This window comes from Lacibacter sp. (genome assembly GCF_035299325.1).
GTDB lineage: Bacteria > Bacteroidota > Bacteroidia > Chitinophagales > Chitinophagaceae > Lacibacter.
On the sequence record NZ_DATGWT010000004.1, the window covers coordinates 1 to 57671 of the forward strand.

At 40.2% G+C, this 57671-nt stretch carries 62 protein-coding genes and 1 pseudogene (1 of these 63 running past the window's edge); 36 read left to right on the forward strand and 27 right to left on the reverse strand.

Annotated elements, in window-relative coordinates:
* The first annotated feature begins 128 nt into the window (after window positions 1-128).
* From VK159_RS01690 to VK159_RS01725, 8 genes are all read left to right on the forward strand, one after another.
* Complete coding sequence (locus tag VK159_RS01690) at window positions 129-542, forward strand: DsrE family protein (protein WP_324228403.1); 414 nt, start codon at window positions 129-131, stop codon at window positions 540-542.
* A 126-nt stretch (window positions 543-668) separates the two neighbouring features.
* The gene (locus VK159_RS01695) at window positions 669-1166 is read left to right on the forward strand and encodes a hypothetical protein (protein ID WP_324228404.1); all 498 of its coding nucleotides are present in this window, start codon (window positions 669-671) and stop codon (window positions 1164-1166) included.
* A gap of 104 nt (window positions 1167-1270) precedes the next feature.
* Window positions 1271-1972, forward strand: coding sequence for a hypothetical protein (locus VK159_RS01700; RefSeq protein ID WP_324228405.1), 702 nt, complete (start codon window positions 1271-1273; stop codon window positions 1970-1972).
* 34 nt (window positions 1973-2006) lie between these two features.
* Entirely contained in the window at window positions 2007-2228 is a 222-nt protein-coding gene (locus VK159_RS01705; RefSeq protein WP_324228406.1) for a hypothetical protein, read from the forward strand.
* A gap of 138 nt (window positions 2229-2366) precedes the next feature.
* Window positions 2367-3683, forward strand: a complete 1317-nt coding sequence (locus tag VK159_RS01710) for a sugar porter family MFS transporter (RefSeq protein WP_324228407.1) — start codon at window positions 2367-2369, stop codon at window positions 3681-3683.
* A gap of 122 nt (window positions 3684-3805) precedes the next feature.
* Window positions 3806-4351, forward strand: a complete 546-nt coding sequence (locus VK159_RS01715) for a GNAT family N-acetyltransferase (protein WP_324228408.1) — start codon at window positions 3806-3808, stop codon at window positions 4349-4351.
* A 57-nt stretch (window positions 4352-4408) separates the two neighbouring features.
* A complete protein-coding gene (locus VK159_RS01720) occupies window positions 4409-5392 on the forward strand; it encodes a bestrophin family protein (protein ID WP_324228409.1) in 984 nt (327 codons plus the stop codon).
* 160 nt (window positions 5393-5552) lie between these two features.
* Window positions 5553-6197 carry a L,D-transpeptidase gene (locus VK159_RS01725; protein ID WP_324228410.1) on the forward strand — a complete coding sequence of 215 codons (645 nt, stop codon included), beginning with the start codon at window positions 5553-5555 and terminating at the stop codon, window positions 6195-6197.
* Window positions 6198-6201: 4 nt separating this feature from the next.
* On the opposite strand, the gene VK159_RS01730 is transcribed toward VK159_RS01725, so the two are convergent.
* Entirely contained in the window at window positions 6202-6699 is a 498-nt protein-coding gene (locus VK159_RS01730; protein ID WP_324228411.1) for a hypothetical protein, read from the reverse strand.
* 77 nt (window positions 6700-6776) lie between these two features.
* Window positions 6777-7274: a hypothetical protein gene (locus VK159_RS01735; RefSeq protein ID WP_324228412.1), complete on the reverse strand. Its 498-nt coding sequence runs from the start codon at window positions 7272-7274 to the stop codon at window positions 6777-6779.
* Window positions 7275-7366: 92 nt separating this feature from the next.
* Between VK159_RS01735 and VK159_RS01740 the strand changes: the two genes are divergently transcribed.
* Window positions 7367-8128 carry a YdcF family protein gene (locus VK159_RS01740; RefSeq protein ID WP_324228413.1) on the forward strand — a complete coding sequence of 254 codons (762 nt, stop codon included), beginning with the start codon at window positions 7367-7369 and terminating at the stop codon, window positions 8126-8128.
* 159 nt (window positions 8129-8287) lie between these two features.
* Here VK159_RS01740 and VK159_RS01745 read toward each other — a convergent pair whose 3' ends face one another.
* Genes VK159_RS01745 through ribD form a run of 3 tightly spaced genes read right to left on the reverse strand, consistent with a single transcriptional unit; the run spans window position 8288 to window position 10881 of the window.
* Window positions 8288-8890 (reverse strand): YigZ family protein, encoded by a 603-nt coding sequence (locus VK159_RS01745; protein WP_324228414.1) that lies wholly within the window; start codon window positions 8888-8890, stop codon window positions 8288-8290.
* A 40-nt stretch (window positions 8891-8930) separates the two neighbouring features.
* Window positions 8931-9815, reverse strand: coding sequence for a hypothetical protein (locus VK159_RS01750; protein ID WP_324228415.1), 885 nt, complete (start codon window positions 9813-9815; stop codon window positions 8931-8933).
* A gap of 1 nt (window position 9816) precedes the next feature.
* Window positions 9817-10881, reverse strand: a complete 1065-nt coding sequence (gene ribD, locus VK159_RS01755) for a bifunctional diaminohydroxyphosphoribosylaminopyrimidine deaminase/5-amino-6-(5-phosphoribosylamino)uracil reductase RibD (protein WP_324228416.1) — start codon at window positions 10879-10881, stop codon at window positions 9817-9819.
* Window positions 10882-10930: 49 nt separating this feature from the next.
* Here ribD and prmC point away from each other — a divergent pair, with 49 nt between their 5' ends.
* A complete protein-coding gene (prmC, locus tag VK159_RS01760; RefSeq protein ID WP_324228417.1) occupies window positions 10931-11794 on the forward strand; it encodes a peptide chain release factor N(5)-glutamine methyltransferase in 864 nt (287 codons plus the stop codon).
* Between the two features lie 67 nt (window positions 11795-11861).
* Here the strand turns inward: prmC and VK159_RS01765 are convergent, their stop codons facing one another.
* Together VK159_RS01765 and VK159_RS01770 are read right to left on the reverse strand one after the other, a co-directional pair.
* Complete coding sequence (locus tag VK159_RS01765; protein ID WP_324228418.1) at window positions 11862-12275, reverse strand: biopolymer transporter ExbD; 414 nt, start codon at window positions 12273-12275, stop codon at window positions 11862-11864.
* 12 nt (window positions 12276-12287) lie between these two features.
* Entirely contained in the window at window positions 12288-12986 is a 699-nt protein-coding gene (locus VK159_RS01770; protein ID WP_324228419.1) for a MotA/TolQ/ExbB proton channel family protein, read from the reverse strand.
* Between the two features lie 422 nt (window positions 12987-13408).
* On the opposite strand from VK159_RS01770, the gene lpdA reads away from it, so the two are divergent.
* Entirely contained in the window at window positions 13409-14815 is a 1407-nt protein-coding gene (lpdA, locus tag VK159_RS01775; protein ID WP_324228420.1) for a dihydrolipoyl dehydrogenase, read from the forward strand.
* 71 nt (window positions 14816-14886) lie between these two features.
* Here the strand turns inward: lpdA and VK159_RS01780 are convergent, their stop codons facing one another.
* Window positions 14887-16674 (reverse strand): hypothetical protein, encoded by a 1788-nt coding sequence (locus VK159_RS01780; protein WP_324228421.1) that lies wholly within the window; start codon window positions 16672-16674, stop codon window positions 14887-14889.
* A 253-nt stretch (window positions 16675-16927) separates the two neighbouring features.
* Between VK159_RS01780 and VK159_RS01785 the strand changes: the two genes are divergently transcribed.
* Window positions 16928-17752, forward strand: coding sequence for an ion transporter (locus tag VK159_RS01785; RefSeq protein ID WP_324228422.1), 825 nt, complete (start codon window positions 16928-16930; stop codon window positions 17750-17752).
* A gap of 48 nt (window positions 17753-17800) precedes the next feature.
* The gene (locus tag VK159_RS01790) at window positions 17801-19036 is read left to right on the forward strand and encodes an MFS transporter (RefSeq protein ID WP_324228423.1); all 1236 of its coding nucleotides are present in this window, start codon (window positions 17801-17803) and stop codon (window positions 19034-19036) included.
* Window positions 19037-19046: 10 nt separating this feature from the next.
* On the opposite strand, the gene VK159_RS01795 is transcribed toward VK159_RS01790, so the two are convergent.
* Entirely contained in the window at window positions 19047-19982 is a 936-nt protein-coding gene (locus tag VK159_RS01795) for a Brp/Blh family beta-carotene 15,15'-dioxygenase (protein WP_324228424.1), read from the reverse strand.
* Between the two features lie 90 nt (window positions 19983-20072).
* Window positions 20073-20812, reverse strand: a pseudogene (locus VK159_RS01800) (bacteriorhodopsin).
* Window positions 20813-21248: 436 nt separating this feature from the next.
* On the opposite strand from VK159_RS01800, the gene VK159_RS01805 reads away from it, so the two are divergent.
* Window positions 21249-22817 carry a M20/M25/M40 family metallo-hydrolase gene (locus tag VK159_RS01805; RefSeq protein ID WP_324228426.1) on the forward strand — a complete coding sequence of 523 codons (1569 nt, stop codon included), beginning with the start codon at window positions 21249-21251 and terminating at the stop codon, window positions 22815-22817.
* Between the two features lie 88 nt (window positions 22818-22905).
* Here the strand turns inward: VK159_RS01805 and VK159_RS01810 are convergent, their stop codons facing one another.
* Complete coding sequence (locus VK159_RS01810; protein WP_324228427.1) at window positions 22906-24927, reverse strand: T9SS type A sorting domain-containing protein; 2022 nt, start codon at window positions 24925-24927, stop codon at window positions 22906-22908.
* A 432-nt stretch (window positions 24928-25359) separates the two neighbouring features.
* Between VK159_RS01810 and VK159_RS01815 the strand changes: the two genes are divergently transcribed.
* Complete coding sequence (locus tag VK159_RS01815) at window positions 25360-25857, forward strand: dCMP deaminase family protein (protein ID WP_324228428.1); 498 nt, start codon at window positions 25360-25362, stop codon at window positions 25855-25857.
* A gap of 5 nt (window positions 25858-25862) precedes the next feature.
* On the opposite strand, the gene VK159_RS01820 is transcribed toward VK159_RS01815, so the two are convergent.
* A complete protein-coding gene (locus VK159_RS01820) occupies window positions 25863-28271 on the reverse strand; it encodes a TonB-dependent receptor (protein ID WP_324228429.1) in 2409 nt (802 codons plus the stop codon).
* Window positions 28272-28703: 432 nt separating this feature from the next.
* Here VK159_RS01820 and VK159_RS01825 point away from each other — a divergent pair, with 432 nt between their 5' ends.
* Window positions 28704-29144: a nucleoside 2-deoxyribosyltransferase gene (locus VK159_RS01825; protein WP_324228430.1), complete on the forward strand. Its 441-nt coding sequence runs from the start codon at window positions 28704-28706 to the stop codon at window positions 29142-29144.
* 110 nt (window positions 29145-29254) lie between these two features.
* Window positions 29255-30652: a sensor histidine kinase gene (locus VK159_RS01830; RefSeq protein ID WP_324228431.1), complete on the forward strand. Its 1398-nt coding sequence runs from the start codon at window positions 29255-29257 to the stop codon at window positions 30650-30652.
* Between the two features lie 3 nt (window positions 30653-30655).
* Here VK159_RS01830 and VK159_RS01835 read toward each other — a convergent pair whose 3' ends face one another.
* Complete coding sequence (locus tag VK159_RS01835) at window positions 30656-31195, reverse strand: C40 family peptidase (protein ID WP_324228432.1); 540 nt, start codon at window positions 31193-31195, stop codon at window positions 30656-30658.
* 423 nt (window positions 31196-31618) lie between these two features.
* Here VK159_RS01835 and VK159_RS01840 point away from each other — a divergent pair, with 423 nt between their 5' ends.
* A complete protein-coding gene (locus tag VK159_RS01840) occupies window positions 31619-32212 on the forward strand; it encodes a c-type cytochrome (RefSeq protein ID WP_324228433.1) in 594 nt (197 codons plus the stop codon).
* Between the two features lie 88 nt (window positions 32213-32300).
* Here VK159_RS01840 and VK159_RS01845 read toward each other — a convergent pair whose 3' ends face one another.
* Entirely contained in the window at window positions 32301-33059 is a 759-nt protein-coding gene (locus tag VK159_RS01845) for a polysaccharide deacetylase family protein (RefSeq protein ID WP_324228434.1), read from the reverse strand.
* A gap of 213 nt (window positions 33060-33272) precedes the next feature.
* On the opposite strand from VK159_RS01845, the gene VK159_RS01850 reads away from it, so the two are divergent.
* Window positions 33273-34304: a hypothetical protein gene (locus tag VK159_RS01850; RefSeq protein ID WP_324228435.1), complete on the forward strand. Its 1032-nt coding sequence runs from the start codon at window positions 33273-33275 to the stop codon at window positions 34302-34304.
* A 65-nt stretch (window positions 34305-34369) separates the two neighbouring features.
* The gene (locus tag VK159_RS01855) at window positions 34370-34681 is read left to right on the forward strand and encodes a DUF202 domain-containing protein (RefSeq protein WP_324228436.1); all 312 of its coding nucleotides are present in this window, start codon (window positions 34370-34372) and stop codon (window positions 34679-34681) included.
* A 65-nt stretch (window positions 34682-34746) separates the two neighbouring features.
* Here the strand turns inward: VK159_RS01855 and VK159_RS01860 are convergent, their stop codons facing one another.
* A complete protein-coding gene (locus tag VK159_RS01860; protein ID WP_324228437.1) occupies window positions 34747-35673 on the reverse strand; it encodes an SPFH domain-containing protein in 927 nt (308 codons plus the stop codon).
* 93 nt (window positions 35674-35766) lie between these two features.
* Between VK159_RS01860 and VK159_RS01865 the strand changes: the two genes are divergently transcribed.
* The gene (locus VK159_RS01865) at window positions 35767-36147 is read left to right on the forward strand and encodes a hypothetical protein (protein ID WP_324228438.1); all 381 of its coding nucleotides are present in this window, start codon (window positions 35767-35769) and stop codon (window positions 36145-36147) included.
* 1 nt (window position 36148) lies between these two features.
* Here the strand turns inward: VK159_RS01865 and pepT are convergent, their stop codons facing one another.
* The gene (gene pepT / locus VK159_RS01870; RefSeq protein ID WP_324228439.1) at window positions 36149-37396 is read right to left on the reverse strand and encodes a peptidase T; all 1248 of its coding nucleotides are present in this window, start codon (window positions 37394-37396) and stop codon (window positions 36149-36151) included.
* A gap of 60 nt (window positions 37397-37456) precedes the next feature.
* Here pepT and VK159_RS01875 point away from each other — a divergent pair, with 60 nt between their 5' ends.
* Both VK159_RS01875 and VK159_RS01880 read left to right on the forward strand, forming a co-directional pair.
* A complete protein-coding gene (locus VK159_RS01875; RefSeq protein WP_324228440.1) occupies window positions 37457-38305 on the forward strand; it encodes a type II CAAX endopeptidase family protein in 849 nt (282 codons plus the stop codon).
* Window positions 38306-38373: 68 nt separating this feature from the next.
* A complete protein-coding gene (locus tag VK159_RS01880; RefSeq protein WP_324228441.1) occupies window positions 38374-38919 on the forward strand; it encodes a hypothetical protein in 546 nt (181 codons plus the stop codon).
* Window positions 38920-39043: 124 nt separating this feature from the next.
* Here VK159_RS01880 and VK159_RS01885 read toward each other — a convergent pair whose 3' ends face one another.
* Window positions 39044-39496 (reverse strand): peptidylprolyl isomerase, encoded by a 453-nt coding sequence (locus tag VK159_RS01885; RefSeq protein ID WP_324228442.1) that lies wholly within the window; start codon window positions 39494-39496, stop codon window positions 39044-39046.
* A gap of 101 nt (window positions 39497-39597) precedes the next feature.
* Between VK159_RS01885 and VK159_RS01890 the strand changes: the two genes are divergently transcribed.
* From VK159_RS01890 to VK159_RS01900, 3 genes are all read left to right on the forward strand, one after another.
* Window positions 39598-40863 carry a DUF1343 domain-containing protein gene (locus VK159_RS01890; RefSeq protein WP_324228443.1) on the forward strand — a complete coding sequence of 422 codons (1266 nt, stop codon included), beginning with the start codon at window positions 39598-39600 and terminating at the stop codon, window positions 40861-40863.
* Between the two features lie 72 nt (window positions 40864-40935).
* Window positions 40936-41484 (forward strand): inorganic diphosphatase, encoded by a 549-nt coding sequence (locus VK159_RS01895; protein WP_324228444.1) that lies wholly within the window; start codon window positions 40936-40938, stop codon window positions 41482-41484.
* 3 nt (window positions 41485-41487) lie between these two features.
* The gene (locus tag VK159_RS01900) at window positions 41488-41901 is read left to right on the forward strand and encodes a sulfite exporter TauE/SafE family protein (RefSeq protein ID WP_324228445.1); all 414 of its coding nucleotides are present in this window, start codon (window positions 41488-41490) and stop codon (window positions 41899-41901) included.
* Window positions 41902-41990: 89 nt separating this feature from the next.
* Here VK159_RS01900 and VK159_RS01905 read toward each other — a convergent pair whose 3' ends face one another.
* Window positions 41991-42755 carry an NlpC/P60 family protein gene (locus VK159_RS01905; protein WP_324228446.1) on the reverse strand — a complete coding sequence of 255 codons (765 nt, stop codon included), beginning with the start codon at window positions 42753-42755 and terminating at the stop codon, window positions 41991-41993.
* 92 nt (window positions 42756-42847) lie between these two features.
* Between VK159_RS01905 and VK159_RS01910 the strand changes: the two genes are divergently transcribed.
* The 4 genes from VK159_RS01910 to VK159_RS01925 all read left to right on the forward strand — a co-directional run bounded on the left by VK159_RS01910 (window position 42848) and on the right by VK159_RS01925 (window position 44960).
* Window positions 42848-43417, forward strand: coding sequence for a sigma-70 family RNA polymerase sigma factor (locus tag VK159_RS01910; RefSeq protein ID WP_324228447.1), 570 nt, complete (start codon window positions 42848-42850; stop codon window positions 43415-43417).
* Window positions 43407-43763, forward strand: coding sequence for a hypothetical protein (locus tag VK159_RS01915; RefSeq protein WP_324228448.1), 357 nt, complete (start codon window positions 43407-43409; stop codon window positions 43761-43763). Before VK159_RS01910 ends, VK159_RS01915 begins: the two co-directional genes overlap by 11 nt.
* Window positions 43764-43823: 60 nt before the next feature.
* Window positions 43824-44402 (forward strand): GDP-mannose pyrophosphatase NudK, encoded by a 579-nt coding sequence (nudK, locus tag VK159_RS01920; RefSeq protein WP_324228449.1) that lies wholly within the window; start codon window positions 43824-43826, stop codon window positions 44400-44402.
* A gap of 105 nt (window positions 44403-44507) precedes the next feature.
* Window positions 44508-44960 (forward strand): hypothetical protein, encoded by a 453-nt coding sequence (locus VK159_RS01925; RefSeq protein ID WP_324228450.1) that lies wholly within the window; start codon window positions 44508-44510, stop codon window positions 44958-44960.
* Window positions 44961-45080: 120 nt separating this feature from the next.
* On the opposite strand, the gene VK159_RS01930 is transcribed toward VK159_RS01925, so the two are convergent.
* From VK159_RS01930 to VK159_RS01940, 3 genes are read right to left on the reverse strand one after another with little or no spacing between them, the layout of a single operon-like run.
* On the reverse strand, window positions 45081-45596 hold the full coding sequence (locus tag VK159_RS01930; protein ID WP_324228451.1) for a cupin domain-containing protein: 516 nt from the start codon (window positions 45594-45596) through the stop codon (window positions 45081-45083).
* Window positions 45581-46174 carry a pyridoxamine 5'-phosphate oxidase family protein gene (locus VK159_RS01935; protein ID WP_324228452.1) on the reverse strand — a complete coding sequence of 198 codons (594 nt, stop codon included), beginning with the start codon at window positions 46172-46174 and terminating at the stop codon, window positions 45581-45583. Before VK159_RS01935 ends, VK159_RS01930 begins: the two co-directional genes overlap by 16 nt.
* Before the next feature lie 48 nt (window positions 46175-46222).
* On the reverse strand, window positions 46223-46513 hold the full coding sequence (locus VK159_RS01940; protein WP_324228453.1) for a YtxH domain-containing protein: 291 nt from the start codon (window positions 46511-46513) through the stop codon (window positions 46223-46225).
* A 137-nt stretch (window positions 46514-46650) separates the two neighbouring features.
* On the opposite strand from VK159_RS01940, the gene recF reads away from it, so the two are divergent.
* From recF to VK159_RS01955, 3 genes are all read left to right on the forward strand, one after another.
* Window positions 46651-47733, forward strand: a complete 1083-nt coding sequence (recF, locus tag VK159_RS01945; protein ID WP_324228454.1) for a DNA replication/repair protein RecF — start codon at window positions 46651-46653, stop codon at window positions 47731-47733.
* 17 nt (window positions 47734-47750) lie between these two features.
* Window positions 47751-48140, forward strand: a complete 390-nt coding sequence (locus tag VK159_RS01950) for a DUF721 domain-containing protein (RefSeq protein WP_324228455.1) — start codon at window positions 47751-47753, stop codon at window positions 48138-48140.
* A gap of 152 nt (window positions 48141-48292) precedes the next feature.
* The gene (locus VK159_RS01955; RefSeq protein ID WP_324228456.1) at window positions 48293-48673 is read left to right on the forward strand and encodes a hypothetical protein; all 381 of its coding nucleotides are present in this window, start codon (window positions 48293-48295) and stop codon (window positions 48671-48673) included.
* Between the two features lie 96 nt (window positions 48674-48769).
* On the opposite strand, the gene VK159_RS01960 is transcribed toward VK159_RS01955, so the two are convergent.
* The 4 genes from VK159_RS01960 to VK159_RS01975 form a co-directional block, all read right to left on the reverse strand.
* Entirely contained in the window at window positions 48770-49786 is a 1017-nt protein-coding gene (locus tag VK159_RS01960; protein ID WP_324228457.1) for a proline iminopeptidase-family hydrolase, read from the reverse strand.
* A 76-nt stretch (window positions 49787-49862) separates the two neighbouring features.
* Entirely contained in the window at window positions 49863-50912 is a 1050-nt protein-coding gene (locus tag VK159_RS01965) for an ABC transporter permease (protein ID WP_324228458.1), read from the reverse strand.
* Between the two features lie 13 nt (window positions 50913-50925).
* Window positions 50926-52035, reverse strand: a complete 1110-nt coding sequence (locus VK159_RS01970) for a BT_3928 family protein (RefSeq protein ID WP_324228459.1) — start codon at window positions 52033-52035, stop codon at window positions 50926-50928.
* A gap of 124 nt (window positions 52036-52159) precedes the next feature.
* On the reverse strand, window positions 52160-52708 hold the full coding sequence (locus tag VK159_RS01975; protein ID WP_324228460.1) for a DUF1599 domain-containing protein: 549 nt from the start codon (window positions 52706-52708) through the stop codon (window positions 52160-52162).
* A gap of 74 nt (window positions 52709-52782) precedes the next feature.
* Here VK159_RS01975 and folP point away from each other — a divergent pair, with 74 nt between their 5' ends.
* Window positions 52783-53610 carry a dihydropteroate synthase gene (gene folP, locus VK159_RS01980; RefSeq protein ID WP_324228461.1) on the forward strand — a complete coding sequence of 276 codons (828 nt, stop codon included), beginning with the start codon at window positions 52783-52785 and terminating at the stop codon, window positions 53608-53610.
* A gap of 76 nt (window positions 53611-53686) precedes the next feature.
* Here the strand turns inward: folP and VK159_RS01985 are convergent, their stop codons facing one another.
* Window positions 53687-54655, reverse strand: a complete 969-nt coding sequence (locus VK159_RS01985; protein WP_324228462.1) for an FKBP-type peptidyl-prolyl cis-trans isomerase — start codon at window positions 54653-54655, stop codon at window positions 53687-53689.
* Between the two features lie 9 nt (window positions 54656-54664).
* Entirely contained in the window at window positions 54665-55678 is a 1014-nt protein-coding gene (locus VK159_RS01990; protein WP_324228463.1) for a DHH family phosphoesterase, read from the reverse strand.
* Window positions 55679-55960: 282 nt separating this feature from the next.
* On the opposite strand from VK159_RS01990, the gene VK159_RS01995 reads away from it, so the two are divergent.
* Both VK159_RS01995 and VK159_RS02000 read left to right on the forward strand, forming a co-directional pair.
* A complete protein-coding gene (locus VK159_RS01995; RefSeq protein WP_324228464.1) occupies window positions 55961-56377 on the forward strand; it encodes a nucleoside-diphosphate kinase in 417 nt (138 codons plus the stop codon).
* A 122-nt stretch (window positions 56378-56499) separates the two neighbouring features.
* Window positions 56500-57671: the 5' portion of a DUF3857 domain-containing protein gene (locus VK159_RS02000; protein ID WP_324228465.1), read on the forward strand. The gene runs 754 nt beyond the window's last position; only the first 1172 of its 1926 coding nucleotides appear in the window; its start codon is at window positions 56500-56502; the stop codon falls past the right edge of the window.

Here is a 57671-nt window from a genome sequence, read left to right on the forward strand (position 1 = left end):
TTTGTTGCATTAACTATTGCTACAACATTTATGCAACTTCCAATGCAACAGACAGCAACAGCCGTTTTGGCCAATACTTGACATAGCTTCCGGAAATTCGTACCTTCTGCTTCCTAAACAAACAGTTTATGAAAAAGATATTCCTCTTTCTTCTGCTGTGCCTTGGCGCAGCCCAACTATCTGCCCAAAACAAACCATACAACGTCGTTTTTGATATCACCACTGCCGATGCAGACGTACATGCACGTGTTGTGCGTTGGATAAATGCAATCAACGAAGCCAACCCTAATGCAAAAGTAGTAGTGGTGTTTTATGGCAAATCGCTGAACATGGTTTCAAAAGAAAAATCAACAGTAGCAGATGGTATGCAAAAGATCATAGCAGGGAAAAAAGCAACCTTCAGCGTTTGTGAAGTAGCTATGAAAGTACACAACATCAACAAAGTGGATCTGCTTTCGGGTGTAGAAACCGTTCCCGATGGCATTTACGAACTGGTAAAAAAACAGGCCGAAGGTTACGGGTATATTAAAGTGGTAAATTGATGTACTTGATAAAACCTGTTACAAATAAAAAATGGCCACGATGTGCAGGCCATTTTCCTTTCATCCAAATGGTAAAGCAAGACAACATGAATCAGCTAACTTAATGTCCCTTAATCACCAACTGCTATGCGTACATTATTTACTGCAAAGCTTTTAATTGCAGGTATTGTTGTCGGCACACTGGATATTGCTGCTGCCATGCTTCAATTCTATCTAAAAACAGAAAAAGATCCGTTCATTGTGTTGAAATTTATTGCCAGCGGCGTGTTTGGCAGTGCCGCCATGAAAAGCGGTGCCGATATGATCGCATGGGGATTTTTGTTTCATTATATTATTGCTATGAGTTTTACTGTTTTCTTTTTTTGGCTTTGCAGCAGGCGCCCTGCTCTGTTACAAAACCGTTTGCTTACAGGAATCGGCTATGGCGTTTTCACCTGGGCTGTAATGCGTTTTGTTGTAGTTCCCTTATCAGCCACCGCTAAGCAGCCTTCAACTTTAAGCGGAACATTCATGGCAATTCTTATCCTTGTTGTTTGTGTTGGTATTCCGTTGGCATATATGGCAGCAGCGTTTCGAAAACAGAAAGCATACTTTTCTAACACTAACATGCAATCGGGCAAGTAATGCAAAAAAGCTGTGACTTTTACTTCATCTGAAAGTTTGATTATGTAGAAAGTGCTTTTTACTTTAGTGATGAAAACAAGCCGGCTGACACTATGAAATGTTGCATGTCACAAAAGTTACTCCTGCTTTCTGTTATTACCATTACTGTTTTGCAATCTGCCGTTTCGCAGGAAACTTTTACAGCAAACAATACGGCAAAACCAAACAATGACAGCTTATGGTACTTTCATCCATTCTCTATTGATTTACTTGCAGGCGTTTGGTTCCCCGCAGGAAAGCTGTCGCAATACTATCACCCTTCAGCACAATTCGGAGGAAGCCTAGGTATTATGATCACACGAAAAATGAGGCTGCAATTCTGGATTATGCCAAGATTATTACAACCGGCAAAACCAATAGGCATCATGGTGAATGATTCAATTATCTACAACAGTAAGAAAAATTCGGGAGCTAGTTTAGGGGGGTGGATTTCTCGTACAGTTTATCAAAACAAGCGAATGAGTGCTGAGTTGATTTCAGGTATAACCTGGGAAGATATCGGTACAAATGTTGAAAACCCGAATCGCAGAAATAAGTATGATTCATTATTGTCGATATCATCTGTAGGAATGTCATTTGGTGTGAACAGCTGGATTAATACATTTAAGAAACTTAATTTTGGAGTCAGGGCTGTCTATACATATTCAACCTATGACAAATCAAAAAATCTTGCTCAACCGATAGGAGGAAGTTCTATGACAGTTTCTCTTGTGTACAGATTTCCAAAGAGGCGCCCGTCATACAAGGAATATTATACACTCAAGTAATCATCGTTTTTAAAAGCTGACTAAAAAACGCAACATGTTCAAATCAAAAACATCCTATCTCATCGCCGGCATCATTATGCTGGCATTCTCTATTTACTTATTGATTTATGTCTCTACACATTGGAGCAGTCTGATGCAAAACAACCGGCTGCTGCTATTCACCCGTATGATTTTAGGCGCTCTTTTCACTTACAAAACCATCGATTATTTTATTGAATGGCGCAACTGGGGCAAACCCGATACAGAAGCAGAATAGAAGCAGTAGCTTGTATCTGCAGTAAACAAATCTCCAAACATCAAACGTTTGCAAAAACGATCATGCGCTCAATTTCAACAGAAAGATTATTTTCACAGTAACCTCTGGTAAGCATCTTATGCCTAAACCACGATTGTTATGCAAACAAACAAATTACTTCTCTGGTCGCTCACCGTTGCGTTGAGCGGTTTCTTATTTGGGTTAGATGTTGCTGTTATCTCCGGTGCCGAACAAAAAATTCAGCAGCTCTGGCAATTGAGCGATGCCATGCATGGTCTTGCCATTGCCACTGCTCTTTACGGCACTGTCATTGGTGCCTTGTTCGGCGGCATGATTGCCGATAAATTCGGCCGCAAACGCTCATTGTTCTGGATCGGATTATTATTCCTTGTTTCATCACTGGGCTCTGCAATGGCGCAGGATATATATGTGTTCATGATCTTTCGTGTACTGGGGGGTTTCAGTATTGGTGCATCCTCAGTTGTATCACCATTATACATTTCTGAAATTGCACCGCCGAAGAAAAGAGGATTCCTGGTGGCGTTGTTTCAATTCAATATTGTGTTTGGTATTCTTATTGCCTATGTATCGAATTATTTACTCGGTGCAACCGCCGAAAATGACTGGCGCTGGATGCTGGGTATTGTGGCCATTCCTTCTCTCTTCTTCACCATATTAACGTTGTTGATTTCTGAAAGTCCACGTTGGCTGGTGTTGCATAAAGGCGATTATACCAAAGCAAAGGATGTATTGAATCAGATCGATCCATCAACTGCTGAACAAACCTTAAAAGCGATCGTTGAATCAAAACACGGCGAACGGAAAACAAAAACAAATTTCTTTTCAAAACAATTCCGCTGGCCCATCTTACTTGCATTTCTGTTAGCATTCTTCAACCAGGCATCGGGTATTAATGCCATCATCTACTATGCACCACGTGTGTTTGAAATGACGGGGCTTGGCACATCGTCAGCTCTGCTCTCATCTACCGGTATAGGTTTGGTGAATTTAATTTTCACCATGATCGGACTTTCACTCATCGATCGGTTTGGCCGCAAGTTGCTGATGTACATCGGTTCTATTGGTTATATTATTTCATTGGGCCTGATGGCATATGCATTTCACAACGATCAATATCCCGGTATGCAGTTTTTTGTATTCATGTTCATTGCAGCACATGCAGTTGGGCAAGGTGCAGTGATCTGGGTTTTTATTTCAGAGATATTCCCGAACGAAGTAAGGGCAAGTGGCCAATCGTTTGGCAGCCTTACCCATTGGGTATTTGCTGCAATTATTGCCAATGCCTTCCCTTGGTTTGCCGGCAAATATGGCGGCGCACCTATCTTTCTTTTCTTTTGTGTGATGATGATTTTGCAATTACTCTACGTTCGTTTTATGATGCCCGAAACAAAGGGAGTTGCATTGGAGGATATGGAAACAAGAATAATTCACTAACGTGAAACCGATCACAATAGAATTACGTAAATTATTAAACACAAACCATGAAAACATCAGTACGATTGAATAAAAATCAGCAACCATTTTTGTCAAGACCTGTGCAGTACTGATAATGTAAAATGATGACAGCTTTAACCAAACAAAACAAGCCCGTTACACTCAGGCAACTATCGGGTAACGATCTTGATCGCCTGCTTGTTTATCTCCATCAACTAAGCCCGGCCACGGTCAGGCGTTTTCAGCCACACTCGTTTCATAAGGAAGAAGTGATAAATTTTTACCATCATCATGAGCATGAAGCGTGGGTAGCAGTTGATCCTTCATCTGAAACCATTATCGCTTATACCGTTCTGAAAAAAGGTTACCTGCATCATGATTATCCACGTTTGCAACAATATGGTGTAGATATTTCGTATGACCATTGTTATACAATTGCACCATCCGTAACGGATGAATGGCAGAGCACAGGTGTTGGTCAATTACTTTTTAATAACGTGATCGCAGAAATGAAGAACAGGGATGTTAAACAACTCATTCTCTGGGGTGGTGTGCAAACCGATAATTATAAAGCCGTTCGCTTTTATCAAAAGAACGGATTTCGTTCATTGGGTCATTTCCAGTATAATGGTTTAAATGAAGATATGCTCCTGCAGCTTATTGATTAGTTTGCAACAACTGCATCCATTTTCTTCTTATTTTCAGTTTCAAATCATCAACCACATATGCACGCAGGTCGTCAGTATTCACTGAAAGAATTTCTTATCTGGACAAGAAATGAAATATTCAGACTGTTTATTATTTCGGCAATTCCTACTGCACTTTATCAGTTATTCGATTGGCATTGGCTGGCAATTCCGTGGGTGCCGATTGCTATGATTGGCACAGCTGCAGCTTTTATTGCCGGCTTCCGCAATACACAAACTTATAGCCGTTTGTGGGAAGCAAGACAGATCTACGGTTCAATCGTAAACCAAAGCCGAGCATGGGGAATGATGGTGAAAGATTTTATTAAAGATGAAACTGCACACAAACCACTTATTTACCGGCATATTGCATGGTTAACAGCACTTCGGTTTCAATTGCGTGAAACAAGAACTTGGGAGAATACACAAAAAAGATACAATGTCGAGTACAAACGTTTTTATATTATTCCTGAATGGCAAAGCAAAAAGGAAGATGAGCTGAAACCCTTTTTGAGTGATGAAGATCTGCAGCATTGCCTGCAAAAGAAAAACTGCGCCACACATCTCATTAAACTGCAATCAACACATTTAAAAGAGTTACACGAAAAAGGACAGCTTGATACCCTTTATCATATTGAGCTTGAAAATATGCTGGTGAATTTATATGAACAGCAAGGCAAATGTGAGCGCATTAAAAACTTCCCTTACCCACGACAATTTGCATCGATCAATTTATTTTTCATTCGCCTGTTTACCTTTATTGTACCGTTTGGTTTATTGAATGAATTTCAAAAACTGGGCGATGTGTATGTGTGGCTAAATATTCCCTTCAGCTTAATTGTGGCCTGGGTATTCATGAGTCTTGAACGTGTAGGCGAAGCCACCGAAAATCCGTTTGAAGGAAGCGCCAACGATGTGCCGATCACAGCATTGAGCCGCACCATTGAAATTGATCTGCGTGAAATGCTCAACGAAAAAGAACTGCCACCGCCCGTAACTCCGGTAAATAACATATTGATGTAAGTAAAGCTACGAGGTTGTTTTTCCCATTTTTCAACAGGCTTTCCCTATTTGCATTTTTGTATGCAATAAGACATTATTTTACATCGTTATTTTATTGATCCCCTACCCTTCGTCTGCACAGTAAAACCGTTTCAACTGCTTTATTTAAATCAAATATGCTATGAAACTTTTTACAACATTATTACTGCTTGTTACAGTGCTTTCAATGGCCTGTTCAACCAATTCAAATCCCGTAAGCTCGGTTCCGGAAACATCAACAGCAACACCGGTTGCATATAAACCCATCGTTACATCAACTACTAAAGCTGACAAATCCGGTATCCGTCCAATGCAAAAATATTACCGGCCTACAGGTACAACCAGCGGACCGGTTCGCATTATCATTGATAAATCTGATTTTGAATTGCGTGTGTACGACAGCAAAGGATTACTGGCTGCTTACCCGGTTGTATTTGGCTTGAAACCTTTGGAAGATAAATTTATGCAGGGCGACAGACGAACACCGGAAGGATCATTCAAAATTGCATACAGCAAAGAACATCAGCTATGGCGCAAAATGTTGATGCTGGATTATCCAACAACAGAAAGCCTCATCAAATATAAACTCCGTAAAAAAGACGGGCTTATACCGGCAAATGCAAGTATTGGTAATGGCATAGGCATACACGGTGTGGAAAGGGGGAACGATTATTTTATTGATCGCTACTACAACTGGACCAACGGATGTATTTCACTCAAGAATACACATATTGATGATCTTGCACGTTATGCAAAGGCAGGCACTATTGTTACGATTCAGAAATAAATATTTAGTTGATATTGCACAGATCAATTTCATCCATTGACTTGGTGCTGAGGATCACTTTATTGATAACATCTTTCATGTTATAATAAACGATCATGATGCCGAAAGCCATTTGATAAGCTTCCCAATTGGCATCTTTCATTTTAGGATTGCCAAAACGCACAAACAGATCATCACGCTTTGCACCTAATACGGGCACAGTGAATTTTCCTTTGAATGCATCGGTGATCACGACATAGTCACGCTGAATATAAAAGCAAATGCCTTTGTCATCGTAATACACACCGCCACCACAGCCCGATTCATTTCCTTCCTTATCAGCCGAAGTAAAGCAAGGGAGTTTAACTTTAATCTGTTCAGGATCAGCATTTGGTTTCACCTCATTGATCCAGCCTTTGTACACATCAACGGTAATAACGCCGCAATCGGGTTTTGTTTTCAATTGAGCGGTAGCCATCATCGTGGCGAATAACATTGCAAACAGGAGAAAAGCATATTTCATAGTAACTAATTTAGGAAATGCTGCAAATCTCCTGTATAAGTTTCAATTGAACAAATGAAGCTTTACGGTAATAAGGGTTAATTGGTAGTGCAAAGGTCTATATCGTCGGTTGTTTTTGTACTGATGATCACTTTGTTTACCACACCCTTTGCATTGTAATAAACGATCATGATACCGTAAGACATTTGATAGGCTTCCCAGTTTGCGTCTTTCAATTTTGGATTTCCGAATCGTGTAAATAATCCGCCCTTTTTAACACCCATTACAGGTGCAGTAAATTTTCCTTTGAATTTTTCGTTGATTACAATGTAATCACGTTGGGTATAAAAACGAATGCCTTTGTCATCCAGGTAAACACCTCCGCCACAGGTGGAGGAAGGCCCTTCTTTTTCAGCGGAAGTAAAACAAGGAAGTTTTGCTTTCATTTGTTCGGGATCGGCATTGGGTTTGGTTTCGTTGATCCAGCCTTTATACACATCAACGGTTAATACGCCACAATCCGGCTTCACTTTTAATTGCGCTGATGTGGCGAAGCCTGCAATCAGCAAGACAAGCAGAAGAGAAATCTGTTTCATAAAATATTTTTCTTAACTGCTGCAAAATCCCTGCTAGAGTTTGTTTTCACCGGCTTTCTTTGCCGGCAACAGGAAATTTTTATCTTCACGCCATGTTTTTTCTGTTATCGAAACTCCTGTCCATTTTTATTTCGCCCTTTAACTGGCTGCTCATTTTTGTCCTGATTACTTTTTTTACAAAAGATCAGCAACGGAAACGTCGCAGGATTATCTTTTGCTTTGCATGGTTCCTGCTTTTTTCCAATCCTTACCTCATTCATAAACTTTCACTCAGCTGGCAGGCCAAACAAAAAATAATGACAAGCAGCGAACAATACCCAGTGGGTATTTTGCTGGCAGGTTTTGTTTCGTTTGAATTTAAAAGCAAACAAGGTTTTTATGGCGGTGCCAGCGATCGTTATATACAAGCTGTTCGCTTATACAAACTAGGGCATATCAAAAAAATATTGATCACCGGTGGCAGCGGCAGTGTGTTACGACAGGAATATAAAGAAGCAGATTTTGTAAAAGAAGAATTGTTGCTGATGGGTGTTGCGAAAGAAGATATCCTGAGCGATAACCAAAGCCGTAATACCTATGAGAATGCCGTGTATTCTAAAAAGCTGCTTGATTCATTGCAGCTGAAAGGACCTTACTTACTTATTACTTCGGCCATGCACATGAAACGTTCGCAACAGGTGTTTACCAAAGTTGGATTGAACACGGTTGCTTATCCCTGCAACTTTACATCGATTAACAATCCACAGCTATTCTGGGAATCTGTTACACCTTCGCATCATGCATTCCAGGGATGGGATAACTATTTGAAAGAAGTGGTGGGGTTGCTGGTGTATAAGATGACGGGAAAAGCATAGGAAGGTACAAGGTATAAGGTCCAGGGAATACAAAATCCAAAAAACAAAAGCCAAAGGCCAAGAAAAAACAAAAAAGAGCACGCTATACTCATAACCCTTAACTCACAACTCTTAACTTCACAACTTAGAACCTACGACTTAGAACCTACGACTTAACACTTACAACTTTCTTACTTCCACCGTATGCATCTCCCCTAACTTAAACAACACTTCTTCTAACCTGTTCTTGGGAATACTGATCTCCACATCACAAAACAGATTTGTTTCCTGCTTTACCACAGTACAGTTGTATTGTTTTACAATCATCATCACATCATTCATGCGTGTATAATCAAAATGTAATTGATAATTCACTTCAATTTGTTTTTGAATGATGGGCGTTGTTTGCAAAGCCAAAGATGTAACTGTTTTGTATGCATTGATCAATCCGGGTACACCTAACAATGTGCCGCCAAAGTATCGCACCACAACCACCAGCACATTGCAAAGCTGCTTGCTGTCTATCTGGCCCAGAATGGGTCGGCCTGCACTCCCTGATGGTTCGCCATCATCACTCACACGAAATGTATTACCATCAACGCCCAACCGATACGCAAAACAATGATGCACTGCTTTTGGATGTTCTTCCTTCAGCAATTTCATCTTTGCTTTAAAATCATCTACCGAAGTTAGCGGGTAAGCATAGGCCAAAAAACGACTGCCCCGGTCCTTAAACTCAGCTACAACAGGTTGGGCAATGGTATAATAAAATTCTTCGTTCATTTTTTTGAATAAGCAATTAGCAATAGACAATATGCAATCGTCAACCATAAGCGATCAAAGCAATGGCTGCGATGGACAATACAATTCCCATCCAGTTAAGTTTGGTCAATTTTTCTTTGAACATAAAAAATGCCGCCACCGTACTGAATAACACAATGCCCATATTATTGATGGGGATGATGGCAGAACTGTTTCCTGCAAATGCTTTTAACACTCCCATGAGGCACCAGATCGAAAAATAATTCGGTATACCAATGATGACGCCTGCAACAACAGCTTTTGGTTCAAATTTTATGCGTCCTGTTGTAAACAGGAAAATTAAACTGATGATACCAATAGATGCAGCGGCTGCAAACGCACTGATGAGATAAGCATTTTGATTTGCTTCGCTGATATACGTTGTTTCAACATATTTGATCATGGTATCGAGCAAACCGCTTGCAACAAATAAAATCACCGGCAAAAGAAAATATGCTGTCTTAACTACTTTACCGGATGGTTCAACATGTCCGGGTGCTGGCCAGCAGGTAAGCACTACTGCAATCAGTGCTGCAACTACCCCAACTATTTTAAAAATTGTGGCTTCTTCGTTATACAGGTAAATGGAAAAGAGAAAAGGTATTACCAGCGATAATTTATTCCCCACAGATGCAACAGCCACGCCCATCGTTTGTGCTGTTTTTGCAATGACGTTGAACAGCGAAATAAAGATGGTTCCCATCAACATGGCCCAACGAAACCACTCTTCACCCATGATTTCATTGTTGATTGGGAATGCACCATTCACAAATGAGCCGGTAATAACACAGGTGATATAATTAAACACAATTGCCTGGAATGTATTGATGCCAAACTTCTCAACAAGCTTAAACGACAATGTTAGCCATGAGCTGAATACAATACTACCGAGCAAAAGTAAAAGCATATTATGATGAGTGATGAGTAATGAGTGATGAGTGTTTCCAGTACACAATACGATCTGTACCGATCATTTGTTCAGCGGCTTGTATTGCGCTGGTCAGTTGTGGCGCTGCTAATCCATCATCGACAGTTAATTGTTCGTTGGCAATAATTCTTGCTTCATCCCACAAACCGGCAGCAATAAAACTTTGCAGCAATTGGGCACCACCTTCTACAATTACACTATTGAACTTGAATTGATATAATGTATTTAATAAAGCAGGAACGGTTTCGGCATCTGGCAACTGATAGTATCGCACATTTCCTTCTTCACTATTTTTTATTGAATTAAAAATGATTGTTCTTGCTTCATCATTAAACAGTTTTAAAGTATTCGGTAACCGCAATTGTTTATCCAGCACCAACCGAACAGGTTGTTTGCCGGGCCAGTAACGGTTGGTGAGTTGCGGATCATCAACCAAAGCAGTGTTTGTTCCAACAAGTATGGAAGCTTCTTCACTGCGCCATTGATGAACCAATCGATTGGTCATTTCATTGCTGATCAATAATCGCTCTGATGACCGGGAAGCGATCATCCCGTTCTTTGTTTGCGCCCACTTGAGAATTACATAAGGCCGATGCTGTTGGTGAAATGTAAAGAAGCGTTTGTTTAGATCAATACATTCGTCGTTCAACACATCAACGATCACTTCCACTCCTGCTGCTTTCAGTTTTTCAATCCCTTTGCCATTTACTTCCTTGAAAGGGTCACGACAACCGATCACCACTTTCGGAATTTTGTGTTTGATGATGAGATCGCTGCAAGGAGGTGTTTTGCCAAAATGGGCACAAGGTTCAAGCGAAACATATAAGGTAGATTGCTGAAATTTATCAATCTGGCCGTTTTGAACAGCCTCATTTATACAATTTACCTCCGCATGGGCTTCGCCATACTGTTGATGCCATCCTTCGCCGATGATCCCGCTATCATACACCAACACTGCACCAACCATGGGATTTGGCGCAACCGAACCTGCGCCTCTACGGGCAAGTTCAATACAGCGCTGCATATATTGTTCGTGGGTGGTCATTGTAAGGCTGCAAAAATAGCGGTTTCGGAAGAAGCAGGTAGATTTGCGTATGACTTGGCAGGAACAATATCAACACTTACGGGAAGCATTAACTGCTGCACATGAACCATCTGAAGCAGAAGCTATGGCTGCATTGGTTGTTGAACACGTAGGTAAAAAGAAGTTGCATCACCTCAAACAAGAGTATATCTCAGCTGAAGAAACCCAACAGATCGATCGTATTCTGCAGCAACTCCTCACCCATCGTCCTTTGCAATACGTATTGAACGAAGCTTGGTTCTATGGGTTGAAGTTTGAAGTAAATGAAAGTGTGTTAATACCCCGACCGGAAACCGAAGAGTTGGTGGATTGGATCGTTAAGGATGTACGAGGCAGGAAGTACGATGTACGAAGTGAAGCCCTCCCACTCACCATTCTCGATATTGGCACCGGCAGCGGATGCATCCCCATCGCTCTCAAAAAAAATCTTCCGGAAACCGAAGTATCAGCCATTGATGTTTGCAGCGATGCGTTGTACACAGCAACAACCAATGCGGTGAACAATGAAAAAGAGATCAAGTTTCAATTGCTTGATTTTTTGGATGAAAGCAATTGGAGTGAATTAAGTAAATACGATATCATCGTCAGCAATCCGCCTTACATCAAAACAACAGAAGCAAATACCATGAGCAAACACGTGCTGGAGTTTGAACCGCACAAAGCATTGTTTGTTCCTGATGAAGATGCGTTGTTGTTTTACCGAAAGATCGCAGACTTTGCATTACAACATCTGCAACCGAACGGTGCAGTTTATGTGGAGATCAATCAGCAGTTGGGAAAAGAAACGGTTGACTTATTTCAGCAAAAAGGATTTGCGGTTGAGTTGAAAAAAGATATGAGTGGGAATGAAAGAATCGTGAAAGCAAGCCGGTAGATATTAGTAGTTAGTCGTTAGTAAAGCACCTACTAACTACTATCGGCTAATGGCTATCTACTTTCCTTTACTGCACTCCTTTCTTATCAACACTCATCACCGCCTTCACACCTAAACGATCGGCAGCACGCAGCACCGCTGCAAAACTTTCAATAGTGGCATTACGATCTGCATTGATGACAATACTCACCTCTTCACCACTGTTACGTTTAGCGCTTATCATTTGTGCAAGTGTTGTATCCATCAACAATGGATCAACAGGTTTGGAGCCAACATAAAAATGATTGGTGGCATCAATGGTTACTACCACCGTTTGCTTACTGCGGGTATTGCTTTTGGCTTTGGGCAATGATGCTTTCCGCACATTGGGATTGGCCAGTGTAGATACGATCAAGAAAAACATCAGCAGGATGAACAGGATATCGTTCAACGCATCTGTAAACACCTCCGATGATTCTGCTCTTTTCTTTCTGAGATTCATGCGTGAGTTGGTTTAACGGGTTGGTTCCTGCAATACATCAAGGAAATCGGCAGCTGACGCTTCCATTTTATTCAATGCTTTCTCCACCTGCGTATGCAGAATGTTATGGCACAGGTAAGCGATCAAACCGATCACCAGACCACTGATGGATGTGATCAGTTTTGTATAAATACCGCCGGCAATGGTACTCAATTCATATTCGCCGGTAGCGTTGATATTAAAGAAGAGCTGCATCAAACCAACCAGTGTCCCAACGAAACCAAAGATGGGTGCCACTTTAGAGATCACGGAAAGGATGTTGACATTACGTTCCAGTTTATACATTTCAAGCTGGGCCACGTTCTCCATACTGTTCTCAATAGAATCGATGGGCTTGCCAATGCGTTGCAGGCCTTTATCGATGATTCGTCCAACAGGGTTTTGTGTGTTACGGGCAAAGTTGCGGGCCGCTGTTACATTTCCACTAAGGATATTATCACGGATGATGTTCATAAAATTACCATCCACTTCAGTGGCTTTTTTAATAGCCAGCCAGCGTTCAACAAACACATACACGGTGGCAATGCTCAACAATAACAAAGGGATCATGATCCAACCGGCCTGCATCAGCAGATCGATGAGATGCATTTCTTTTTTGGGTACCACTTGTGTTGTTGCTGCATTGGTTAAGGTATCAACTGCATTCTGAACCTGGAGAAGAAAGAAATTCATATCTATTCAATGGTTTTAGTAATTGTCACATTCCTACAAGGTTGCGACGGTCAAATGTAAATCTTGCAAAGCATCTAAACGTGCGCTTTCATTGTTTATTTTCCACAGTCAAATATGCGTCCATGTTTTAACGATTTGTGTTAGAGGAAAGCTAAAAGACAGCCGGTAACCGGTAGTAGATAGTCATTAGCCTCAACAAATTGAAAAAATAAATCATCTCTAAAAGACAGGCGATAGTGGTTAGTGGATATAAGCACGTGGCAAAGCCACTCTCGGGCTCTACTATCTACAACCGGCTATCTACTACCGACTAACTACTATCGGCTGGTAGCTTCTTCCCTTTTGCTATTTCCCCCACTTCAACTACCTTCGCAGCCGATAATTTTCAAATTACTGCATTTTCAAATTTTCAAATTCTTTGTATGGCATACGATGTAATTGTTCTTGGTAGTGGCCCTGGTGGTTATCCTGCTGCTATCCGTGCTTCACAGCTTGGTCTTAAGGTTGCAATTGTTGAAAAAGAAAGCCTTGGTGGCGTTTGTTTAAACTGGGGTTGTATCCCAACCAAAGCCTTATTGAAGAGTGCCCAGGTATATGAATACATGAAACATAGTGCCGATTATGGCATTTCTGCCACCGATGTTAAACACGATTTTGGCGGGGTTGTAAAACGGAGCCGTGGTGTTGCTGATAAGATGAGCAAGGGTGTTACCTTTTTGATGAAGAAGAACAAGATCGATGTGATCATGGGTTACGGAAAAGTTGCCGGCAAAGGTAAACTGGAAGTAACTGCTGCCGATGGAAGTAAACAAACAGTTGAAGCTAAATATATCGTTATCGCAACAGGTGGCCGTAGCCGTGTGTTGCCTTCAATGCCGCAGGATGGTAAAAAGATCATTGGCTACCGTGAAGCAATGGTGTTGCCAACTCAACCAAAATCAATGATCGTGGTGGGTAGTGGTGCTATTGGTGTTGAATTTGCCGATTTCTACAACAGCATGGGTACGAAAATTACCATTGTTGAATTTATGCCACGTGTAGTGCCTGTTGAAGATGAAGATATATCGAAAGAACTCGAAAAACAGTTCAAGAAGAAAGGCATTGCTATTATGACCAGTGCTGAAGTAACAAAAGTTGATACGTCAGGTGCAGGTGTAAAAGCGACCGTGAAAACTGCTGCAGGTGAACAAGTACTTGAAGCTGATATTTTATTAAGTGCTGCAGGTGTTGTTGCCAACATTGAAAATATTGGTTTGGAAGAAAACGGCATCAAAACTGAAAAAGGAAGAATTGTTGTTGATAAATATGGTGCAACATCAGTACCCGGTATTTATGCAATTGGTGATGTGGCTCCCGGCCAGGCACTTGCACACGTTGCAAGTAAAGAAGGCATCAATGCTGCCGAGCATATTGCTTATATGGAAAAGAAATACAACCACGCTCCTGAAGCAATGGATTATAACAACATTCCTGGTTGTACCTATTGTACGCCTGAAATTGCATCTGTAGGTTATACAGAGAAAGCAGCGAAGGAAGCCGGTTACGAAGTAAAAGTTGGTAAGTTCCCTTTCATGGCGAGCGGTAAAGCAAGTGCTGCAGGCAACACCGATGGTTTTGTGAAAGTGATCTTCGATGCAAAATATGGTGAGTTCCTTGGTGCACACATGATCGGTGCCGGTGTAACTGAGTTAATTGCTGAAGTGGTTGTTGCAAGAAAACTGGAAACAACTTATCATGAAATATTGAATGGCGTACACCCTCACCCAACTATGAGCGAAGCGTTGAAAGAAGCAACGGCTGCTGCTTATGGTGAGGCGATTGATATTTAACTTGAAATTACTCTAAAAGATAAAAAGCCTTGCTGTTTTCAGCAAGGCTTTTGTTTTCCGGAGATATTGAATTAACACAATAAACCATTTAACTCATCTTCTGTTGCCTGTAGGGCTGCATCAAACTCTTCTCTCCCACCTATAGCTACACCCTTAAGGTTTCTGTAATACTGAATGCCTTCACGCAGATTATTGCAGAAAGAAGTAATGTATTTTTTCTTTTTAGCATCTTGTTCAATTGCTGCGCTATCTGCCAATTGCTCACGCAAGTAGTTCATGTATAAATTCAGCTCCGCAATAAACATGTGCGGCCTGCTTTTATTTTCCATAATATTTTCACGGCCGTAGATATGATCGGTCATGGTTTGCAATGAAACCACTTTGGAAAAATTGGCAATGTTGGGTCCGGGACAAATCGTTACGGCTTCCAGTTTCTTTACAAACGTCTGCTGATAGTTTAGAGCAGCAGAGTTGCTGAGACCAACGCATAAACATTCTTTATCCAGCACTTCCTGCACTTGCTTTTCGTATTCGTGTTTTGGAAGTTCGAGTGATTGCAGTTGTTCAAGTTTCAGTTTCTGGTATTTTTTAGAAGCAGTACAGATGGGTTCTTTTGTAAACTCTGTATTAAACGCCAGATGTTTTTCAGTGCAAGGGCTGCCGGGATTTCCTTTGCTGATCCTTGCTGCTTTTTCTTTAGCCGAACTTGTTCCTTTGAGATAATGAAAACGAACACCTAACGGTGAGTTGTTACTCAGCACCACATCATTTTCTTTTGCTGCACATAAGAGTTGCAGAGTTTCATCATCAACAGTTGTGGCCTCGGGCACTAACAAAAATGGTGTACCCCAACCAGTGCTTTCAATACCATATTGCGTGTGCAGAAATTCATCTTCTTCATGCGTACCTATTCCACCCTGCACGGAATAAACAATTGCAGGTGCTGTATCAAAACTGCGGTTATTCTTTTTCTGTTGCGCCGCATTATAAATTTCGAATAACGAATCAGTAAGCTCTTGTTTTTTGTTTTTAAATTCTTCAAGAATCGGTCCAAGCAAATAACCTTCTGTTGCAAATGCATGTCCTCCGCAATTCAAACCCGATTCAATTCTGAACTCACTTACCCAAATACCTTTTTTCGCTAGATATTTTCCCTGTATCAATGCAGAGCGGTAATCACTTACCTTTACAACCACTTTCTTTGTAAACACACCTTCTTCATTTGCATCAAGCTCTTTGCAATGTTCCAGATAGTTGTATAAACGTGGGTTCATTCCTGCAGAAAAGATCACCGAAGAATTGCTGAGATTACTTTTTACAAATCCACGTAGTGCAGCTACAGCGTCCGATCCATCTTCTACCAATGTTCCTTCTTTAGTGAATGTTTCTCTGTCAACTTTGGTCATGATGTTTACATCAATCGTACCCGGAACGATCTGCGAACGCAGATAACTTTCGATCTTTTCTTTTTCCGGCTGATCACTCATCTTCATCATCTGCCGGTATAGTTGTTTTAACGCACTATCCTCCGGCAACATTTCAAAATACTTGATGATCTCCGAGCCTTTTTCAAAAGCTGCTGTTTTTAATTTCTCCACCTGCTCCTGCACAATTACGTTTACAAGGTTGAGATAATCGGCAATTCGCTTTGCCCTGTAATCTTCTTCATGTATTGCAATAGGTTGATAAGGAAGATTTGCTGTTTGATAATAATGGCTACGCATCATTTCGATCAACCGGTCTTCCACAATGGAAATAACGGATGAAATGCCAAAGCGTGCAACTTTTATGGGGCTGTCAACAGTGTATGCCAATCCCATAACGGGAATATGAAACCTGTGCGGAGAAGAATAATTCATGATTTGAAGTAAACAGACGAAAACCGGCCTGGTAATTTTGGATAGTGATGAATAAATAGTGGTTCTATTTGACCAACTTTTTGCTGCCGCAAAAGTATTCTGTATCGATACTAAAAAGGGGTTGGAACAACTGACAGGAAACTCAACAAAAGATGATCTTCGTCAGCTCAACAATAAACAGTGACCCCATTGTGCATACATTCATGCAGAAATTTGACAGATATCATGTGCTCACTAATTAATAAATTGCAGAATGGCTTTACTTTCTAACCGGGTACGTCAAAAATTGCACACGATCATTTTCGAAAGCAATACCAAGGCAGGTAAGGCTTTTGATGTTGGGCTGTTGATCGCCATCATTGTCAGTATATTTATTGTGATGCTCGACAGTATAGCATCACTGCACATAAAGTATGGCCGCATCTTTCTTATAATGGAATGGTTTTTCACGATTCTGTTTTCATTGGAATACCTGTTGCGGTTACTTACACTGGAAAAGCCATTAAAATATGCGTTGAGTTTTATTGGATTGATCGACATCCTGGCTATCCTTCCATCTTTTTTAAGTTTGGTTATTGCCGGCACGCAATCGCTCATGGTTTTAAGAGCTTTAAGATTACTCCGCATCTTCCGCATATTTAAACTCACGCATTTCCTTGGTGAGATACGTTTTCTCCGTTATGCCATCCGTGCAAGTATGAATAAGATCACCATCTTTATGCTGGTGGTATTTACAGTTGTGATTATTCTAGGCTCCATGATGTACCTCATTGAAAATGGACAGAATGGATTCAACAGCATACCCGATAGTATCTACTGGGCCATTGTTACCATCACCACTGTTGGTTATGGCGACATTTCACCGGTAACGCCATTAGGTAAACTCTTTGCCAGCCTCATTATGTTTATTGGCTATGCAATTATTGCCGTGCCAACGGGTATTGTTACTTCTGAAATGACGGCTGCCATGCGTCGTAAAAAAGAACAACATGAAAGCTGTCCTGCATGCGGACGGGAAGGACATGATGTGGATGCCAATTATTGCAAACATTGCGGGCATGAACTTAGCAACGAGTAAGTCAATTTACTCAGAATAATTTTATCTTCCGTTCCTAATCACGCTTGCATGCAACCTAAACAATACGGCATTTTCTCCCTCCCTGTTATCGTTGGAGCTTTAGGATTCTTTGTTGACATTTATGATCTGCTGCTGTTTAATATTACCCGGCGTTCCAGTCTTACTGATCTCGGTGTTCCCGAAAACGAGTTGAAAAACATTGGTGAAAATTTATTGAGTTGGCAAATGCTCGGCTTAACCATCGGTGGAATTCTTTGGGGAATACTGGGCGATAAGAAAGGAAGAAAAAGTGTGCTCTTCAGTTCTATCCTATTGTATTCACTCGCAACGGTTGCAAATGGATTTGTTACTGACGTTGAGCAATACCGTTGGATCCGTTTTATTGCCGCATTAGGCCTTGCTGGCGAATTAGGTGCCAGCATTACCTTAACCAGTGAACTGTTGCCAAAAGAAAAAAGAGGTATTGCGGCTGCTATTATTGCAACAAGTGGCGTGTTTGGCACCATCACTGCTTATTTTATTCATTACCTGAGTGATGAGAACTGGCGCCTTTGTTATTTCATTGGTGGAGGTATGGGGCTTGCGCTTTTATTTCTACGGGTTGGATTTCTTGAAAGCCACATGTTTGCTGCTGTGAAAAGAGACAACACTCCACGAGGCAATTTCATAATGCTTTTAAATAATAAAGAACGTTTTGTGCGTTACCTGCGAGCCATTACCATTGGCTTACCTGTTTGGTATATCATCGGCATTATCATCAGTTTTTCTGATGAGTTTGCCAAGCAATTTGGCATAGCGGGTTTTGATCAACCAAAAGCATTGATGCTGCAATATGTGGCATTAGTATTTGGCGATATGGGTGCAGGTCTTTTAAGCAACTACTTGAAAAGCCGGAAGAAAACATTATACATTTTTTACGGCATTACTGCTTTCTTTATTCTGCTGTTTTTTGTATTCAGAGGCGGTGGCAATGCCTTTAACATGTACCTCATCTGCATGGGGCTTGGCTTTGGTTCAGGCATTTCCGTTTTGTACATTACCATGAGCGCAGAGCAGTTTGGTACTAACCTGCGTTCAACTGTTGCAGTATCAGTTCCCAATCTTGTACGTGGTTTTCTACCGTTGATGTTGCTGCTGTTCCAGTTTCTGCGAAGTAATATTGTATTCAATAACTACATAACAGGTGCATGGGTTACAGGCATCATCATTCTTGCTATTGGTATTTACTCCGTTATTAAAACAAAAGAAACCTTTGCAAAAGATTTGGACTTTGTGGAATTGTAATTGTAAACTGTTACAACCCATGCTGCCTATCAAGTCGTAAACGGTTGTACATATCATGCATGATCTGCATATGCGGTGCCGTAAGCACTGCAAGACCAAGAAATACATACACCAGAATGGTATTGGTATTCACAAACATAAAACCACCAAAACCCACCATACTTACTCCGGCCATTGCAAGACCACTATAAAAAACAATCTGTTTCAAAATCACACCCGGTGCATATACATTGTTACGCCTGAGATAAATAACTATGTTGGTGAGTGATAAAACCGAATGCCACACAATAAAATAAAACGTAAACCCAATCAGCATAGGCAGATGAAACAGCAACAATAATAAAACAGCCAGCTGCAAAAGGAAATAGCCGGAATCAGTTTGATCATTAGCTGTACTGGAGAAATAAAAAAAGGTACTTGCAAAAAAGAACACGGCGCAAATTGACAAAAGCAGATACTTTTTACTGTCAATAAAACTAATCAGGTTTTCATTTTCACGGCCCGATTCAAAAAATGCAAACAAAGATTTCAGTTCGTGAAAGTGCTGTAACAAAATAACGCCGAGTATGAGCAGGCCATAACTGAATACAAATAATTTTCCTGCAATAGTATTTGTTTTGAAACGATGCAAATCGGTTTCGCCAAAATGATAAGCTGCAAAGGCAATAAACAGAAAATTTCCTATTACTGGTAAAAACCATAAAATGGCAGCAAACATTCCCAAACGCCCGACATAGGTAAACAGGAAAGAAAATTTAGAAAAATTCCTTTTTGCATGATCGGCTGTTTGGTTGGCAACTAATAAGTCTGCAGCTCCATGAGGAACACCAAGCAAAACAATTCCCACTAAAAAAATAACAAACTGCGTTTGTGTTGAAAGTGGCGAAATATAAGCATGAAAAATCAGCAACAACAGCCCGACCAACAGTAATAGAATCCTTATCATAAATTTCCGTTTAGTAGAAATAAAACAATCACTGTCACGAAGTAAAAAGAAACGGGAGTAAAGAATTACTCTACTCCCGTTTTCAATTCATCAAGACTGTGCGCTTGAAGATTTATCACTCTGTGCGAGTGCGTATATAACTAAGCCAAATCCGATTTTGTTGATGGCATCACCAATGTTATATACAACATCAAGTGACAATCCCTCTAACACTCTCACACCAAACAAACCGCCTTCTGTTCCCGCAATATATCCAATCGGATAAATTGCCCAGCCTACCAATACAAACCAGGCAAGCGTTTTATTTGCTTTTGCAACCGCGGCACCTGAATTGTTTGCAAGCTTTGCAACATCACCAAACCAAATGAGATACACAATGTAGAAGTAAGCAAGACCACTTACAAAGCCCCATATCCAGCTTTGCTTTTCAGTAGGATAAATGGCTTCACCAATGTAACCAGTAACGAGCATGAACACAGAAGCAGCAATCAATTTCCATAACAAACTCATTTTTGCACCTGCCTTCTTTGTAATGAGATAAAACTCAACACACATCAAAGGCACGGTTAACAGCCAGTCAACATAACGGAAGAATGTTGGTGATTGACCCGTAGCAGATTGTAATCCCGCATGTAGTAATAGTGTACTGCAGCGATAAACGTAATAAGGCCGGATACCAGAATGGATGTTCTCCATTTCTTTTCGGTATTCCACATTTCGAAAAAGAAAAAAACAGAGGCAGCAAGCATTGCCATACATCCGATAAAGAAAGTAAAGGCAACATAATTGTCATTCGAGATCGGAAGGATCTCAAGGAGTGTGTAATACATCTTCTATATGGTTTTATGGTTTAAAAAAAAGACGCAGTTATAAAAAAACAGAATCGTTTTTGTTTAAGCGATCTGAACGAATAATTAAACACTGGTTTTGTTTGAATTGTTCGACCTGAGGTTCGGCAATGGAGTAATGCAGAAAATAAAACGCCGAAAAAATGAATGCAAATTTTCCTTATGTGAACTTTAGCGGTTTTTTATTTGCTTTGAACTTAAACAGATTTCAATCACTGTGATAGTTTAGTATCAAAAAAACAGCATCACCCTCAACAAATATTTTTTTTGATTTTTCTTAAAAAAGTTTCAATCGCACTCCGCTAATCAGTGGTTTATGCCATTTCATGAATTAAAACAACACATATCACTCATCTTTCTTAAGTTGCTAACTAAACTATCCTCATCAAAAGATATCTTTAACCTTAAACCAAATAACATGAGAAAATTCTTGCTTTTCACAGGCTTGCTCTTCAGCGCATTTTCTGTATTTGCCCAGGAAGAAAAAACTGATCTTGACATCATCAACAAGATTATCAAAGAAGGCACAACCAATTCACAGATCATGAATATTGCTTTTCATCTTACTGATGTAAGCGGTCCACGTTTGACCAATTCACCCGGTTATTTCCGTGCAGCAAATTATGCTGTGAGCCAGTTGAAAAAATGGGGTGCTGACAAAGCAGGACTTGAAGCATGGGGCGATTTTGGCCAGGGCTGGCAATTGAAGAAAAGTTATATCGCTATGACAGCTCCTTATTACAAACCCATTATGGCTTATCCCAAAACATGGACACAAAGCACAAAAGGTTTGGTGAAAGCAGATGTTGTTGTGATCAATGTAAAAGATTCAACTGAGCTACTGCAATACAAAGGAAAACTTGCCGGCAAAGTTGTATTGGTCAATCGTGTTGATGAATACAAACACAGTTTTAAACCTGATGCAAATCGTTATACAGATGATGAGTTGAAAAAAATGGCTGAGTTTAAACCCAATCCGCAACCACAAGGTCCTGGTGGAAATCAGCAAAACTTTGCACGCTTTGGAGCTGCACAACGTTTAAACACACTCATTAAACAACTGATCACGGAAGAAGGTGCTGCTGCTTATTTAACCAGTAGCCCTGCTTCACACGATGGAACAATTTTCGTACAAGGCCCTGCAGGCAACCGTGTTGATTTCACTAATGGCAAACCTTCAATTCTTGAAATTGCCGTTTCGTATGAAGATATTAAAACCATCAACCGTTTGGTGAATATGGGCACAACAGTTTCATTAGATCTCGATGTACAATCGGAGTTTACAGGAAACGATGTAAAAGGTTACAATGTAATTGGTGAAATAAAAGGTACTGATCCAAAATTGAAAGATGAAGTGGTGATGCTGGGTGCACATCTCGATAGCTGGCAAGGTTCAACCGGCGCAACCGATAATGCAAGCGGCTGTGCAGTTATGCTGGAGGTAATGCGCATTTTCAAAACATTAAACCTTCAACCAAAACGTACTATTCGTATCGCATTGTGGAGTGGCGAAGAACAAGGTTTACTTGGTTCACGTGGATGGATCAAAAACAATGTTGGCGATCGTGTAACAAAAGAAGTAAAACCTGAACAGGGAAAAATTTCTGCTTACTACAATATTGATAACGGAACAGGAAAGATCAGAGGCGTGTATTTAGAAGGCAACACGGCCGTACAACCGATTTTTGCAAAGTGGCTGGAACCATTTCATAGTGCTGGTGCTTCTACCCTCACGTTGCAAAACACCGGCGGTACTGATCATATTTCATTTAATGAATTAGGCATTCCTGGTTTTCAGTTTATCCAGGATGAGATCGAGTACGATACACGTACACATCACACAACCATGGACAGCTACGATCACCTGGTTCCCGATGATCTGAAACAAATGGCAACCATCGTTGCTACGTTTGTATACAACACAGCACAACGTGCCGAGAAATTACCAAGAAAAGAAATGCCGAAACCGGCACCAACAAGACAATAAGAGCGCATCTATAAAAAAGAACAGCCTTGTTTTCACAAGGCTGTTCTTTTTTAACCAAATCAAACTATCAACTTACAACTGAAACAGATCAGAGTTTTACAAACTTGTGCATCTTAGCAACTGCACCATCCTTTTGCTGCACTTTCAAATAATAAGCACCGGGCTTAAGCGTGCTGATGTTCATATTAAGGTTGTTACCTGAAAAACTTGTTTGCTGTAATACTGCACCCGATATATCGTAAATAACTGCCTGCGCATTTTTTACTTCAGTGCCGGTGTACAAATTCAATTCATGTTGAGCAGGGTTAGGATAAAAACTCAATTCGGTAGTTGACTGTTTAGTCTTAACTAAAATTGAAGAAGAGTAAGCAATTGAATGATCTTTCTTCATTATTCTAATTCTGTAATTGTATCCTGCAGCCTGCACTGAAAGAATGTCTTCAATTGAGTAAACAGTTTTGTTCATATCAGCATTCATTTCTGTTACCGTTACATAGGCAGCATTATTAATACTTCGTTCAACAACAAACCTGCTGGCTGAAGAAAGCATTTCATCCTCCACTTTCCAGCTAACAATTGCTTTATTACCACGGGTGTTTGCGTTGATCTCAATTTTAGCATCAGGCAGAATAGAACAACTGCCGGATGTGTAAACTACCTGGATAGTATCAACTGCATAAACTTCGCATCCACTGAATAAACGTTGAGCAACATAATAAATACCGGGACCACTAATGTCGATTGTTGTACCAGTTGCAGGGTTGGTTGAAATACTGCCATTGGGTGTACTCCACTCGTAAAGGGATGAACTAACCGGGTTATTCACAAAAAGTGTACTTACAGGATTGTTCGGACACAATGCCGGAAAATTAGAAGATGCAGCAACAGTTGAAGCAGCAGGTAATGCACCAAAATCATAAGGGCCCATAAAATCCTGCAGGTTTGAGGTAAATGATGCAGATGATCTTGATTTGAAGAAAACAGAATTAAATAAAGGCGAGCATTGCCCCATACCCAAAGATGTGTACAATGAAGGGTCTAAACCAATACGGGTTAAATTAATTCCAGTTTCTACTAATTGAAGCTGATTAAAATTTTGAGACCATATTCGCTGTGTATTTGTTGCATTAAAAGTCGTTGCACCCCATGGCGTAGCATAAGTAGTATCGATAAGTTCTACGCCACTGTAGTTTGAAGTGCCTGCGCCAAAGGCAGTTGTATTTGCATTTGAAACAATTTGAGCATAGCCATAGCTACCGCCCGACGGCATATCGAAATTTCCATTGAAATTGAAAAAAGCAGGGTTTACTGTGCTGTGCGTTGTTGCAGAAACCCATATCCTGATATCGAGTACAGGTGCAGAACCAGGGCTGAATGTTGCTGAAATGATCAGGTCACCTGTTTGAATTATTTGACCGCTGGCATTGAATTTCCATTCTGAATGTCCACCTTCTGTACCACCAGTACTGAATAAGCCTGTTGTACTGTTATAAACACATGATTTTTTGAAAAGCTCAATATCGTAATAACGTGTGCCTAACACACCAAGAGTGCTTATTGCAAAGTTCATCCATAAAGAATCACTTGGTGAACTTCCATCTCTACGAATATGTGCAAAGCCATCAATCAGATCATTTTTACCCGGGATAGTTTGTGTACCTACATTCCAGTTCGTATTTGGGTTACCGGCGTTTTTAGCGGCATTACCAAACGTAGTACTGTCATAAGACATGTTCAATGAATCGATGTTGCTGCCTATATAATCTCTGACATACAAGCCATCAACCCATATTCGGCCATTAACAACCGTATTATTCACCACATTCATTCTGCGGCTGAAGGAAATATTATTACCCGCCATTAACCTTGTTCTGAAAAAAGATGCGCCGGTTGTGTCAATTACACCTTTACCGGTACCCGAATATGACGTTGGCAAAAACCAATCATCATTATTGTAAGCAGCGAGTGTAGTGGTACCAAATTTTGCGTAACCGACTTTTGTATCGGCATCAATCGTAAAATTGGCGAGTGTTCCACCATTTGATAATTGAGCATTAACACATGTAATGTTAATAGCAAAAAGGATAATTACGGATAAAAAATGTTTCATAAGTACAGATTAGAATTACTGAATTTGGCCGTGTTGATACGATGAACCTGAAGTTGTTTTACGATTTTTCCTTACGTAATCCACAACTTTTCAATTTGTTCATTTTAACCGAACCCCGTAAATACTTATGAAACTGAATAAGAGAAAACTCTGAGGAAATATTCATTTTCATTGGGATTGGATAGATACAAACACTTACTAATTCGATGTAAAACTAGTAAAATTCGGTTTTTTGTAAATAGACAAATTACTTGGTAATTTTACGATTCACATGTAAGTAATTGTTTTGCTTAAGTTTATTGAAGAAAATAAATTGAAATTGAGATGGATCTGTGGCGACATAATAGCCACAACCCCGGTTTGTAAAATGAATTACGTTTCAGATTAACTTCACAGCAAACATAATCTTCCTCAAAATCTACAGAGCCAAAAATGAGTAAACGAACTAACTATATATCCTGGGATGAATATTTTATGGGCGTTGCCCTTCTTTCTGCCAAGCGAAGTAAAGATCCGGCGACACAGGTAGGTGCCTGTATTGTCAACAATAAAAACAAAATTGTTGGAGCTGGTTATAATGGTTTACCTGCCGGTTGCGACGACAATGAATTCCCATGGGATAAGCAGGGAGATTTTCTGCAAACAAAATATCCTTATGTATGTCATGCGGAGCTGAATGCTATTCTCAATAACATTGGTATGGATCTGCACGGTTGCAGAATTTATACAGCTTTGTTTCCATGTAATGAATGTGCGAAAGCAATTATACAGTCAGGCATTACAGAAGTAATTTATCTGTCAGATAAATATAATGGCAGCGATACTTCACTGGCATCAAGGCGCATGCTTGATACTGCAGGCGTTCAGTACCGTAAAGTTGAAGCGCATATAAAAAAAATTGAATTGTCGTTTGAAGAGAAAGATGTATAATTTATTTATCCTTCAAAGTTCCCGTTATCGTCATTATCATTATCCCGTTGGATCTTTTGTTGGTTAATGCGGAAGTTAAGCGTTAAGGTCATTTGCCGTGGCCGCCATAAAAAATCAGAGTTAGAATAATATCCGGGAATATCAACAACGGTTCTCCTTCTGCGGCTGTTCATCAAGTCACGCACATTGAATGTAAGTGTACCCTTGCCTTTAAAAACATCTTTCACTAAGCCAAGATCAATAGAATAAATAGCCAACGTTTTACCCTGCGTGGTAATTCGTGGCGATTGATAATTGACAGAAGCTTGAAAATCGAGGTCTTTAAAAAATGTCATGCGTGAAGTGGTGCGGTTTGTCCACGAAACTGTTTCGCTGTTTAACTCAGTACCCTCATACATTCCATTTGCAACAGCACGAAAGAAATTAACTGTACTATTGATTTTCCACCACGAGAATGCAGTAACTGCAAATGTCATTTCAATACCCAGTTCTTTCTGCGTAGACAGGTTTACCGGAACAATATTGCTGACGCCTGTAACCGTATCAATGATTCTGATTCGTTCTACCACTCCCGTTTTGTAACGGTAATAAACGCCCGAAAGCAACGAGCCACTACTCCACTCCAACAAATGCCCTGCTTCCATTGAATGTGTAAATTCAGGATTGAGATTTGGATTACCAACAAAATAAACACGATCATCAGAAAAATCAGCAAAGGGTGTAAGGTTACGAAAGTTGGGACGGTTGATACGATAACTATAACTCAACTGCAATGTATTTTTTTCGTCAAGCGCATAAGATAAACTTGCTGAAGGAAAAAGATTCGCATACCGACGGTCATTGATCTCATTTGTTTTTATTAATCCTGTACGCATCATCGTTAGTTCGCCACGTAAACCAAACTGGTAAGAAAAATCTTTTATTTTGTTGCCGAGCAAACCATACACTGCATACACCTGCTCGGTAAATTCCATATTATTATCAAATGCCGGCAATGTTATCCAATCACCATTTACATCCTGCTCTTCCACTAAAAACTCATTTGTGATTCTGCGGATGGTTCCTTTTAAACCGGTTTCAAATTTTCCATCTTTACCAAAAGCATGCGAGTAATCTGTTTGCAACAACAGGTTGTCTTCGTATGCAGGATTGCCTGACCGCTGCGACAATGGTTTTGTACCATCAGAAAAGGTTTGACTGTAATCAGAACTTTCTTTCTCGCCGCTATTGGTCCATTTAAAATCAGTGGTCCATTCACGCTCTTTATCGCCGGAAAATTTCTTTGTAAGATTTAACGACAACTCCGTATCACGCTCAGTTGCTGTTTCATCATCTGTTCGTTCTGTACTGCGGGTTAGCGTCCCGGCGCTGTTAAGATCTTCGTAAAATAATTTGTTGAGATTATTTTCTCTGCCACCGTCAATTAAAAACGAACCGGTAAATGTTGTGTTAGATGAAATGTAATAATCAATACCTGCCATAAAGTTAACAGAGAAATCACGTCTTGTTCTGTTCTGCCTTTGGTTGTACACAAAACTTGTATCTGCACTGCTGAACTTTTGTGAGGACGAACCATTGCCTGGATTTTGCCGGTAGTTACTTCCGAAGCTGGAGAATAAATTCATCTTTTGTGTACGATAGTTGATGCTGTATGCGCCGCTGAAATTTGAAGGATAGCCAACGGTTCCAGTAAAATTTCCGTTGAAACCTCTGGTTTTATTTTTCTTGAGAATGATATTGATGATACCGGTTTCACCAGCCGCATCATAACGTGAAGATGGATTGGTGATTACTTCTATCCTTTCAATCATAGCGCCCTGCAGATTGCGCAATGCATCGGTGCTTCGTAAGCCTGTTAATGCAGATGGCTTCCCATCGATCAGGATACGTACACCTTCACTTCCTCTTAAACTTACGTTGCCATCGGGATCAACAGTTACAGATGGAATGTTGGCCAATATCTCCGAAGCATTCGCTCCAACATTACTTACATCCTGGCTTACGTTGTAGATCCGTTTATCAAGTTTCAGTTCCATCAATTTCTTTTCTGACGTAACTACGATCTCCGACATTAGTTTTACCGCTTCCTGCAACACTATTGTTCCGAGATTTATATTCTTATCTGAAACAACAACATTACTTAGTTTCTTTTCCTGAAACGAAAGAAATGTTACGGCAAAATAGTAAGAGCCTCCATTTACAATCACACTGAACCTGCCTTTTTCATCGGTTGCTGTTGCCGTTAGAAAAGCTGAATCAGCTGTTTTGTAAACACTCACAGTTGCGAGTGCAATTGGCTTGCCTTTTTCATCTTTCACAAAACCACTTATAGAAAATTGCTGAGCTGCACTAACCTCAGCATTCAAAACGAAAGCGGCGAATAAGAACAAACCCAAGATCAAACGTAATTTCATTATAGCTGTTTATCATTAATGCACTGTAAACGAAAAAAGAACATGTAAGTTAAACAAAAAGAAAGGCTTCGGTTTACCCTACGTCAATTTGTAACTATTGCTCTCAAACAATTTTATTTCAAGAAAGTTCGGCAATGAAAAAATCTAACAATCACAGTTGCATTAAAAGACCGTTCTATACCAAACCAAATTATTCAAAAAGCGCTGCCCTTTTAGCTAATACAACCTCACCGGACAAGCAGAAATGGTTGCAATGCTTACTATTTCATACCCGAATTGCCAGTTGATTAACTCAGGAATCCAATACTTTCAGGCTATTTCGGGCCGACAAACTATTGTTTCAGGTTTTCCCCAGCCATGTGACTAACTTTTTTACATCATCAGGTTGGCCGGAAAACAAATCATCATCCACAATCCGTATTTTGCAGCTGTATGAAAGCCTATATCTCCATCAGCTACCAACGTCGCAGGAGTCTTAACACCGCTATCACTGCTATTATGAGTGTTCTTGAAGAACACCAGGTAGAATCATTTGTTTTTGTTGATCATTACAAATTTGAAGAATCGCAGGAAGAAGAAATGATGCGTTCTGCACTTGAGGAATTAGAACAGTGTGATCTGTTGATCGCTGAAACATCGCACAAAGGAATCGGTATTGGTATTGAGGCCGGTTATGCAAAAGCAAAGAACAAACCTGTTGTTTATCTCCGGCATAAAGAAGCCGAACACTCTACTACTCTTTCCGGAGCAAGTGATCACCGGGTGATCTATAAAAACACAGATGACCTGCAACAGCAACTTACATTGATTATTAAAGAAATTATTGCTTCTGCCGAACATACTGTGGTTTCAGCATCTCAAATAACAGAATAAGTTAGTTACTCCCACTACAGTGTTATAAGCATAAAATGTTTGTCTTAGAATAGATATTCTTCTTGCAAAGAGTACGGATTAAACTTATCTTGAGTTTACCATAAGACACCATGAAAAAACAGAAATCGCTCCTGCTGCTCTTTATTCTTTTCGTTTCTTTCTTACTGATCGTAACCAATTTTTATACAATAAAAGTACTCTCGGCTGCAAGAGCTTACATCAATGGCGAATCCGAATATTCAAAGGGACAGAAAGATGCCTCTTTATATCTTGTTACCTATGTAGAATCGGAGAACATCGGCTACTGGCATGCCTTCAACAAATCAATTGCCGTTCCGAAAGGCGACAACATAGCAAGAACCGCTTTACTCACTCAAAAACCTGATTCAATTGCCAAACAAGGTTTTATTATGGGCAGAAATCATACATCTGACATTCCTGATATGATCTGGCTTTTTAAAACCTTTCATAAAGTTCCGTTTATGAAAAAAGCAATTGACATCTGGGCATCAGCAGAGCCATTGATCAATAAACTTGACAGCATTGGCAACAAAGTTCATGCACAAATTCAATCAGGTACTTTATCAACAGAACAAAGAGTAAAATTTACAACTGAGATCAATTTTCTTTCTTCGCAACTCTCCGAAAAAGAAAGTGCCTTTTCGAATGCGCTGGGTGAAACAGCAAGAGATATAAAAGGATACCTGTTGCTGGTTAATATCTTTTTAATCCTTTTGTTGCTAAGCACCATTGCAGTTTATGCTGTAAAAACGATCAACAATCTGATCACTATTGAAAAAGAATTAGTTCGCAAGAACAAAGAACTCAATGAGACTAATAAAGAACTTGAGCAGTTTACCTATGCAGCATCACACGATTTGCAGGAACCACTCAGGATGGTATCTTCTTACATGGATTTACTCCAAAAGAAGTATGATGGACAATTAGATGAAAAAGCACAATCCTATATTCATTTTGCTGTTGATGGTACAAAGAGGATGAAGACCCTTATCAATGACCTGCTAAATTATTCCAGAACAAGTATAACTGTAATTGAATACCAAGAAGTAAACGTGGCAGATGTTATCAATGAAATAAAAAAAATATTTATGGAAGATCTGAATGAACCAACTGCCGGAATCTTTTTTAACGAGCTGCCTGTAATCAGGGCAAACAACATACAAATATCGCAACTGTTCCAAAATCTTATTGGCAATGCTATCAAATACAGAAGCGAAGCACCTCCGCAAATACATATAGCAGCTAACAAAACTTCCACACATTGGATATTCTCAATTAAGGATAATGGCTTGGGAATTGAACCCAAATATTTTGAAAAAATCTTTGTGATCTTCCAGCGCTTACATTCAAATTCAACTCACAAAGGAACCGGTATTGGATTAGCTATTTGTAAAAGAATTGTTGAGCGACATGGCGGCGAGATTTGGCTTGAATCTGAAAAAGGAAAAGGAAGTACATTCTTTTTTTCTGTTGCACGAAATCTCTGATTCTTAATGTTCACCGGCAGCCTTGTAAGAAATCCTGATTATTTTAACGAACCGCTTTCTGTAATGCGCATTTAGTTTGGTAATAGTAACAGCATAAGCTTTACCTGAAGTTGAATGAATGAATTCCAGCTCGCCATCAACTACGTCTGTTACAATACCCATATGTCCAACCACTTCAGATAGGGTATCCGTACCGGTAAACAGAATTAAATTACCGGTTGCTGCGTCAGCAGGATCAACAGTTACACCATAGTTCGTAAAGTCAATAGACGAACGGGGGACGGTGATGGAAAAATGATTGAACACATGCGTAATAAAACCGGAGCAATCTAATCCTTCTGCAGGATCAACGGATGCGTGTTTGTAAGGAATGCCAATTAAAGTTTTGGCATATGCCAGCAATTCATGTGCTGACACTTCTTTTCCACTTTCATCATAATTAGTTACAATATTGCTGACCTGAAATGAATCAATCGAAGTAGTTTGATACTTATCTAAAACCTCTTCAGGGGTTGAAACAAGAACAGAGTCAACTGATTTCACTCGCTGAACATCTTTTGGGAAATTATTACAACCGATTGAAATAATAAAAAAGCAGGCATAGCCACATCGCAAAAAAAAGATCTGTAACACACATCAATATAAGCTATTCATAAATGATTTCGGTTTAATATTTATGTTTTGCCGAATCATTCAACTTACCGCAATCGAGTAATTTGTTATTGTTCTCTCTTCATCAGATTGAATTTTATTTCATGGAACAGCCTATTATTTAATTTTCCGTTGTTCAAAGAACATTTGCAAAAAACTATGAATTCCTGAAATAAGACACTACTTTAGGTTGTAAAATCACTTATACCTGATTAATCCGCACTTTTTCTGAACCGGATGACTTCACTTTTTTTTGACGTATTGTTTTAACGTCTGCTTTAAGCAGCCATAACTATAAACCCAAAACTACCAATCATGCGCTATTCATTCAAGATTGCCGGTACGGCACTATTATGCATCCTGCTCATTAATGCCTGTAACAACCAGGCAGCAGAAACAAAAGAAACAACAGCACCCGCACCGAATGCGGAAGATAAAATTAAAGAAGGTGAACGTTTGGTTGCCTCACTCGATTGCGAGATCTGTCATTCACCTAAACGTATGGGACCAAAAGGTCCAGAGATAATTCCGGAACTTCGGTTTGGAGGTCACCAGGCAGGTTCACCGCTTCCGCCTTATGATGAAGCTACAGTGAAAGCAGGCTGGGTGCTTTTTGCACCTGACTTCACATCCATGATCGGTCCATGGGGCCAATCTTACACAGCCAACATCAGCAGCGATTCTACGGGTATAGGTATGTGGACCGAAGAGCAATTTAAAAAAGTGTTACGTGAAGGAAAGTATAAAGGCATGGAGAATACAAGACCGATATTACCTCCAATGCCATGGGAAGCTTATAAAAATTTAACAGACGAAGAAATAAGTAAAGTGTTTGCTTTTCTTAAATCAACAAAGCCGGTTAAGAATGTGGTACCAACGGCAAAGATCAATCCGCCGCCAAAAATGTAAATGTAATTTTTTAACAGAGCCGGCTTTGGCCGGCTCTGTTTTTTCTATATTCCTGATGATAATTGCTTGGCCCTTCCCAAACAAACTGCTACCTAAAAAACCCTTTCATTTGTTTAACCAATAACTCCGGCGATGTATTTCCACTCACCATCATTCGCCTCATCGTTAATAACGGATATTTATTACTGAGTTTACCCTGCAATTGAAACGCTGTGGCAAATCCACTTTCGTGCAGCTTCTGCAATAACTGTTCATTCCATGCACCATAAGGAAAGGCAAAACAAGTAACAGGTTTGTTTATAATTGACTCCAGCTTTCCTTTGGGCTTAACTACCTCTGTATCCCATTTGGTCATTGTAAGTTTCGTCATATTTGGATGATCCCATGTATGCGCTCCTATTACATGTCCACGTTTTGAAAGATCAGCAATCTGACTTTCGGAAAGAAATCCATTTTTATCAATACAAACAGTCATTACAAAAAAAACAGCCTTAAACTTATATTGCTCAAGAACAGGAAACGCCAGTGTGTAATGCTCAAGATGCGCATCGTCAAACGAAATCAGAAATGGATGATCAGGCAACGCCGTTCCGTTTTTATAAAACGCTTCAATTTGATCCGGCAACACAGCATTGTATCCCCTGTTGTGCAGTTCCTGCATTTGCAAGGCAAACTGACCGACACTGATATAAAGCGTATTGACTTTGGGCGGATGCAGGTAAATATTGTGATAACTTAAAACAGGTATTTCCCGAATCACTTTTATCCGTTGGTCCATTTGAGCAGATAAAAAACCGGATGGCGGAATAAAGCATAGAAAAATAAGAAAGTGAAAAATGGTTTTCATAAAAGCAAATTAAAAATAACAGCCTTACTAACCTTTGATGCGCATCAGTGCAAGAACTGATTCAAAAGCTCTGCATCGTGTCTGATCTGCTGCTTATTCATTAGTAACGAATGCCGTTAACCTTTGAATTCATGATGTAAATCAGCGTAGAAAACAATACAGGTCCTTTTTAAAAGTAGTTCAGAGTCTTACTTTCCTGATAAAATATAACCGGTGAAAAAAGGTTTCACGATATTCCAAAAAACGCTTTATTATAAGTATGTTCTTAGCGGTTTACTTCTGTTTCAATTAAATGCCTGCAAAGCAAATGACCACGCACCGGTATCAATCGTCTATGTCTCTTCGCCCGATAGTATACCAAAGCAGACAGGTTTTGATACAGGGCTTTACAAGAAAAAAGTAACACAGTTAGCAAACAACGATAAAACCGGAAGATGGCCTGTAAACTCTGCTTTACCTGCTGCAGGTGCCATTGTACCTTACAAACGGGTTGTTGCATTTTATGGAAATTTCTATAGCCGAAATATGGGTATACTGGGCGAATACTCAACTCCCGTTTTGTTGGAAAAAATAAAAGCACAAACAGATGTATGGGGACAAGCCGATTCATTAACAGAAGTAATCCCGGCTGTCCATTACATTGCAGTAACAGCGCAGGGAAGCGCAGGCGATGGTTACTATCGGTTACGAATGCCCGAAAAGGAAATCATGAAAGCAATTGCATTAGGTGATTCAATTCAGGGACTTGTTTTTCTCGATGTGCAACCCGGGCTCAGCACCTTACAACAGGAACTGCCAAGGTTAGAAAAGTATTTACAACGGCCAAATGTGCATCTGGGAATTGATGCCGAATACTCCATGAAAACAGGAAAAACTCCAGGATCTGCCATTGGAAGTTTTGATGCAACTGATATCAATTTTGCAACAGAATGGCTACAATCCATCGTACTGAAATATAAGCTACCGCCCAAAATGCTGGTTGTACATCGCTTTACTTCACCAATGCTGACAAATTACCGGGAAATTAAAACATACCCCGAAGTGCAGATTATCATTAACATGGATGGCTTTGGAAATGAAGCACTGAAAAAGAGCACCTACTATCATTTCATTTTTAAGCAGCCTGTTCAATTTACAGGCTTCAAAGTATTTTATAAAAATGATGCTGCCAATGGAAATAAAATTATGCAGCCCAAAGAAATTTTACAGTTAAAGCCGCAGCCGGTTTATATCCAATATCAATAACACAAACTGATCACATCCGGATAAAGGGCGGCATCGCTTGGTGAACAATTTGATATATTTACGATATGGAAACAACTGTTGACAACAGCATTAATAAAGATCTGATTTTAAGAGAACGACTGGCCATTCAACGCACTAAAATGGCAAATCAAACAACTTTCCTGTCATTTGTACGAACATCACTATATTTTCTTGTGGCAGGGCTGAGTATCAAAAGCCTGCTGCATGTAGAAAACAACCGCTTTTTCGAAATCCCTTTTTTCATTATTTCGGCCATACTATTTGTAACAGGAATCATTAATTACTTCCGGCAAAAGAAACTGATTGCAGATAGTGAGAAACATGTGGGTGATTATAAAATTGAATACTTACAGTAATCTCATTATTGAATAATGAAAAAGGGTTAGCAATGCTAACCCTTTCTGATATAAAGTTGAAGAATTTATACTCCAGCCTGTTTCACCATTAACGCCTGGATTTGCTTCATGGTATTTTCCATGCCGCTGGCACTACCATCTAAGAAGATGATATTGCCTTTTCCATATTCTGCAAAATTCTTTACAGCTTCAGTCCACATACTGAAGAGGATCACATTGGTATCAAGATTGGCCTGCTTCATTTGCTCTGCAGCTTCTGTCATACCTTTTGCAACTTCCTGGCGGAAGAGCGCCACACCTTGTCCACGTAACCGGGCAGCTTCACGTTCTGCTTCTGCAGCGATCTTAATAGCATTACCTTCAGCTTCTGCACCTTTTGTTTTAGTGATGAGTAATGCTTGACCTTCATTCTCTGCAGCAGCTTTTAAGTTGTTGCTTGCTACCACACGACTCATACTTTCCATGATCTGCTGATCAAACGTAATATCGTTGATCTGAAGATCCTGCAGATGATATCCCCATTCTTCCAGTGAATGATCGATCTGCTCTTTTACATAATCAACAATTTCTCTCCTGGCAGTTAAAATTTCTGCCTGGCGTTTGGTAGCCACGAATGCCCGAATAGAACCTTCCACCGTTCTGATCAACGCCTGCATCAGATCTTTATCGCTGATAAATTTAAAAGCTACACGTTTAATGGTTTCTTCATCGTGGTTTTGAACAGAGTAAAGCAGCATACTTTTAAAGTACACATTTGCCTGGTCAATTGTTACCGCCTGGAATTCTAATTCAACACTTCGGTTTTGGATACTGATTCTTTTATAGATCTGCTCCAGAATGGGAATCTTAAATCCCAAACCCGGACGAAGAATACGCTGGTATTTTCCAAACATGGTGATAACGGCAATAGTTCCCTGGTTAACGGTCACCAGCCCGCTGAAGACGATGAAGAGGATGAGTAATACCCACCAATAACTGACAAGTAAATCCATAGTTGTAAAAATTTGATACAAAGTACCACATTCCCTTTATAAACGGGAAGAAACTATGCAACTGAATGTTTAATTTTAAGAAAACAAACCATCATGACACGGTCAAAAAAAGTTTTTGTAGGCATTCTTGCCTTTCTGCCATTAGTGGCTACTGCAATATTCCTTATCTATTTTTTTGCTGCCTTTTTCCCGGAAATAATTCGCATGGAACATGAACATGGCGATATTCCGCCGGAATTTTTCTTTGGAAATATGATGGGTTTTATTGCTTCCGTTATCATACTTATTTTTGTGCAACTAGGTCTTATGATCTACTTCATCATTCATGCCATCAATAACAAGCGTGTAAAGAATGAAGAACGTATCATCTGGGTGTTGCTGTTCATTTTTGTAAGCACAATTGCATATCCTATTTACTGGGGCATCCGCATCTGGCCCGAAGAAAAGCCGGAAAGTAATTTTGTAAAAATGTAACTCAGCTTTTTTCTTCCCACACTTTCACCAATTCAATAAGCATGTTGGCACTTTGCTCCATGTCGTGCACTCCTATCCATTCATGTTTACTGTGAATGGCCTGCATACCCGTAAATAAATTAGGACAAGGCAAACCCATATAACTTAAACGGCTGCCATCTGTTCCTCCACGGATAGGTTCTTTTACAACTGTTAAGCCGCAACGCTCATACGCTTCCACTGCATTTGCAACTATTGAAGGATGTTGATCGAGCACCTGTTTCATATTGCGGTATTGTTCTTTTACAATAAACTCCATTGTACAGTTTGGATATTGTTTCAACACTTCTTCTGCAATGGTTTTTAATCTTGCTTCATGTTGTACTAAACCTTCAACAGTAAAGTCACGCACAATAAAATCAATGCTTGCTTTCTCTGCAATCCCATTTACACTCACAGGATGTACAAAGCCTTGTCGCTTTTCAGTTGTTTCCGGGCTCCATTCTGTTTTGGGAAGAGCAGCTAAGATTTCTCCAGAGATCTTCAATGCATTCACCAAAATACCTTTGGCATAACCGGGATGCGCAATAACACCATGCACAATGATCTTTACGCCATCAGCACTAAATGTTTCATCTTCCAAGGTGCCAAGCTCACCACCATCCAATGTATAAGCAACTGTTGCTCCCAGTTTTTGCAGATCAACTTTATCGGTTCCTTTTCCTACTTCTTCATCAGGTGTAAACAACAGTTTAATCATTCCATGCTTTACTTCAGGATGCTGGACAAGGTAATTTGCCATACTCATGATAATGGCTACACCTGCTTTATCATCAGCACCGAGCAGTGTATTGCCGCTTGCGGTGATAATATCTTTCCCAATATGTTGCTTCAGATAGCTGTATTTCGAAGTGCTGATGATCTGTGTTTCATCATCAGGTAACACAATATCATTTCCATCATAATTTTTATGAAGAATAGGATTTACGCCTGTGCCGCTGCAATCGGGCGCTGTATCAACATGGCTGCAGAAACAAACAACAGGGACATCTTTATCCGTAGTTGATGGAATTGTAGCGTATACATAGCCGTCAGCATCCATATGTGCATCGGCAATTCCCATCACCAACAATTCTTCCACCAATATCTTCGACAGGTCTTTCTGCTTTTCGGTTGTGGGTGAACTGTTACTCTCCGGATCGCTTTGTGTATCTACCTGCACATACCGCATCAACCTTTCTGCCGTTCCATATTTGTTTTCTGTTGCCATACGCTTATTTTTGAACTTGTAAAATAACAGTGTTTCTGCGCTCATACCAAAACCAACTCTATGCAATCATCTCCCATTATCCAGAAAGGCTGGTTACGTGTACTGCTTTTCCTTATTGGCTACTTGCTGCTCATCTTCTTTGGAAGCGCATTAGCAGGTGTATTGATCGTTCTTGCAGGACTAACGGTTACGGCAGAAACTCTTTTTTACGGCACAATCGTTCTCAGTTTTATTATTGCTTTTGCAACTGTTAGTTTTTTCAGAAATGTATTCGATCGACAAACAGTCAAAAGCCTTGGATTTACCTGGAAAGGTTTTGGTAAAGAACGGGCGGCAGGTTTTCTCACGGGCATTCTTCTACTTTCTGCAATGGCAACGGTATTATGGTTAATGAAGTTGCTGCAGTGGTTTCCTGCAGATGTTGATCCAAATGGGTTTATTCTTGCAGTAGTGATGATGATACTGGTGAGTTTTGCAGAAGAGTTGGTGTTTCGTGGTTATGTGCTGAATAACTTAATGCAGTCGATGCCAAAAGAAGCTGCCTTGTTTACGTCTGCAATTTTGTTTGCAGTGTTTCATTCACTCAATCCCAATTTTAATCTTATTGCGTTCATCAATATTTTTATTGCAGGCATCTTGCTTGGCGTAAATTATATCTTCACTCGCAATCTTTGGTTTGCCATCTTCTTTCATTTCAGTTGGAATTTTTTCCAAGGGCCTGTACTTGGTTTTGAAGTGAGTGGACTTTCATTACCTTCTTTGCTTGATCAAAACCTGAAGGGATCGATCCTGTTAACCGGCGGAGCATTTGGCCTTGAAGCATCGTGGCTTACGACTTTTGCTACAAGCCTCATGGCAATTGCCCTTTTCTTTTTGTTTCAGCGGAAATACAACAGCAACGTTGAATAAATGTGCATTCAGAATTTGTGAATGCTAAACAGAATCTCTACTTTACTTCTTCACCAAAATCAACAAACATGAAGAAGATCCTCATTGGCGGCCTCGTTGGCGGCATTTTGCTTTTTGCATGGCAAACCATTTCTTTCGCAGTTGCTAATCTTCATGACAAAGGACAGGCTTACACTTCTAAACAAGACAGCATTCTTCAGTTCTTAAACAATTCAGGTTTGGAAGAAGGCACTTATTTTATGCCCCGGCTTCAAAATGAAAATTCATCGGAAGAGATGGAGAAATTCATGAAAGAAGTTGATGGAAAACCATGGGCCCAGCTTAGTTATTACAAAGCCTGGAACATGAATATGGGCATGAACATGGCAAGAGGAGCATTGACTAATATCATTATTGTTTGTTTTCTTGCATGGATATTCTCAAAGATGACAGCGCAGGGTTTTGGCACTTATTTATTTGCCAGCATATTTGTGGGGATCATTTGCTTTGCCAATGGTCCATATACCGGGCATATATGGTATCCTAAACATGATATTAACGCCTATTTGATGGACGCCTTGGTGAGTTGGGGTTTGGTGGGTGTTTGGTTGGGATGGTGGATGAGAAGGAAGTAAAAACCAGAAGCCGATAGTAGGTAGTGGTAAGTGTTTAGTTCTAAATACAAAAAGTCCACAGTTGAATATAACTCAGCTGTGGACTTTTACTATCGACTAATTACTATTTACTATCGGCTAATGACTAAGGAACAATGATCAATCCCTTCGCATCAATCTCTACCATTTCAATATCAAACACGAGTTCTTTACCGGCCAACATGTGGTTCGCATCTAACACAACAATTTCTTCCTGCACTTCTGTAATGGTAACAGGAAATTGCTGACCTGCACTGTTGTTCATCATCAATTGCATTCCGATTTCCGGCGTCATATCATCAGGGAAGTTTGAACGTGGAAACTCAATGATCATTTGCTCATTACGTTCGCCATATGCCTCATTCGGCTGAATATTGATTGTTTTTTTATCTCCAATGGCCATACCAACCACGGCGTCGTCAAAACCTTTGATCATCATACCGGCACCCACCTCAAACTCAAGTGGCTCACGGCCTGCACTTGAATCGAACTGCTCACCTGTTGTCAATTTACCGGTGTAATGCACACGTACGGTATCACCTTTTTTTGCCTGCTGCATAAATTTTTAATTTCCGGCAAAATTACTGGCAAATGCTACCCCTGCCAATAAATTTTTTTTACGGTACTAATTGTGCAACTTTGAGGTACAAACCATTTGGAATGAAACAATTACTCCTTTTTCTGGTTCTATTTGTGACGTTCTGTGCTGAAGCCCAGCAAAAACACGCCCGCTCCGGTTATAACCGTGGCTCCATTAAAAACAGGTTGTTTCAAACCGGTGCCGAAAATCTTGACAATTATATTGATCTGCTTGAAGGAAAAACTGTTGCTGTTTTTGCCAACCAAACCTCAATTATCGGTAAAAGTCATCTTGTTGATTCATTAAGAAAACTTGGCATCAACATCAAAGTAATCTTTGGACCTGAACATGGTTTTCGTGGCACCGCAGATGCGGGTGAAAAGATCGGTAACTATAAAGATGAAAAGACAGGCATCCAGGTAATATCACTTTACGGAACAAAACGCAAACCTTCAAAAGAAGATCTTGCCGGCGTTGATGTAATGTTGTTTGACATACAGGATGTGGGCGTGCGATTCTATACTTACATCTCTTCACTGGAGTATTACATGGAAGCTGCTCTTGAATGGGGTAAGCATCTGATCGTGCTTGACCGTCCAAATCCAAATGGACATTATGTTGATGGACCTGTTCTTGAACCCGCATACAAATCATTTGTTGGTATGCAGCCAGTTCCTATTGTGTATGGCATGACGATTGGTGAATATGCACAAATGATCTATGATGAAGAATGGCTTGAACCACGCTTGTATGAATTGGCCGGCCGTCATGGAAAATTTGAATTAACGATCATTCCTTGTAATAATTACAATCATACAACCAAGTATGAGTTGCCGGTGAAGCCTTCACCTAACTTACCAAGCAGTCAATCGATCTGGCTATATCCTTCCACTTGTTTTTTTGAAGGCACTGTGTTAAGCGAAGGACGTGGCACTAACATACCATTCCAGATATTCGGACATCCTTCACTACCAAAAACATTAAAACCTTTTATACCACGCAGCAGGGATGGTGCAAAAGATCCGAAACTGAAAGACAAACTATGTTATGGCTGGGATTTAAGCGGGCCTGCTGATAAAGTATTTATCACTGCCGGCAGTAAAGTGCAATTGAAATGGTTGCTTGAAGCCTATAACCTTTTCCCGAATAAAGATGAATTTTTCATTGCACCAGCCAGTGGCAAACCAACCGATTATTTCTTTAATAAACTTGCCGGCAACGGCACATTGATGCAACAGATAAAAGATGGCAAGACGGAAGAGGAAATACGCAAGAGTTGGGAACCCGCAATTGCCAAGTTTAAAGCAATACGAAAGAAATACCTGATCTATAAAGATTTTGAATAAGCACTGCATAAGCAAAGCTTCAAAATAAAACTACTATTTAATTATTCTCTTACTTAACATTTATTCATTAATATGATCACAGTCCTTCATCCCTGGCATGGCGCTCATTATGGTCCGAAAGCTCCTGAGCGTGTAAATGCACTCATTGAAATTTCACAAGGCAGTCGCAGTAAATATGAAATTGATAAAGACACCGGTTTGCTTCGTCTCGACCGGGTAATCTTCTCTTCGTTTATCTACCCCGTTAACTACGGCTTTATTCCGCAAACGCTCGGACAAGATGGTGATCCGTTAGATATACTTGTTATCTGTTCGCAATCTATTCAACCCTTGTGCCTGGTTGAAGCTACGGTGATCGGTAACATGCAAATGATCGACCAAGGTGAACGTGACGATAAAATTATTGCGGTTGCAAGTAACGACCCAACTGTAAAACACATTAAGGACATTGATGAATTGCCTGAGCATTTCTTTCATGAACTGAAACATTATTTTGAAGAATACAAAGTGCTGGAGAATAAAGTAGTGGAGATCGATAATTTTCAGAACAAAGCCGAAGCCTTTCAGATCATAGAAGAAGCGATCGAGTTTTACAAAGAAAAATACCGTGACAAACTCTAATACATGCAAACAAAAAAAATGGATACAACAATTATTATTGCCGTGCTCATTATTGGGTTGGCAGCCGGCATACTGGGCGGCATGGTGGGTGTTGGTGGCGGGTTAATTGTGGTGCCGGCATTGATTTACTTTCTTGGATTCAGTCAGCACACAGCACAAGGCACTTCATTAGGTTTATTGGTATTACCGGTTGCATTATTAGGTATGATCAATTATTACAAAGCAGGCCATGTTGATTTTAAAGTGGTGGGATTACTTGCGCTTGGTTTTGTAGTGGGCAGTTATTTCGGAAGCAAATGGAGTTTGAGTTTACCACAGGAAACAGTGAAAAAAGTTTTCGCTATTCTGTTATTTTATACTGCGTTTAAAATGATTGGCTGGGAGAAAGCAGTTGTGAATTGGATAAAGAGTTTTTAATTCACGTAGTTCTAAGTTCTAAGTTGGGAGTTCGCTTTTTTTCCTGGATTTTGTTTTTTGGCTTTTGGTTTTTTCCTGAGCCTTGTACCTTAAACTCGTTTGATCATCCTTAACCGATGCGTCCGCTCACCTGTTTCGCTGTGGATAATTCCTGCTCCATCAATATTATCAATACGCACTTTACCTGCTGCATGTACAATTTCATGATCGTTCAATAACAATCCAACATGAATGATCTTTCCTTCTTCATCATCAAAATAAGCCAGGTTACCACAACGGGCTTCCTGTAAAAATCCCAGATCCTCTCCCACCATTGCCTGGTTGGCCGAGTTGCGTGGTAATTTCTTTCCAAAGAAACGCATGAGCCCTTGCACAAAGCCACTGCAGTCGATCCCGAATACGGAACGTCCGCCCCATAGATAAGCTGAATTCAAATACACAAATGCCACCTGCCTGATACTTTCTTCATCAAATACGTAAGCACCTTCCATAACAAGTTTGCTGCTGCTTTTAATTTTATGATCACCCCAAATTACTTCACCATTTTGTAAACCGGGGATTGCGCTGCCAAACGGCACGTGCATGGGTACATCATTTACCAATATGATACCGCTCCATGTATTCACCAATGCTACTTGGTCTTGCAATGCGATAGCTTCATTTACTTCTGTAATCTGGTTGCGTAAACAATAACCGGTGTAGCCATCATAAAGACATACCAGTTCAACCCACTCTCCATGAGAGGCCAATAATTCTACCGCTTCCCCAAATAATAATTGAGAGGTGATCTCAGACTCTTGTTGCGGCTCCTTACGGACAGGCGCAACCGGAACAATACAAAGGGCGTTATTCATGTAAAGAAATTGAGTACTATGAATATATGGAATTTTGTGTGCTCTTGCATCTCTTCAACAGAAATAACTAACTTGACCTCACAAACCTGTTTGTGAATACAACCTACTCCACCATACCCGACCAGGAATTACTCAACCGCTTTTACCACGATGGCGATAACAAATGGCTTGGCCAGTTGCTGCAACGCTATACCATGTTGTTATTTGGTGTTTGTATGAAATATTTGAAGAATGAGGAGGAAGCCAAAGATGCCGTGCAACAGGTGTTTGAAAAAGCCATAAAAGAACTGGGCAAATACAAAGTGGATTATTTCAAGAGCTGGATCTACATGGTGGCGAAGAACCACTGCCTGATGCAACTGCGTGATAAAGGCAAACTGCCCAAAGAACTAAGTGAACAGATGATGGCCACTCCTGCCGAAGATGTAAACCACACCGAGCATTTGCAAAAAGATGAATTACTGGAGCGGCTAACCATTGCCGTAACTGAACTGATACCTGAGCAACGCACCTGTATTGAACTGTTTTACCTGCAAAAACAAAGCTATACCGATATTGCTTCCTCTACCGGCTACAGCTTAATGCAGGTGAAAAGCTATATTCAAAATGGAAAACGTAACTTGAAAATGATTTTGCTGAAACAACAGAATAATGGCCGATAACCTGCTCGACATATTGAACCAGCGTGACGATCTCACTGAACAGGAACTGCTCCAATACCTGCATGGAAATCTTACACCCGAAGAGCGGAATGCAGTTGAGCAACGTCTTTCGTCATCTGATATGATGAGCGATGCGGAAGAAGGATTACGACTGGCTGATGAAAAAAAGATGCAGCATGCGGTGGCCGATCTAAATAAACAACTCTCCCTTCAATTACAACAGCAGCGAAGAAAAAGAAAGCACAGACCTGTGCCCAATCAATCGTTGATTATTGTAACTACTTTTTTGATTTTAGTGTTGATTGTGCTGGGCTTTTTGGTGATTTATAAGATGAAGAATGGATAATTCTTACCCTTAAGTTTAACACTGACACCTGTTCGTAAAAAACTTTACACTCATCAAACCATGAACAACAATATCAATATTCTGCAAACCGATATTCTTTCCAATAATTGGTACACGTTAAAAAAAGTAACCTATGAGTATCGTAAGAAGGATGGCAGCATACAGGTGCAGCAACGTGAAGCTTACGACCGTGGTAATGGTGCAGCGATTTTATTATATAACCTTCAGCAAAAAACGGTCATCCTGACACAACAATTCCGTTTACCTACTTACATCAACGGCAATGAAACAGGTATGCTTATTGAAGTGTGTGCAGGTTTGTTAGACAAAGACAATCCTGAAGATTGCATACGCCGTGAAACCGAAGAAGAAACAGGTTATAAAGTAACAGAGATCAAAAAAGTGTATGAAGCCTATATGTCGCCGGGATCAGTTACTGAAATTCTCTATCTCTTTATAGCAGCGTATGAGCCACAAATGAAAATAGCCGAAGGCGGTGGTGTTGAACACGAGCAGGAAGATATTGAAGTATTAGAACTGTCCTTTGAAAAAGCCATGCACATGATTGAAACCGGGGAAATAAAAGATGCTAAAACTATCATGCTATTACAATACCTCCAACTGAAAAACATTTTGTAGCCTCTCTGGCGTTGCTTTATAGAGCTGTGTGAACCTTTCAGTTATCGGTGGAATTTCTTAACTTTAGAAACGAACATATTTATTAATACGCTAACCCCTTTGTTTATGAGATCAACAAAAAACTTCGTTTTACTTTTAGTAATATTTTTCTGTTCCATAAGTTGTGACCCTTGTTTAAATGCAAACTGTTCTGAAAACTTCTATTTTAAAATTTTAGATAAGACTACAAAACAGGATCTGGTTTTTGGCCCAGCTTCTATTTATGAAAGAGACTCTATGATATTAAGGCCTTGCGCAGACCCAGTTCTTATCAGCAACACCTGTGGCTATTTCTCGTTTGTTAATGTTTACAATAACAATCTTTACGCCAGTCCCGATTATACACTTGATACTGTTTATTTACGATTGAAAAGTACCGATATTGATACCCTGATCATTGATTATGAGTATATAGATTCAAGGTGTTGTAAAGTACAAGGTTTCGGAAAAATAAGAGGGATAAATTTTAACGGAATTACTGCTATTAAAAATGGCAATTCTTACATCTTTGAAAAATGATGAGTGATAAGCATTCTGCTTTCTTACAAAAATCTGAGAGGCCTTAAATTTAATTATTACCGAATGCATTTTTTTTTACCATTTCCATAAACAAGAAATAATAAAAGACTCAACTGGAACTTACCTGCACAACTGTTCAATCCATTGCCGGTGTTTAGGATATACATTCAACAGTTCTCCTTCCTTCGCCATTTCAAAATCAGCAAAATCAAAACCGGGAGCAACAGTGCAACCAACTAATGAAAAACTATTTTCACTCGCAGGTTTCGAAGCAAACCAGCAACCTGCTTTTACTATTTGTTGAAAACGATAGCCATTGGCAAGATCATTTCCCAGCAACAATACCTCTCCTCTTCCATCAGGATGAATAACATAAATATGCAAGCCGCCGCCTGTATAAAAATGCCAGAGCTCATCGCTCTTAATGCGATGAAAGGCTGAATAATCTTTCCCCTCCAATAAAAAATAAATAGCAGTGGAAATGAAGCGATCATCACGAAACCTTGCAGGCAGTGCAGCTGCAACTATTTGTTCATCGCTGGCATAAGTGCGACTGTAGTAACCACCCTCCGGGTGAGGCTCAAGTTGCAGCATACTGATCAATTCGTTTGCGTTGAGGTTTAAACCTGTATCCATTGAAATTCCTGTGTTGTATAGTTAAACAAAGCTCTGCGGTTGCCTGCATGGTGAAGAAATACCCAATCCATTTGCTGAACGGCTGTTTCTACCACACAGAAATTTTTACGTGCAGTTGCTATCAATTGAGGTTCCACTTCTGCTTGATTAAGATTAATCAATTCAGGTGCAGAAAGAATGGTACCTGATGCTGATGATGTTGTATAAGTCAATTTGCTGGCGAGCCTTGCCTGCTCCCACGCTTCATTCACCACTTCATCATTTGTATGAACAACAGCTGTGGCATTTAACCGCAGTTGCATACGAATGTCTTTATCATAAAACAGCCAACTCAGTTGCGGGTGCAATTGCAACTGGGGCACTTTAGGTGAACGTATATCAGTATGAAAAAATAATTTCTTGTGCTCTGTATCTGCATGTCGCAATACAACTGTGCGTAGTTCCGGTTGTTGTTCATTAACCGTAGCTACCGCACCTGTATGAAATGGAGCCTTGAAAGAACTTACCGATTCAATTAATAACTTCCACAAACTTGCTTCAATTGCATGCAGATCGTATTGTAAAAAAACATCGCTCATAAAACAAAGAAAGAAAAAAGGCTGCAATCTCTTGCAGCCTGTGGAAGGTTAGTTGCCTGGATTTTTTTTAGCCGGTTCATCATCACCATCAAATTTATCTTTCACTTTGTCCCAAAGACCGGATGCTTTTTCTTTCAGATCGTCTACCACATCCTCGGCCTTATCTTTGAACTCCTCAAACTTGTCCTCGGCTTTGTCTTTCAATTCTTCGAGCTTCTCTTCAGCCTTATCTGCATAAACTGATGCTTTCGCTTTCAGATCCTGCAAAGTATCCTCTGCCTTATCTTTCCAGCCTTGCTTTTCAGTGTCTGTTGCCTGGGTGCTTTTGTTCTCTTCCATCATTGTAAGTTTTATGTTAAAAAAAAGGTGTTGTACAAGTTACAAACAAAAACGGCGATCCGGAGTGAGGTTTTTGTAATGAAAAGGCTCATTGCAAAAAACGTCATCACATCTATCCTCTTCTTATCTTGCAGCCCATGTTCCTGCGGTCAGTCAGTATTACACAGTTCAAAAACTATACCCATCAGCGTTTTGCGTTTGATGAAATGATTGTGGCTGTTACCGGAGCAAACGGGATCGGCAAAACAAATCTCCTCGATGCTATCCACTACCTCTGCTTCACCAAAAGCTACTTCTCAGGAACCGACAGCGCCAATGTGCAACATGGCCTGCAGGGTTTCAGAATTGAAGGGCAGATGCAGGAAGGAAAGGAAGAAACCGGGATCAATATTGTGTTGCGTGAAACAGGGAAAAAGGAGATCAGTTGCAATGCAGTACCCTACGAAAAGTTTTCGCAGCATATCGGTAAATATCCCTGTGTGGTGATTGCGCCCGATGATGTGGAATTGATCATTGGCGGCAGTGAAGAACGCCGTTTGTTTTTAGATTCAATGCTTTCGCAGTTAGATTCAACCTATTTGCAGCAGCTGATCGTTTACAATAAAATCATTCAGCAGCGGAATAGTTTTTTAAAGAACTGTGCACAAACGCAAACAAGAAATGATGCATTGCTTGATGTGCTGGATGAACAATTGCTCAATGCCGGAAATTATATTCACACTAAACGGAAAAACTTTTTACCGGGCTTTAATGAGCAGGTGTTACAGTTTTACCAAACCATTGCAGGTAAAGCAGAGCCCATAAAAGTGAGTTATGAAAGTAAACTGCTTGAACAATCATTTGAAAGTTTGTTGCAGCAATCGAGAGAAAAAGATCACCTGTTGCAACGAAGCACTACCGGTATTCATAAAGACGATCTCCTGTTTTCACTGAATGATGAAGGGTTTAAACAAACAGCTTCGCAAGGACAACGCAAAAGTTTACTCTTCAGTTTAAAACTTGCAGAAGCTGAAGTATTGAAACAACAGAAAGGTTTTGCTCCACTCCTTTTACTGGATGATGTGTTTGAAAAACTGGATGCCATCCGCATGCACAATTTATTGGATTATGTATGTACGCAGTTTGGCGGACAGGTGTTTCTCACCGACCCCCACCCCGATCGCATTGTTACTGCGTTTGAGGCATTAGGTAAAAAGGTGCAGTTGATTGAATTGACATAATCAATAGGCATTTGCCAATGGGCAATTTACAAATCATAACTTCAGACTTACCATTTTACCATTTCTTATTGCCTATTGAATATTGCTTATTGCGCATTGCCAATTCCATTAACTATCTTCGCAGCATGGCTGAAATGAGTATACAGGAAGCAATGGAACAGTTTCTGAAGCAGAGCAAACTCAAGCAACGGGTACGTGCTTTGGAGATAAAAGATGTATGGGCTGAACTCATGGGCAATACCATTGCCAAGTACACGGATGATATTAAACTTGTTAATCAGCAGCTAATCATTACAACAACTGTAGCTCCGCTTAAACAGGAATTATTATATCAAAAAGAAAAGATCCGCAACCGCATTAACGAACTGTTCAATGAACATGCGGTGAAAGAAGTGATTATTAAGTAACGCAATGCCCGGTCGGCCCACTTCTCAGCGTATTGAAACCAATCCTGAAAACTCTCATTCTTTTTGCTGACTCCCATCATGTTTTATTTGGCTGTATTCAGGAAACTTTGATCTGTTAACATGCTTCAGAAACAAATATAAAACTGAATACCATGAGCTATACAGCAGTTCCACATCTTGTAGCCGAACACCAGGATTGGTTAAAGGCAATTGACTTTTATGAAAATGAACTTGATATTCTAGAAAACCGCCTGGCAGAAGTTGCACAAAAGAACACGGGGCTTGATGCAATGAAAGGCGTTGAACATTTTCAGAACCAATTTATCATTCAGCGAAATACCATCGATGAACTACGCCACAATATTAATGAGCACGCTCACAAAGCTATGCTCGACATAAAAGAACATGTAGGCCGTGTTGAATCACAACAGGTGGCAGAACACACAAAAATTAAAGAAGAATTTGAAAGCTTTGAAAAAGTAATAAATGAATTGAGAGATGAGTTTAAACTCTACCTCGTAAAATGGATGTAAATCCATCTTAAAAATACTGGCTGTGCAAATTCGGTCAGCTGTTAATCGTTAAAAGAGCCGCCTTTCCAGGCAGCTCTTGTTTTTTTATAGAGGTGATTAGAATCGTCCTTCGTCCACATCTTTAATAAAATCGATCACACCGGCCATGAACACCTGCTGATCGTCCCACATGGCCAAATGGCTTCCGTTAGGGCAATAAAGATACCTGCCCTTCTGCACCAGTTTACTTTGTTCTTCCATAGCAGCCGGATCCATAGTATCATGTTTTGCACCGATCATGAGCGTCGGTACTTTTATTTCTTTTAATCTTGCTTTAATATCCCAGTTTGCCAAGCGGCCGCCTACGCCAAACTCACTTGGCCCCTGCATCATCGTGTAAATTTCACCGTTCACATGTTTCATGGTACGGTTAAACCCATCCGGCCATTCTTCCAATCTGCACAAATGTTGTTTGTAAAAATTCGGCAACAACAATTCCATGTAACGTGGATTGGAAAAATCTTTTTTTGCTTCAATAGTTCTTATTTCTGCAAGCACAGAAGAATCCATTTGTTTTGCCAATACTTCCTGGGCATACTTTCCGTATTCCGGTGCGCTGGCCATCATGTTTGCCACCAGCAATCCCTTTAGATGTTGTTGATACTTCAGTGCATATTCCATAGCAAGTATACCGCCCCATGAATTCCCGAGTACATAAAAATTACTGCTGTCTGCACCAATTGCCTGGCGCACCTGTTCCACCTCCTCAACAAAACGCTCAGTGGTCCAGAGACTGCTGTCTTTTGGCTGATCACTGTAATAAGAACCCAGTTGATCATACTCATAAAATTCAAAACCTTCTTTTGGGAAAAAACTTTCAAAACATTCCATGTATTCATGCGTCATTGCCGGACCACCATGCAGTAATAAGATTTTGATGCGGGGATTGTTACCAAATCGCTTCGTCCAAACTTTAAATTCACCAACCGGTGTTTTAATCGGGATCATTTTAATACCGGCTGATTGTATACCGCTGTCGCTATAATTAAAATAATCAGCAACAGTTGGAATAGTTGGTTTTTCCTTGCAGGAAAATAACACGAACCCGAACAGAAATAAAATAAGAAATCGCATATTGATTTGGTTTATTTGTTTTATTGAATCCGTCATACGAGAGCATCGGACGATGCTTACCTCGCACTTTGCACTTCTACCCCACCCGCACTCTCGGATCTACCATACCATACAATAGATCCGCAAGAATGTTGATTAAAACAAAAATAAAAGCGCTTAACAGCACGCTGCCCATAACAACCGGGTAGTCTAATTTCTCCAAAGCATCAACCGTTACCTTGCCGATTCCTTTCCAGCCGAAAATATATTCAACAAAGAAAGCGCCTGCCAACAGCTCGGCAAACCAACCTGTAACAGCAGTAATAACAGGATTCAATGCGTTGCGTAAAGCATGCTTCCAGATCACAGTTCGTCGGCTTAAGCCTTTTGCATAAGCTGTGCGTACATAATCCTGGTTCAGCACATCGAGCATGGAGCTTCGTGTAAGTTGTGTAATAATGGCAAGTGGACGGATACCCAAGGTTAATGCAGGTAAGATTAAATTTTGAAGTGTATAATAATGCTCTCCGGTTTGTACATCAATATCAAACCAACTACCGGTCATGTTCAGGCCAGTATATTTGCTCAGCACAAAGCCAAAGAAATAAGCGATCAGAATACCCATGAAGAATGATGGCGCAGAGATACCGATGATACTGCTGAACACAGCTGATGTATCCATCCAGGTATCTTTTTTTACAGCAGCGATCACGCCAAGAAAAACACCTAGCACCGTTGCCAATAACATTGCTGCTAACGCCAGCATGATGGTGCCGGGCAAAGCTTCCATTAATATCTCACCTACTTGTTTTTTTGTTTGATAACTTCTCCGGAGGTAGGGCCACTTAACCGCAAGCTTCTTTTCTCCGCCTATGAACAATCCTTTCAACTGTTTCTTTTCAATCTCTTCTTTACTATGGATAGCAATCGGCGACACATCATTTACATACAAAGCAAACTGTTTCCATTTGGGTTGATCGAGATATAATTCTTTTTTGATGTTGGCGATGGTTGCACTATCGCCGGTTTGCCCCATTACCAACCGTGCAGGATCACCAAAGCCCTGGAACATCCAGAACACAACAGTAACCACGCCCATCAATACGAGCAAGCCATAAAAAAGTTTCCGAAGAAAATAAGTTCCCAAATTGCAGCAGGGTTTATTTCACTTGATCAAAATTTGCAGCACTCCATTTCCCTTCCACTACGGGTCCGTTCATTTTATACAAGGTAGGCACTGCACGTGCAGCTGTTTTAATAGCTGTAACATCGCAAGTGATCAACTGCATCTGACCAAGTATAATATCTGATGCAAGAAAATCTTTCGCAATATCCGGCACACTTGTCACAATGATGAGTTTTTGATTTTTCCCCAGCTTACTCATCTGTTTCACCCACTCATCTTTTGTACTGAGCTTATTGAAGTTTTGGAGGAATAATAAATAATAAGTTCCCTTCTGTTCCAGTATTTCTGAAGAGATGTCTGCGCCATCAGGCGTTTTGAGATCAAAGTCTTTAATCTTTGGTTCGTTGTTCTTTCCTTTCTCAACCAATGTTTGCTTTCGATCAACAAATTTCCATGTACTGTCAGGTAAGTTTTTCATTGAGAACGATTGCTGTTTGCCACCCTTCTCATACACAAATTCATATTCGTATTTGTCAGGCACTGCATCAGCAGGCAATTTTCTCAACTCAAGAATATTGTTTCCCTTTTTGAACGGCAGACAATCAACAACCGGCAAATACTTCAAGGTGTACCACTGAAATACAAATGCCAGCACTGCTGCATCAAAAATGAGGAAGGCATTGATCAGCTCTTTTTTAAACAATGGTTTTATTGTATGACGGTATTTGAAAATGAAACCGATCAACACAAGTAATAAGAGATCTTTCAGAAAAGATTGTTGTGGTGTTAACGGCAAACAATCGCCAAAGCATCCACAGGAAGCAAACTTAGCTGTACCATCTGCATTTTTTGCCAGCCATGCATAACCGGTGAGGAATGTAAAAAAGATGTTGAGTAACAATAACAGCCAGCTGAATAGTTTCATGCGCCAGCCAATGATCACCGCTACACCTGCAATGATCTCGAAGGCATTCATCAACACCGATAGTGTTAAGGTATAATCATGAAAGCCCTGCACACCCCAGGCTTCAAAAAACTCCTGCATCTTATAGCTTAATCCCAACGGATCATTTGCTTTTACCAAACCGGAAAAGATAAACAGAATACCAACGAACCAACGGGAAACTGTAAGCGATTTATTCATGTTGTGAATTGTTGTAGTTAATTGCGAATAGGCAATGGTCAATTAGCAATAATCAAATGGCTATTGGCAAATCAATCTGAAATCGTAAATCTAAAACCCTAAATCATACATCCTACATCAGAAATCATCCCTTGTGCACCCCTTCTTCAATCAGGATCAAACCAAATACTGCATAATTGATAATGTCGTAATAATTGGCATCAATGCCTTCACTCACTAATGTCTTTCCATCATTCTGTAATATCTGGCGAATGCGTTGCAATTTTGCAAGCATCAGGTCAACAAAACTTTCCTGGCTCATCTCACGCCATGCTTCACCATAATCATGATTCTTATCGAGCATCAGCAACTGCGCTTTTGTAATTTTATCGTTGTACAACTCCATTACTTTTTCAACCGATAACTCATCATTTTCACTTGGCGGCAGTTCCAGTTGAATCAAACCCATCACTGCATAGTTCAAGATACCTTTAAATTCAGAAGCAATGGTATCGCCGATCTTTTGTTCCTGCTTTTCCTGGATAGTGCGGATACGCTTTGCCTTGATGTAGATCTGATCAACAATGGAGATAGTACGATACACCCGCCATGAAGTACCATAGTCGCTCGTCTTTTTCTTAAAGATATCCCTGCATTGATTTACTGCCTGCGTATATTGCTCGATCGTATTCATGAACGGTTGAAAATTGTTTCGTTAATTCGTGCTGTACTTGTTGTTTCAAAAACAGCTAAGTTCCCAAAAATACAATGTACACACTCAACTGCAAAGGAAGATTATTGGTGCTGGATAAACCGGTGGTGATGGGTATTCTCAACATTACACCCGATTCGTTTTACAGTGGCAGCCGTATTCAACAAAGTGAGGTATTACAGAAAGCACGGCAAATGATCAATGAAGGCGCTACCATACTTGATATTGGCGGGCAAAGTACCCGGCCAGGCAGCGCTCGTTTAACTGCAGATGAAGAACTGAAACGTGTGCTACCTGCAATTGAAGCTATCAGAAAAGAATTCCCTTCCGTCTTTCTTTCTATCGATACTTTTCACGCAAAAGTGGCCAAAGAAACTGTTGCTGCAGGAATTGATATCGTGAACGACATAAGTGCCGGTGATATGGATACAGCTATGCTTTCAACTGTTGCAGCATTAAAAGTTCCATTCATTGCCATGCATATGCAAGGTACGCCAGACACAATGCAGCAAAATCCCAATTATGAAAACATCACAAAAGAAGTTGTTGATTACTTTATACAGAAAACAACTGCATGCAAAGCAGCTGGTATTGTTGATCTTATTCTTGATCCGGGGTTTGGATTTGGCAAAACCATTTCACACAATTTCCAGCTGCTGAAAAGCATGGAAGCTTTGCAAATTTTCAATGTGCCGATTCTGGCCGGGCTTAGCCGCAAATCAACTATCTGGAAAACACTAGAGATCACTCCGGAAGAAGCACTGAATGGAACGACTGTTTTGAATACCATTGCCCTTACAAAAGGCGCAAGCATACTTCGTGTTCATGATGTAAAAGAAGCAGTGGAAGCAATTACTCTTTACGAAGCTTACAGTCAAGCATAACTGCAAACAAAATTTAGTACATAAAAAAAGGAAACAGTTAAACTGTTTCCTTTTTTCTTATGGGTCAATTAAGTTCTTATTGTTGCCCGTTTGGATTCCCACCCGGAGCTGACGGAGCAGCTGGCTTAGGAGTAGTAACATCAATCAACTCAATTTCAAATACCAGGCTTTCGTTTGCTTTAATTCTGGGAGGTGAACCTTGAGCGCCATAAGCCAATGCAGAAGGGATATAAGCTTTCAACTTACCACCTTTACCGATTTGCTTTACAGCATCCTCAAAACCCGGGATACTTCCTTGCTGACCCAATACAAATGTATAAGGATCCAGGTGACCAAAAGTTGAATCAACATTTGAATCGAACTTAGTACCATCAAAGCTCATACCTGTGTATTTAACAGAAACCTGTTGGCCATCTACAGGTTTTTCAACTGCACCAGGATTTGCAATGGTAACGTAAACGCCCTTTGCAGTTTTTGTTGCAGTGATATTGTTTTTAGCAAGATGGTCGGAAATAATTTTATCATCTTTTTTGATTTGCTCTAATGCACGAACAGAATCTCTTGTTCTTGCTCTTTCCATGATCGCAAGATTTGCTTTGTCAGCATCTTCTTTAGTATCCAATACATCAAGCACTTTAAACGTACTTACAATGAATGCACCTTTCTTGATAAAAGGAGGTAATCCCTGGCCCTGGCTTTGTTTAATGATACTGTCAGTTGACTGACGGATGATCACGCTGTCGCCTTTTGCCATTTGAGCAAAGATGGCATAATAGTCAGGAGGTAATGTTGCAGAATCAAAAGGAACGATCTGGCTGCCGGTGTTTGCAGGATCAGAAAGCAAGGTATCCTTATCACTACCCTTATAACGGGTTTCGCCAAACTGTAATTCGAAGAATTTACCAGCAGATACTTTTTTCCCTTTGCTTCCGGGGATGATTTTATACAGCAAGCCGCCCTTTGTCTTTTTAAAAGAACCGCCACCGCAACTCGCCAGCACCGTTACTGCCAGCAGGGCTACAAAAATTGATTGAATTGTCTTCATTGTTTGTTTTTAAAACGTTTCTAACTGCGATTTATAATTATGAATCACTTCTTTAAAATGCTTGAGGGTTGTATCAAGGCTGTCGTCGGTTTCGCCACCGGCCGCATTGAAATGCCCCCCACCGTTAAAATGGGTGCGGGCAAAAGTATTACAATCAAAGTCACCTTTGCTGCGGAAGCTCCATTTTCTTTTTTCGTCTCGATCTATCACAATGCAGGCCAATTTGATGCCCTGGATGCCAAGCGGGTAATTTACGAGCCCTTCTGTATCGCCGGTTTTTATCTGGTAACGGAGCAAATCCTGCTTTGTAACCCAGATCAACGCCGTGTTTAACTGGTAATCAATCTCCAAACGGTTACTGAGCACATGCCCGATGAAACGGAACCTGTTCTCCAGGAAATTATCATAAATATTTTCGTGAATACTGGTGTGCTCAAGCCCTCTGCGTTTAAAATCAGCCACAATTTCAAATACTGAAGCGCTGGCCGATGCAAAACGGAAGCTGCCTGTATCGCCAATCAGCCCTGCGTAAAGGCATTGCATCATATCCATGTTCAGCTTATCTGCATGACCGCTTTTTACGATAAAATCATACATCATCTCACAGGTGGAACTCTTTGTTACATCGCTCACACCGTAAGCAAATACTTCGGTCTGTGGTTCACGATGATGGTCGATCAACACACGCTGGCCTTTCGCCTCACCCACCACTGTTGCCATCCGTTTCAAACGGTTCAACGCATTGAAATCGAGGCAAAAGATCCAATCTGCCTCATTTATTATTGTATTACTCTTATCGATCGTTATTTCGTAATTCAACACCTTTTCAGAGCCAGGCATCCAGTCGAGGAACGCAGCCCAATTAGTTGGGGAGATCACCTGCACCTGGTGACCTAGCTGAACCAGTAAATGATATAAGCCCAGGGAAGAGCCCATCGCATCGGGATCGGGTTTCTGATGAGTTGTAATAACCACCTTTGCAGGTGTGACCAGTAAAGGGTATAATTCGTTGATTGCTTGCATAACGGCGGTTGCAAATGTAGGGGAAATGAGGGAGTTGAAGCAGTTGAGAAAGAATTAAGGGTAGATAACAAAAGTTCTGGGTTTTAAGTCCTGAGTTGCAGTTGGGAGTTATGGGCAGATAAAATGGATAGGGTCTTAACTTGAATCGTGTGAATTGTTTTGTTGCTTTGGATTTTGGTTTTCTTCTTGCAGCTTGGTTCTTGTATTTCTTGTGCCTTCTGTCTTGTTCCTTGCAGCTTGCTGCTGCTTCCCTATCTTTGCGCCGCAAAAAACAAGATAACCATGAGCAATCGTACGTTTACAATGATCAAGCCCGATGCAATGAAGAACGGTCATGCCGGTGCTATTTTAGACAAAATTATTAAAGCTGGTTTCCGCATCGTAGCGCTTAAGCAAACAAAACTTACTGCAGAAACTGCAGGTGCATTTTATGCAGTTCACAAAGAGCGTCCTTTTTACGGAGAGTTGGTTGAGTTTATGAGCAGTGGTGTTATTATCGCAGCTATTCTTGAAAAAGACAATGCTGTTTCCGATTTCCGCACACTTATTGGCGCAACAGATCCTGCAAAAGCAGATGAAGGAACGATCAGAAAATTATATGCAACATCAGTTGGTGAGAATGCTGTGCATGGAAGTGACAGTGATGATAATGCAAAAATTGAAGGAAGCTTTTTCTTCAGTGGATTAGAGCAGTATTAACACTGAATTTTTCAACTAAGTATTCCCTCTTATTCATTAAAAATAAGAGGGAATTTTTTATGTAGATAGGGGATTTACTAGTAATTGTTTTTTATTATTGTGTTGCCTAAAACTCTATCAACATGAAAAGCATCATTGTATTGTTGCTGTTAGTTACCCTACATTCTCAAACCTCAGCCCAGAAACTTCCATCATTCGGAAAAATTGACAAAGAAGAATTTAAATCAAAGGAATGCAGCTATGATAAAGAAGCAATAGCTGAATACCTGCTTGATATTGCAGAAGTGCGTTATTACTTTACATCATCTGATTTCGTAAATGAAACTACTACCCGTATACGCATTAAGATACTGAATGAAAAAGCAATTGAACTTGCAAATGTGCGATTGCCTTATTACAGTGTTGGTAACCGTCAACGTATCCGCAACATCGAAGGACAAACATTTAATTTAAATGCAAATGGTGAAGTGGAAGTAACAAAGCTGGAGAAGAAATCGGTGATGGAACAAAAACTCGGAAGCGAATCGGAGATGATGGTGTTTACATTGCCGAATGTAAAAGTGGGCAGTATTATTGAATACCGTTACGAAGACAGCAAACGTAATTATATTGAAATTGAAGACTGGGTATTTCAACGCTCATTACCCGTTCGCTACAGCGAATACAATGTAGAAATACCAAAAGAGCTTGAGTTTACTTACATGATAAAACGATCGTTGCCGGTTAAAGAAACTACTGAAGGCATCAACCAAACCAAACGTTTTATCATGACTAATATTCCGGGTCTCGACAGAGAACCTTTCATGAGCAGTTCAAAAGATTATTTGCAGCGTATCGATTTTCAATTGAGATCAATTAATGGTCAGCCAAGAATGACCACCTGGGCAAAGCTCACTGAACAAGTACTCGAATCGGAAAGCTTCGGATTACAGATTAAGAAGAACGTTTATAAAAACACTCCATTACCAGGCGAACTAAAAACAATAACAGATCCATATCAAAAACTTGTAACCATTCTCAACTATGTAAAGAAAGAAGTAACATGGAATGGCAAATCATCTATATGGACAGATGAAGGCATTAAGAATGCTGTTGATAAACACAGTGGCAACAGTGCCGATATGAACCTGCTGCTTGTAAGTTTACTTCGTGATGCAGGATTAAAAGCATATCCTGTTCTGGTAAGCACAAGAACCAATGGGAAAGTAAATGCTACCTATCCATTCCTTTACCAGTTCAATGATGTGTATGTATATACCGAGATCAACCAAACTCCCTATGTAATTGATGCAAC

Coding starts and splice junctions, on each gene's coding strand:
- VK159_RS01690 (WP_324228403.1), top strand. CDS start 129: ATGAAAAAGATATTCCTCTTTCTTCTGCTGTGCCTTGGCGCAGCCCAA.
- VK159_RS01695 (WP_324228404.1), top strand. CDS start 669: ATGCGTACATTATTTACTGCAAAGCTTTTAATTGCAGGTATTGTTGTC.
- VK159_RS01700 (WP_324228405.1), top strand. CDS start 1,271: ATGTCACAAAAGTTACTCCTGCTTTCTGTTATTACCATTACTGTTTTG.
- VK159_RS01705 (WP_324228406.1), top strand. CDS start 2,007: ATGTTCAAATCAAAAACATCCTATCTCATCGCCGGCATCATTATGCTG.
- VK159_RS01710 (WP_324228407.1), top strand. CDS start 2,367: ATGCAAACAAACAAATTACTTCTCTGGTCGCTCACCGTTGCGTTGAGC.
- VK159_RS01715 (WP_324228408.1), top strand. CDS start 3,806: ATGATGACAGCTTTAACCAAACAAAACAAGCCCGTTACACTCAGGCAA.
- VK159_RS01720 (WP_324228409.1), top strand. CDS start 4,409: ATGCACGCAGGTCGTCAGTATTCACTGAAAGAATTTCTTATCTGGACA.
- VK159_RS01725 (WP_324228410.1), top strand. CDS start 5,553: ATGAAACTTTTTACAACATTATTACTGCTTGTTACAGTGCTTTCAATG.
- VK159_RS01730 (WP_324228411.1), bottom strand. CDS start 6,699: ATGAAATATGCTTTTCTCCTGTTTGCAATGTTATTCGCCACGATGATG.
- VK159_RS01735 (WP_324228412.1), bottom strand. CDS start 7,274: ATGAAACAGATTTCTCTTCTGCTTGTCTTGCTGATTGCAGGCTTCGCC.
- VK159_RS01740 (WP_324228413.1), top strand. CDS start 7,367: ATGTTTTTTCTGTTATCGAAACTCCTGTCCATTTTTATTTCGCCCTTT.
- VK159_RS01745 (WP_324228414.1), bottom strand. CDS start 8,890: ATGAACGAAGAATTTTATTATACCATTGCCCAACCTGTTGTAGCTGAG.
- VK159_RS01750 (WP_324228415.1), bottom strand. CDS start 9,815: ATGCTTTTACTTTTGCTCGGTAGTATTGTATTCAGCTCATGGCTAACA.
- ribD (WP_324228416.1), bottom strand. CDS start 10,881: ATGACCACCCACGAACAATATATGCAGCGCTGTATTGAACTTGCCCGT.
- prmC (WP_324228417.1), top strand. CDS start 10,931: ATGACTTGGCAGGAACAATATCAACACTTACGGGAAGCATTAACTGCT.
- VK159_RS01765 (WP_324228418.1), bottom strand. CDS start 12,275: ATGAATCTCAGAAAGAAAAGAGCAGAATCATCGGAGGTGTTTACAGAT.
- VK159_RS01770 (WP_324228419.1), bottom strand. CDS start 12,986: ATGAATTTCTTTCTTCTCCAGGTTCAGAATGCAGTTGATACCTTAACC.
- lpdA (WP_324228420.1), top strand. CDS start 13,409: ATGGCATACGATGTAATTGTTCTTGGTAGTGGCCCTGGTGGTTATCCT.
- VK159_RS01780 (WP_324228421.1), bottom strand. CDS start 16,674: ATGAATTATTCTTCTCCGCACAGGTTTCATATTCCCGTTATGGGATTG.
- VK159_RS01785 (WP_324228422.1), top strand. CDS start 16,928: ATGGCTTTACTTTCTAACCGGGTACGTCAAAAATTGCACACGATCATT.
- VK159_RS01790 (WP_324228423.1), top strand. CDS start 17,801: ATGCAACCTAAACAATACGGCATTTTCTCCCTCCCTGTTATCGTTGGA.
- VK159_RS01795 (WP_324228424.1), bottom strand. CDS start 19,982: ATGATAAGGATTCTATTACTGTTGGTCGGGCTGTTGTTGCTGATTTTT.
- VK159_RS01805 (WP_324228426.1), top strand. CDS start 21,249: ATGAGAAAATTCTTGCTTTTCACAGGCTTGCTCTTCAGCGCATTTTCT.
- VK159_RS01810 (WP_324228427.1), bottom strand. CDS start 24,927: ATGAAACATTTTTTATCCGTAATTATCCTTTTTGCTATTAACATTACA.
- VK159_RS01815 (WP_324228428.1), top strand. CDS start 25,360: ATGAGTAAACGAACTAACTATATATCCTGGGATGAATATTTTATGGGC.
- VK159_RS01820 (WP_324228429.1), bottom strand. CDS start 28,271: ATGAAATTACGTTTGATCTTGGGTTTGTTCTTATTCGCCGCTTTCGTT.
- VK159_RS01825 (WP_324228430.1), top strand. CDS start 28,704: ATGAAAGCCTATATCTCCATCAGCTACCAACGTCGCAGGAGTCTTAAC.
- VK159_RS01830 (WP_324228431.1), top strand. CDS start 29,255: ATGAAAAAACAGAAATCGCTCCTGCTGCTCTTTATTCTTTTCGTTTCT.
- VK159_RS01840 (WP_324228433.1), top strand. CDS start 31,619: ATGCGCTATTCATTCAAGATTGCCGGTACGGCACTATTATGCATCCTG.
- VK159_RS01845 (WP_324228434.1), bottom strand. CDS start 33,059: ATGAAAACCATTTTTCACTTTCTTATTTTTCTATGCTTTATTCCGCCA.
- VK159_RS01855 (WP_324228436.1), top strand. CDS start 34,370: ATGGAAACAACTGTTGACAACAGCATTAATAAAGATCTGATTTTAAGA.
- VK159_RS01860 (WP_324228437.1), bottom strand. CDS start 35,673: ATGGATTTACTTGTCAGTTATTGGTGGGTATTACTCATCCTCTTCATC.
- VK159_RS01865 (WP_324228438.1), top strand. CDS start 35,767: ATGACACGGTCAAAAAAAGTTTTTGTAGGCATTCTTGCCTTTCTGCCA.
- pepT (WP_324228439.1), bottom strand. CDS start 37,396: ATGGCAACAGAAAACAAATATGGAACGGCAGAAAGGTTGATGCGGTAT.
- VK159_RS01875 (WP_324228440.1), top strand. CDS start 37,457: ATGCAATCATCTCCCATTATCCAGAAAGGCTGGTTACGTGTACTGCTT.
- VK159_RS01880 (WP_324228441.1), top strand. CDS start 38,374: ATGAAGAAGATCCTCATTGGCGGCCTCGTTGGCGGCATTTTGCTTTTT.
- VK159_RS01885 (WP_324228442.1), bottom strand. CDS start 39,496: ATGCAGCAGGCAAAAAAAGGTGATACCGTACGTGTGCATTACACCGGT.
- VK159_RS01890 (WP_324228443.1), top strand. CDS start 39,598: ATGAAACAATTACTCCTTTTTCTGGTTCTATTTGTGACGTTCTGTGCT.
- VK159_RS01895 (WP_324228444.1), top strand. CDS start 40,936: ATGATCACAGTCCTTCATCCCTGGCATGGCGCTCATTATGGTCCGAAA.
- VK159_RS01900 (WP_324228445.1), top strand. CDS start 41,488: ATGCAAACAAAAAAAATGGATACAACAATTATTATTGCCGTGCTCATT.
- VK159_RS01905 (WP_324228446.1), bottom strand. CDS start 42,755: ATGAATAACGCCCTTTGTATTGTTCCGGTTGCGCCTGTCCGTAAGGAG.
- VK159_RS01915 (WP_324228448.1), top strand. CDS start 43,407: ATGGCCGATAACCTGCTCGACATATTGAACCAGCGTGACGATCTCACT.
- nudK (WP_324228449.1), top strand. CDS start 43,824: ATGAACAACAATATCAATATTCTGCAAACCGATATTCTTTCCAATAAT.
- VK159_RS01925 (WP_324228450.1), top strand. CDS start 44,508: ATGAGATCAACAAAAAACTTCGTTTTACTTTTAGTAATATTTTTCTGT.
- VK159_RS01930 (WP_324228451.1), bottom strand. CDS start 45,596: ATGGATACAGGTTTAAACCTCAACGCAAACGAATTGATCAGTATGCTG.
- VK159_RS01935 (WP_324228452.1), bottom strand. CDS start 46,174: ATGAGCGATGTTTTTTTACAATACGATCTGCATGCAATTGAAGCAAGT.
- VK159_RS01940 (WP_324228453.1), bottom strand. CDS start 46,513: ATGGAAGAGAACAAAAGCACCCAGGCAACAGACACTGAAAAGCAAGGC.
- recF (WP_324228454.1), top strand. CDS start 46,651: ATGTTCCTGCGGTCAGTCAGTATTACACAGTTCAAAAACTATACCCAT.
- VK159_RS01950 (WP_324228455.1), top strand. CDS start 47,751: ATGGGCAATTTACAAATCATAACTTCAGACTTACCATTTTACCATTTC.
- VK159_RS01955 (WP_324228456.1), top strand. CDS start 48,293: ATGAGCTATACAGCAGTTCCACATCTTGTAGCCGAACACCAGGATTGG.
- VK159_RS01960 (WP_324228457.1), bottom strand. CDS start 49,786: ATGCGATTTCTTATTTTATTTCTGTTCGGGTTCGTGTTATTTTCCTGC.
- VK159_RS01970 (WP_324228459.1), bottom strand. CDS start 52,035: ATGAATAAATCGCTTACAGTTTCCCGTTGGTTCGTTGGTATTCTGTTT.
- VK159_RS01975 (WP_324228460.1), bottom strand. CDS start 52,708: ATGAATACGATCGAGCAATATACGCAGGCAGTAAATCAATGCAGGGAT.
- folP (WP_324228461.1), top strand. CDS start 52,783: ATGTACACACTCAACTGCAAAGGAAGATTATTGGTGCTGGATAAACCG.
- VK159_RS01985 (WP_324228462.1), bottom strand. CDS start 54,655: ATGAAGACAATTCAATCAATTTTTGTAGCCCTGCTGGCAGTAACGGTG.
- VK159_RS01990 (WP_324228463.1), bottom strand. CDS start 55,678: ATGCAAGCAATCAACGAATTATACCCTTTACTGGTCACACCTGCAAAG.
- VK159_RS01995 (WP_324228464.1), top strand. CDS start 55,961: ATGAGCAATCGTACGTTTACAATGATCAAGCCCGATGCAATGAAGAAC.